This window comes from Jiangella mangrovi (genome assembly GCF_014204975.1).
GTDB classification, from domain to species: domain Bacteria; phylum Actinomycetota; class Actinomycetes; order Jiangellales; family Jiangellaceae; genus Jiangella; species Jiangella mangrovi.
This window is the reverse complement of record NZ_JACHMM010000001.1, coordinates 2,507,104-2,563,735: the sequence shown is the minus strand read 5'-3', so window position 1 is coordinate 2,563,735 and position 56,632 is coordinate 2,507,104. Positions and strand designations below refer to the sequence as shown.

Annotated in this window: 50 protein-coding genes and 1 tRNA gene (2 of these 51 running past the window's edge); 30 read left to right on the top strand and 21 right to left on the bottom strand. The window is 72.9% G+C overall.

The window, feature by feature from the left end; all coding sequences use genetic code 11:
• Positions 1-333: the 3' portion of an RNA polymerase sigma factor gene (locus tag HD601_RS11970; RefSeq protein ID WP_184822137.1), read on the top strand. It extends 228 nt beyond the left edge of the window; 333 of the gene's 561 nt are visible here — the last part of the coding sequence; its start codon lies beyond the left edge, outside the window; its stop codon occupies positions 331-333.
• A 324-nt stretch (positions 334-657) separates the two neighbouring features.
• Here the strand turns inward: HD601_RS11970 and HD601_RS11965 are convergent, their stop codons facing one another.
• A complete protein-coding gene (locus HD601_RS11965; RefSeq protein ID WP_184822135.1) occupies positions 658-6,117 on the bottom strand; it encodes an SdrD B-like domain-containing protein in 5,460 nt (1,819 codons plus the stop codon).
• 289 nt (positions 6,118-6,406) lie between these two features.
• Here HD601_RS11965 and HD601_RS11960 point away from each other — a divergent pair, with 289 nt between their 5' ends.
• Positions 6,407-7,177 carry a hypothetical protein gene (locus tag HD601_RS11960; RefSeq protein ID WP_184822133.1) on the top strand — a complete coding sequence of 257 codons (771 nt, stop codon included), beginning with the start codon at positions 6,407-6,409 and terminating at the stop codon, positions 7,175-7,177.
• Positions 7,177-8,439, top strand: coding sequence for a Dyp-type peroxidase (locus HD601_RS11955; protein ID WP_184822131.1), 1,263 nt, complete (start codon positions 7,177-7,179; stop codon positions 8,437-8,439). The genes HD601_RS11960 and HD601_RS11955 overlap by 1 nt, the downstream gene beginning before the upstream one ends.
• Here HD601_RS11955 and HD601_RS11950 read toward each other — a convergent pair.
• The 3 genes from HD601_RS11950 to HD601_RS11940 form a co-directional block, all read right to left on the bottom strand.
• Positions 8,426-9,046: a carboxymuconolactone decarboxylase family protein gene (locus tag HD601_RS11950; RefSeq protein WP_184822129.1), complete on the bottom strand. Its 621-nt coding sequence runs from the start codon at positions 9,044-9,046 to the stop codon at positions 8,426-8,428. The genes HD601_RS11955 and HD601_RS11950 overlap by 14 nt on opposite strands.
• Positions 9,043-10,860: an AfsR/SARP family transcriptional regulator gene (locus HD601_RS11945; RefSeq protein ID WP_184822127.1), complete on the bottom strand. Its 1,818-nt coding sequence runs from the start codon at positions 10,858-10,860 to the stop codon at positions 9,043-9,045. The genes HD601_RS11950 and HD601_RS11945 overlap by 4 nt, the downstream gene beginning before the upstream one ends.
• Positions 10,861-10,937: 77 nt before the next feature.
• Positions 10,938-11,333, bottom strand: coding sequence for a rhodanese-like domain-containing protein (locus HD601_RS11940; RefSeq protein WP_184822125.1), 396 nt, complete (start codon positions 11,331-11,333; stop codon positions 10,938-10,940).
• A gap of 173 nt (positions 11,334-11,506) precedes the next feature.
• On the opposite strand from HD601_RS11940, the gene idi reads away from it, so the two are divergent.
• The gene (gene idi, locus HD601_RS11935) at positions 11,507-12,109 is read left to right on the top strand and encodes an isopentenyl-diphosphate Delta-isomerase (RefSeq protein ID WP_184822123.1); all 603 of its coding nucleotides are present in this window, start codon (positions 11,507-11,509) and stop codon (positions 12,107-12,109) included.
• 96 nt (positions 12,110-12,205) lie between these two features.
• Here the strand turns inward: idi and HD601_RS11930 are convergent, their stop codons facing one another.
• The gene (locus HD601_RS11930; protein WP_184822121.1) at positions 12,206-12,736 is read right to left on the bottom strand and encodes an SET domain-containing protein; all 531 of its coding nucleotides are present in this window, start codon (positions 12,734-12,736) and stop codon (positions 12,206-12,208) included.
• Positions 12,737-12,873: 137 nt separating this feature from the next.
• Here HD601_RS11930 and HD601_RS11925 point away from each other — a divergent pair, with 137 nt between their 5' ends.
• The 4 genes from HD601_RS11925 to sigJ all read left to right on the top strand — a co-directional run bounded on the left by HD601_RS11925 (position 12,874) and on the right by sigJ (position 16,278).
• The gene (locus tag HD601_RS11925) at positions 12,874-13,521 is read left to right on the top strand and encodes a pyridoxamine 5'-phosphate oxidase family protein (protein ID WP_221440864.1); all 648 of its coding nucleotides are present in this window, start codon (positions 12,874-12,876) and stop codon (positions 13,519-13,521) included.
• A gap of 51 nt (positions 13,522-13,572) precedes the next feature.
• A complete protein-coding gene (locus HD601_RS11920) occupies positions 13,573-14,355 on the top strand; it encodes an endonuclease/exonuclease/phosphatase family protein (RefSeq protein WP_184822119.1) in 783 nt (260 codons plus the stop codon).
• 73 nt (positions 14,356-14,428) lie between these two features.
• Complete coding sequence (locus HD601_RS11915) at positions 14,429-15,367, top strand: NAD-dependent epimerase/dehydratase family protein (RefSeq protein WP_184822117.1); 939 nt, start codon at positions 14,429-14,431, stop codon at positions 15,365-15,367.
• Positions 15,368-15,372: 5 nt separating this feature from the next.
• Positions 15,373-16,278, top strand: coding sequence for an RNA polymerase sigma factor SigJ (gene sigJ, locus HD601_RS11910; protein ID WP_184822114.1), 906 nt, complete (start codon positions 15,373-15,375; stop codon positions 16,276-16,278).
• Between the two features lie 73 nt (positions 16,279-16,351).
• Here the strand turns inward: sigJ and HD601_RS11905 are convergent, their stop codons facing one another.
• On the bottom strand, positions 16,352-17,722 hold the full coding sequence (locus HD601_RS11905) for an FAD-binding oxidoreductase (RefSeq protein ID WP_184822112.1): 1,371 nt from the start codon (positions 17,720-17,722) through the stop codon (positions 16,352-16,354).
• Between the two features lie 117 nt (positions 17,723-17,839).
• Between HD601_RS11905 and HD601_RS11900 the strand changes: the two genes are divergently transcribed.
• From HD601_RS11900 to HD601_RS11880, 5 genes are all read left to right on the top strand, one after another.
• Positions 17,840-18,940 carry a molybdopterin-dependent oxidoreductase gene (locus tag HD601_RS11900; protein WP_184822110.1) on the top strand — a complete coding sequence of 367 codons (1,101 nt, stop codon included), beginning with the start codon at positions 17,840-17,842 and terminating at the stop codon, positions 18,938-18,940.
• A 103-nt stretch (positions 18,941-19,043) separates the two neighbouring features.
• Entirely contained in the window at positions 19,044-19,856 is an 813-nt protein-coding gene (locus HD601_RS11895; RefSeq protein ID WP_184822108.1) for an ABC transporter ATP-binding protein, read from the top strand.
• Complete coding sequence (locus HD601_RS11890) at positions 19,853-20,656, top strand: ABC transporter permease (protein WP_184822106.1); 804 nt, start codon at positions 19,853-19,855, stop codon at positions 20,654-20,656. The genes HD601_RS11895 and HD601_RS11890 overlap by 4 nt, the downstream gene beginning before the upstream one ends.
• Positions 20,657-20,927: 271 nt before the next feature.
• Complete coding sequence (locus HD601_RS11885; protein WP_184822104.1) at positions 20,928-21,542, top strand: DJ-1/PfpI family protein; 615 nt, start codon at positions 20,928-20,930, stop codon at positions 21,540-21,542.
• A gap of 5 nt (positions 21,543-21,547) precedes the next feature.
• On the top strand, positions 21,548-22,048 hold the full coding sequence (locus HD601_RS11880) for a MarR family winged helix-turn-helix transcriptional regulator (RefSeq protein ID WP_184822102.1): 501 nt from the start codon (positions 21,548-21,550) through the stop codon (positions 22,046-22,048).
• 1 nt (position 22,049) lies between these two features.
• Here HD601_RS11880 and HD601_RS11875 read toward each other — a convergent pair whose 3' ends face one another.
• The 3 genes from HD601_RS11875 to HD601_RS11865 all read right to left on the bottom strand — a co-directional run bounded on the left by HD601_RS11875 (position 22,050) and on the right by HD601_RS11865 (position 23,364).
• Entirely contained in the window at positions 22,050-22,232 is a 183-nt protein-coding gene (locus tag HD601_RS11875; protein ID WP_184822100.1) for a hypothetical protein, read from the bottom strand.
• Positions 22,233-22,389: 157 nt separating this feature from the next.
• On the bottom strand, positions 22,390-22,845 hold the full coding sequence (locus HD601_RS11870; protein WP_184822098.1) for a GNAT family N-acetyltransferase: 456 nt from the start codon (positions 22,843-22,845) through the stop codon (positions 22,390-22,392).
• Positions 22,846-22,908: 63 nt separating this feature from the next.
• Positions 22,909-23,364, bottom strand: coding sequence for an SRPBCC family protein (locus HD601_RS11865; protein ID WP_221440859.1), 456 nt, complete (start codon positions 23,362-23,364; stop codon positions 22,909-22,911).
• A gap of 35 nt (positions 23,365-23,399) precedes the next feature.
• Here HD601_RS11865 and HD601_RS11860 point away from each other — a divergent pair, with 35 nt between their 5' ends.
• Positions 23,400-23,957, top strand: a complete 558-nt coding sequence (locus HD601_RS11860) for a molybdenum cofactor biosysynthesis protein (protein WP_184822096.1) — start codon at positions 23,400-23,402, stop codon at positions 23,955-23,957.
• A gap of 30 nt (positions 23,958-23,987) precedes the next feature.
• Here the strand turns inward: HD601_RS11860 and HD601_RS11855 are convergent, their stop codons facing one another.
• Positions 23,988-24,260, bottom strand: a complete 273-nt coding sequence (locus HD601_RS11855) for a peptidoglycan-binding protein (protein WP_184822094.1) — start codon at positions 24,258-24,260, stop codon at positions 23,988-23,990.
• Between the two features lie 215 nt (positions 24,261-24,475).
• Between HD601_RS11855 and HD601_RS11850 the strand changes: the two genes are divergently transcribed.
• A complete protein-coding gene (locus tag HD601_RS11850; RefSeq protein ID WP_184822092.1) occupies positions 24,476-25,876 on the top strand; it encodes a hypothetical protein in 1,401 nt (466 codons plus the stop codon).
• A gap of 31 nt (positions 25,877-25,907) precedes the next feature.
• Positions 25,908-26,570 (top strand): RNA polymerase sigma factor, encoded by a 663-nt coding sequence (locus HD601_RS11845; protein WP_184822090.1) that lies wholly within the window; start codon positions 25,908-25,910, stop codon positions 26,568-26,570.
• On the opposite strand, the gene HD601_RS11840 is transcribed toward HD601_RS11845, so the two are convergent.
• Positions 26,567-28,504, bottom strand: a complete 1,938-nt coding sequence (locus HD601_RS11840; protein ID WP_221440857.1) for a sigma-70 family RNA polymerase sigma factor — start codon at positions 28,502-28,504, stop codon at positions 26,567-26,569. The two genes, HD601_RS11845 and HD601_RS11840, sit on opposite strands and share 4 nt — an antisense overlap.
• Positions 28,505-28,699: 195 nt before the next feature.
• Between HD601_RS11840 and HD601_RS33070 the strand changes: the two genes are divergently transcribed.
• The 6 genes from HD601_RS33070 (at position 28,700) to HD601_RS11810 (ending at position 35,052) form a co-directional block, all read left to right on the top strand.
• Positions 28,700-29,581 carry an RICIN domain-containing protein gene (locus tag HD601_RS33070; protein WP_221440855.1) on the top strand — a complete coding sequence of 294 codons (882 nt, stop codon included), beginning with the start codon at positions 28,700-28,702 and terminating at the stop codon, positions 29,579-29,581.
• A 14-nt stretch (positions 29,582-29,595) separates the two neighbouring features.
• Entirely contained in the window at positions 29,596-29,973 is a 378-nt protein-coding gene (locus tag HD601_RS11830; protein WP_184822089.1) for a TipAS antibiotic-recognition domain-containing protein, read from the top strand.
• A gap of 135 nt (positions 29,974-30,108) precedes the next feature.
• Positions 30,109-32,082, top strand: a complete 1,974-nt coding sequence (locus HD601_RS11825; protein ID WP_184822087.1) for a sialidase family protein — start codon at positions 30,109-30,111, stop codon at positions 32,080-32,082.
• A 182-nt stretch (positions 32,083-32,264) separates the two neighbouring features.
• Entirely contained in the window at positions 32,265-33,533 is a 1,269-nt protein-coding gene (locus HD601_RS11820; protein WP_184822085.1) for an acetamidase/formamidase family protein, read from the top strand.
• 37 nt (positions 33,534-33,570) lie between these two features.
• Positions 33,571-34,587 (top strand): sigma-70 family RNA polymerase sigma factor, encoded by a 1,017-nt coding sequence (locus tag HD601_RS11815; RefSeq protein ID WP_221440853.1) that lies wholly within the window; start codon positions 33,571-33,573, stop codon positions 34,585-34,587.
• A gap of 60 nt (positions 34,588-34,647) precedes the next feature.
• Positions 34,648-35,052: a YybH family protein gene (locus HD601_RS11810; RefSeq protein WP_184822083.1), complete on the top strand. Its 405-nt coding sequence runs from the start codon at positions 34,648-34,650 to the stop codon at positions 35,050-35,052.
• Here the strand turns inward: HD601_RS11810 and HD601_RS11805 are convergent.
• Complete coding sequence (locus HD601_RS11805; protein ID WP_184822081.1) at positions 35,015-35,896, bottom strand: alpha/beta fold hydrolase; 882 nt, start codon at positions 35,894-35,896, stop codon at positions 35,015-35,017. The two genes, HD601_RS11810 and HD601_RS11805, sit on opposite strands and share 38 nt — an antisense overlap.
• A gap of 64 nt (positions 35,897-35,960) precedes the next feature.
• Here HD601_RS11805 and HD601_RS11800 point away from each other — a divergent pair, with 64 nt between their 5' ends.
• Complete coding sequence (locus HD601_RS11800) at positions 35,961-36,581, top strand: TetR/AcrR family transcriptional regulator (RefSeq protein ID WP_184822079.1); 621 nt, start codon at positions 35,961-35,963, stop codon at positions 36,579-36,581.
• Positions 36,582-36,688: 107 nt separating this feature from the next.
• Here HD601_RS11800 and HD601_RS11795 read toward each other — a convergent pair whose 3' ends face one another.
• The 4 genes from HD601_RS11795 to HD601_RS11780 all read right to left on the bottom strand — a co-directional run bounded on the left by HD601_RS11795 (position 36,689) and on the right by HD601_RS11780 (position 42,725).
• The gene (locus HD601_RS11795) at positions 36,689-37,564 is read right to left on the bottom strand and encodes a M48 family metalloprotease (RefSeq protein WP_184822077.1); all 876 of its coding nucleotides are present in this window, start codon (positions 37,562-37,564) and stop codon (positions 36,689-36,691) included.
• A 124-nt stretch (positions 37,565-37,688) separates the two neighbouring features.
• Entirely contained in the window at positions 37,689-39,053 is a 1,365-nt protein-coding gene (locus HD601_RS11790; protein WP_184822075.1) for an FAD-binding oxidoreductase, read from the bottom strand.
• 134 nt (positions 39,054-39,187) lie between these two features.
• Positions 39,188-40,456, bottom strand: coding sequence for a glycosyltransferase (locus HD601_RS11785; protein ID WP_184822073.1), 1,269 nt, complete (start codon positions 40,454-40,456; stop codon positions 39,188-39,190).
• A 19-nt stretch (positions 40,457-40,475) separates the two neighbouring features.
• Complete coding sequence (locus HD601_RS11780) at positions 40,476-42,725, bottom strand: glycoside hydrolase domain-containing protein (RefSeq protein ID WP_184822071.1); 2,250 nt, start codon at positions 42,723-42,725, stop codon at positions 40,476-40,478.
• A 156-nt stretch (positions 42,726-42,881) separates the two neighbouring features.
• Between HD601_RS11780 and HD601_RS11775 the strand changes: the two genes are divergently transcribed.
• The 3 genes from HD601_RS11775 to HD601_RS11765 all read left to right on the top strand — a co-directional run bounded on the left by HD601_RS11775 (position 42,882) and on the right by HD601_RS11765 (position 44,570).
• Positions 42,882-42,957: transfer RNA gene (locus HD601_RS11775), tRNA-Lys, on the top strand.
• 70 nt (positions 42,958-43,027) lie between these two features.
• Positions 43,028-43,870, top strand: a complete 843-nt coding sequence (locus HD601_RS11770) for a DUF6597 domain-containing transcriptional factor (protein WP_184822069.1) — start codon at positions 43,028-43,030, stop codon at positions 43,868-43,870.
• Between the two features lie 70 nt (positions 43,871-43,940).
• A complete protein-coding gene (locus tag HD601_RS11765; RefSeq protein WP_184822067.1) occupies positions 43,941-44,570 on the top strand; it encodes a dihydrofolate reductase family protein in 630 nt (209 codons plus the stop codon).
• Positions 44,571-44,640: 70 nt separating this feature from the next.
• Here the strand turns inward: HD601_RS11765 and HD601_RS11760 are convergent, their stop codons facing one another.
• Positions 44,641-44,784 carry a hypothetical protein gene (locus HD601_RS11760; RefSeq protein ID WP_184822065.1) on the bottom strand — a complete coding sequence of 48 codons (144 nt, stop codon included), beginning with the start codon at positions 44,782-44,784 and terminating at the stop codon, positions 44,641-44,643.
• Between the two features lie 98 nt (positions 44,785-44,882).
• Between HD601_RS11760 and HD601_RS11755 the strand changes: the two genes are divergently transcribed.
• The gene (locus HD601_RS11755; RefSeq protein WP_184822063.1) at positions 44,883-45,659 is read left to right on the top strand and encodes a maleylpyruvate isomerase family mycothiol-dependent enzyme; all 777 of its coding nucleotides are present in this window, start codon (positions 44,883-44,885) and stop codon (positions 45,657-45,659) included.
• On the opposite strand, the gene HD601_RS11750 is transcribed toward HD601_RS11755, so the two are convergent.
• The 3 genes from HD601_RS11750 to HD601_RS11740 are packed head-to-tail and all read right to left on the bottom strand — an operon-like array spanning position 45,649 to position 47,773.
• Positions 45,649-46,254: an HD domain-containing protein gene (locus tag HD601_RS11750; RefSeq protein ID WP_184822061.1), complete on the bottom strand. Its 606-nt coding sequence runs from the start codon at positions 46,252-46,254 to the stop codon at positions 45,649-45,651. The two genes, HD601_RS11755 and HD601_RS11750, sit on opposite strands and share 11 nt — an antisense overlap.
• Positions 46,251-46,514 carry a hypothetical protein gene (locus tag HD601_RS11745; RefSeq protein ID WP_184822059.1) on the bottom strand — a complete coding sequence of 88 codons (264 nt, stop codon included), beginning with the start codon at positions 46,512-46,514 and terminating at the stop codon, positions 46,251-46,253. Before HD601_RS11745 ends, HD601_RS11750 begins: the two co-directional genes overlap by 4 nt.
• A complete protein-coding gene (locus HD601_RS11740; protein ID WP_184822058.1) occupies positions 46,511-47,773 on the bottom strand; it encodes a nucleotidyltransferase family protein in 1,263 nt (420 codons plus the stop codon). Before HD601_RS11740 ends, HD601_RS11745 begins: the two co-directional genes overlap by 4 nt.
• 38 nt (positions 47,774-47,811) lie before the next feature.
• Between HD601_RS11740 and HD601_RS11735 the strand changes: the two genes are divergently transcribed.
• On the top strand, positions 47,812-48,801 hold the full coding sequence (locus HD601_RS11735; RefSeq protein WP_221440851.1) for a WYL domain-containing protein: 990 nt from the start codon (positions 47,812-47,814) through the stop codon (positions 48,799-48,801).
• Here the strand turns inward: HD601_RS11735 and HD601_RS11730 are convergent.
• Positions 48,775-49,275, bottom strand: a complete 501-nt coding sequence (locus HD601_RS11730; RefSeq protein ID WP_184822056.1) for a GAF domain-containing protein — start codon at positions 49,273-49,275, stop codon at positions 48,775-48,777. The two genes, HD601_RS11735 and HD601_RS11730, sit on opposite strands and share 27 nt — an antisense overlap.
• A gap of 181 nt (positions 49,276-49,456) precedes the next feature.
• Here HD601_RS11730 and HD601_RS11725 point away from each other — a divergent pair, with 181 nt between their 5' ends.
• A complete protein-coding gene (locus tag HD601_RS11725) occupies positions 49,457-53,278 on the top strand; it encodes a S8 family serine peptidase (RefSeq protein ID WP_184822054.1) in 3,822 nt (1,273 codons plus the stop codon).
• A 74-nt stretch (positions 53,279-53,352) separates the two neighbouring features.
• Positions 53,353-56,632, top strand: the 5' portion of a protein-coding gene (locus HD601_RS11720; RefSeq protein WP_184822052.1) for a S8 family serine peptidase. It continues 539 nt past the right edge of the window; 3,280 of the gene's 3,819 nt are visible here — the first part of the coding sequence; it begins with the start codon at positions 53,353-53,355; its stop codon lies beyond the right edge, outside the window.

Genomic DNA, 56,632 nt, shown 5'->3' with positions numbered 1-56,632 from the left:
GGCTACGTGTTGTCGACGGTGAAACGCCTCGCCTACCGGCACTCGTCGGCGCGCGGGCGCACGGTGACGGTCGAGGACCCCGCCGCCTGGGACGCCCTGCTCGGCCAGCCCGGCTTCGCCGCCGGCCGGGTCGACGGCGGCCGGGCGGCGACCGCGCTGGCCACCCTGCCGGCCCGGTGGCGTCTCGTGCTCTGGCTCATCGACGTCGAGCGCTACTCCCCGTCCGAGCTCGGCTCGCGGCTGTCGATGACGCCGAACGCCGTCTCCAGCCTGGCGGCCCGGGCCCGCAAGGCGCTGCGCGCGGCCTACGCCGCCGCCCCCGCCGACGCCTGATCCGCAGGTCAGGACCTCCCGCATGACGCTGGAGCTCTGCTGTCGCATCAGACAGCAAACCTCCAACGCGCGCACACGCGCGCCCACGCGCACGCGATCGCGCTCTGCTGTCGGATCGGACGGCAGACCTCCAACGCGCGCGTGCGCACGCCCACCCGCGCGCGATCGCGCTCTGCTGTCGGATCAGACGGCAAACCTCCAACGCGCGCGTTCAGGCAGGTGGGACGCGGAGGGCCCGGTGCGCCGCGTGTGGTGCGGCGGGCCGGGCCCTCGCTGCGGGTGCGCCGCGGGGCCGGCCGGTCGGACCGGCCCCGCGGACGTCGATCAGCTGCTCAGGCCTCCCGTCTGCTGACGACGCCGGGTGACGACGAGCGCCGTCGCCCCGGCGAGGAGGAGCAGCCCGCCGGTGACCAGCAGCAGCGTGGAGTCACCACCGGTGTCGGCCAGGTCGTCGCCGCCACCACCGTTGCCGCCACCGTTGCCGTCGTCGTCGCCCGAGCCGTCGTCGTCACCCGAGCCGTCGTCGTCACCGGGGGTGTCCGGCGGCGTCGGCGGGTCGAGCGGAGCGCACGCGTCGGCGTCGAGCTCGTGGCCGTTGTGGTCGAGCAGGCCCAGGTTGAGCAGCCCGCCGGTGTCGCCCTCGCCCGGGTCGTCCGGGCACGACACCGACTCGGCGGTCGCCGTGGCCGGGTCGACGGTGACGGCGACGGTCACCTCGTAGGTGTGCGTCGCGTCGACGTCGATGGTGACGTCGCCGGTGATGGCGTTCTCCGGGGCGTCCGGCTCGTCGCCCTGCCCGGTGAACGTGTCCAGGACCGGGACGTCGCCCGGCTCGGCGTTCGACGCGGTGACGTCGACGATCTCGATGCCGGTGCCGTAGTTCAGCTGGTCGCTGAGGACGTAGTCCCCGGCGGCCGCGCCGTCGTTGGTGACCTCCAGCTCGTAGGTGATCGTGTAGGCGTTCGTGCCGGTCGACGTGGGCCCGGACGCGATCGTCTTGTCCAGGTGGATCGACGGCAGGTCGGCGCAGTCGGTGTCGGTGAGCTCGTCGCCGCCCTCCGTGGTGAGGGTGGCGCCGTTGTTCAGCCCGCCGTTCTCCCAGTTGTCGCCCGGCTCGCCCGCACACGCGGCCGCCGTGTTGCCGTCGTCGTCCACCTCGAAGCTCGGCGGGACGTCGGCGACGACGGTGACGGTGTAGACGTGCGGCGCGTAGCCCTCGTCGTTCATGCCTGGGAGCGTCACGTCCTCGGCGATGAGGGTGTCCTCGAGACCGTCCCAGTCCTCGTTCACGTCCACCCCGTCGGGGAAGTCCGTGACCTCGGCGTAGTCGATCTCGACGGTGTCGCCGAAGAGCAGCTCGTCCTCGAGGTCGTAGGTGGTCTCGCCCGGCAGCAGGTTGTTGACCGTCAGGGTGTAGACGACCTCCCACTGACCGTCGTCCACCGGCTCGGCCGACACCAGCTCCTTGTCGAGGCTCGGCTCGCCGAGCGAGAGGCAGGCCTCGTCGTCGTCGGTGAGGTCGTTGTGCTCGATGCCGGTGCTGTTGGCCAGCCCGCCGTTCTCGCCGGAGTCCGGCTCGGGGCAGGTCATCGACTCCTCGGCGAGGGTGTCCTCGTCGAGGGAGAAGACCACCTGCACCTGGTAGGTGTGCACCCCGCCGGCGGCGAGCGGCACGTCCTCGGCGATGACGTTGACGGGGTCGCCGTCGGGTCCCTGGCCGGTCCAGGTGTCCAGCGCCGTCACGCCCTCGGGCGTCGTCACGACGGTGGCGTCCTCGACCACGATGCCCTCGCCGTAGCGGAGCTGGTCGCTGATCGTGTAGTCGCCGTCGCCCGCGCCCGTGTTCGACGCCACCAGGTCGTAGGTGATGCTCCACGTCCCGTCGCCGTTGGCGGTCGGCCCGGCGCTCACCGTCTTCTCGATGTCGATCGACGGCAGCGGCGCGCAGGCCTGGTCGTCCTCGGTCAGGCCCGACTCGTCGGTCAGCGTCGACGTGTTGTTGAACGCCGTGTCGCTCGTCGGGTCCTCACCCTCGGCCGGGCAGGCCGTCGGGTCCGAGCCGCCCTCACCCGGTGCGAACTGCAGCGGCGCGTCGGCGATCACCGTCAGCTCGTAGTGGTGCGGCGCGTAGGCCTCGTCGTCGGAGCCCAGGAGCGGTACCTGCTCGGCGATGACCAGCTGGTCCTGCCCGTTCCACGGCGGGTCGAACAGCGTGGCCTCGGCCGGCGACACGGTGACGGCGGCGGAGACGATGGTGACCTGGTCGGTGAAGTGCAGCTCGTCCGACAGGTCGTACCACGTGTCCTTGACGCCCTTGTTCGACACGTCGATGCCGTAGACGATCTCCCACTGGCCGTTGCCGATCGGCGTGGCCGAGATCAGCGACTTGACGTGGGTCGGCTGGCCGACCTCACGGCACTCGGTGTCGGTGTCCGGGTAGCCGTTGAACGACGAGTTCGCGTCGTTGTACAGCCCCGTGCCCTCCTCGCCGGCGTCACCGGCCAGGTCGCAGTCCGACGGGTCGGGCTGGGCGGGCGGGTTCGGCAGGTCGACGGTGAACTGGACCGTGACGGTGTACTCGTGCGACTCCAGCGCGCCGATCGGCTGGTCCTCGACGATCAGCAGGTCGCTGACGCCGTCGTACTCCGGCCGGGTCGCGATGTCGCCCGGGACGGTGTTCGCCGTGGTGACCGAGCCGTCGACGATCGTGATGCCGGTGCCGAAGCGCAGCTCGTCCTCGAGGTCGTAGTCGGTCGGGACCTCGGACTCGTTGGTGACGGTGAGCCCGTAGGTGATCTCCCAGATGCCCGGCTGGTTCTCCCGGTCGACGACGTGCGGCTCGGTGACGACGGTCTTGTCGAGCGTGACGATCGGCAGGTCGCCGCACTCGTCGTCGGTGAGGTCCTCGTGGTTGTCGGGGGACATCGTGGCGTGGTTGAACAACCCGGTCGTCGCGTCGCCGGCCTGCTGGCCGTCGGTGCAGGCCAGGTTCTCCGGCAGCGCCGTCACCTCACCGGTGTCCGGGTCGGTGGTGAGCGCGACGGTCACCTCGAGCGTGTAGACGTGCTCGGTGCCGTTCTCGACGGTCGACTGCGGGTCGATCGGCACCTCGCCGGTGACGACGTTCAGGTCGCTCACGCCGTCCCAGTTCGGGTTCAGCAGCCCGTCGGCCTCCGGTGGGCCCGACACCACCTGGGTGTCGACCACCTCGACGCCGTCGCCGTACCCGGTCAGGTCGTCGGTGAGCAGGTACGCCCCCGGGATCATGCCGGTGTTCTCGGCGACGAGCTCGTAGACGACCGTCCACGTGCCGTCGTCGTCCGGGTTCTCCGTCGGCCCGGACACCGTCCGCTTGTCGAACTCGTAGTCGATGTTCGAGTAGCCGAAGTCGATCGTGTGGTCGTTTTCGCCCGGCCCGCCGGTCGTGATGGCGGCGTACGGGAAGTCGCCGTCGTCGGTCGTCTCGACCAACCCGTCGGAGTCGTTCCGGTTCGCGTCGACGGAGTTCGGGTCACCCGTGTCCGGCGCCGTCGGGTACCAGTTCTCCAGCGGTCCGCCGGCCTCGTAGTCGGCCGGGTTGTCGACGCCGACGACGTAGTCGGTGTGCGTCTTCAGCTGGTAGTCCTGATCGTTCGACGAGAAGTAGTACTCGCCGTTCGCGTCGGTCGTCGTGGTGCCGACGAGCGTGCGGTTGCCGTCGCCGTCGACCTCGTACAGGTTGACGGTCGCGCCCGGCACCGGCGCCTCGTCCGGGTCCTGGATGCCGTCGTTGTCGTCGTCGTACCAGACGTAGTTGCCGATCTCGATCGGCGCCGCCGACGCCATGGCCGTCAGCTCACCGAGTCCGTTGCCCTTCATGGTCGCGGACGGCGGAGTGTTGGTGCCGGTGATGACCGCCGCGCCGCGGGGCTCCACCAGCGACCCGTTGTCCTGGAAGAAGCGTCGGGTACCGACCTGGAAGCCGCTCTCGGCGACGTGGATGCCGGTCTCCATGATGCCGTCCGCGCGGCTGGGCACGACCAGCGTGGCACCGAGGTGCTCGACGCCGTTCACCCAGGTGTCCATGAAGAACTTGCCCGGCTGGCCGTTCGGGCCGTTCAGCGTCACCTGGTTCGCGACCGCACCGGCCTGGCCGTTGACCGCGCCGTTCTGCTCGATCGACCAGGTGCCGTCGCCGTTGGAGCCGGCCTTGAGCAGCTCACCGCCCAGTGACCGGCCGACCACCAGCCGCGGGTCGTCCGGAGCGAGAGCGGAGCTCGCGCCGAACAGGTCGCCGCCGAGGTCGCGGATGCCGACGATCAGGTCGCCGTGCAGGTAGCGCGCGTCAGCGACGATCGGCACCGACGTGTTCATGACGAACTCGGCCGCGCCACTGGTCGGCTGCGCGAACTGCAGCCAGTACGCCGAGTTGGTGTTCCACGGCTGGTAGTTCGCGTTCCAGGCGCCGGCGAAGAGACCACGGGTGTAGCCGAGCGGGAAGTCCAGCACCTGGGTCAGGTTCGTCGGGTCGGCCGGGTCGAACGAGTACACGTAGGCGTGCAGGTCGGCCCGGTTCTGGGTCGACTCGGCGGAGTCCGTGACCGTCAGGTACATCTCGTTGGTCAGCGGGTTGGCCGAGATGCCGTGCGGGCGCAGGTCGCTGCTGTCCGGGAAGTACGCGTCCAGCTCGTGCTCCGTCACGCCGAGCACCTGGGTGCCGTCGCGGCTGATCTCGACCTCGATCAGCGAACGGTTGTGCAGGTTGACCGCGAACAGCGACTCCTGGTCGTTGGAGATCTCCATCGCGCCGAGACCCTCACGGCCGACCTTGTCCCACACCTGCGCGTCGGTGCCCCAGTCGTAGACCGGGTTGTCGAGCGTCATCACCGGCCGCAGCCCGTTGGGGTCGCCCGAAACCGCACCGGGGTCGGAGTCGCTGCCGACGTCGATGCCATAGTCCTCGAGGTTGACGAAGACGTCGGCGCTCGCGGTCGGCGAGTCCGGCCCGCCGTTGTCCGGGGTGATCCGGTAGATCGCGTCGATGCCGCCCAGACCCAGGCCCGAGTGGCGGCGGACGTACGCGGAGGCGAACACCGAGCCGAACTCGCCGGGCGCCTCGGCCCTCTGGTACGCCGTGCCGTACGTGGCGCCGATCTGCTGGTGCGGCACGTGCATCGTCGTGGGCACGGCCGTGGTCGTGTTCGGGCTCATCGCCTCGTACTCGTGCGCGGCGCCGGCGAATTCCGTCGCCTGGATGCCGTCGCTCGGGCCGTACCGGAACGCGGGTAGGAACACGAACGGGTTGTTCTCCACGAAGGTGCTCGGCACCTGGAACGAGAAGTCGATGTCGGCCGCGGGGACCGAGTCGATGAACTGGACGGTGGTCCCGTTGCTCTGCCCGGCCGCGCGGCCGACGACGGAGTCGCGCCACTCCTCCCACTCGGGGGTGTCGGGCACGTTGGCCTCGACGCGCCAGGGGCCGGCGTCGCTGGTGACCGGCAGCGAGTAGTTGCCGCTCGCGTCCGTGATTGCCGGGCCCGCGACGTTGCCGTCGGCGTCGTAGGCGTAGACCTCGATGCCCTCGAGCAGACCCGACGCCTCGAACGGGCTGTACATGCCGTCGGAGTCGTAGTCCTGCCAGATCGTGCCCGTGATGGGGTCGCCGGGCGCGGCCTGCGCCGGGAGGCTCGAGGCACCGGCGGCGCCGAGCGCGGAAGCGACGACGCCGAGCGCGGTCAGCGCCCCCGCCGTCGCTCGGGCCCGTTTCGGGCGTTGAGGGGCCGATCGGCCGTGGCCTCGTTCCATGAACGGTCTCACGGGGGTCCTCCGTCACTGTCGTACAGCTGCGGTTGCACATCCCGCGACGCCGCGATCCCGTGCGGGGGTACACGACGGCGCTGACCATCAAGAGTCGGCTCACACGCCGTTCAGCACGCTGTGTGATACAGATCACAGTTTGAGAATCGCCAAGGTATGCATGACGTCCGAATTGCCTGGTGAGGGCACAGTGTTCATGCTTACACTCATGCGCATGACCTCGTCCGGCCACCGCTCCGCTCATCGACCCGGGCGCTGTTTCGGGCGGTTTGCGACATTGGTCGTCATTGCACTCATCGCTGGCGCCGGATGCTCCGGTGACGATGCGCCGGCGTCGTCGGCGACGGGGTCTGCCGCGGCCGCCACGCCGGACGAGGGGCCGCGGCCGCTCAGCGGCGACGAGGCGCAGCGGCTGTCGATGATGCGCTACACGAACTACACCGACGGCGTCCGCGCGCTCCGTTTCGAGGTGGTCGACGGCGGCCGCACGCTGGCCGTCGATGGCTGGGCCGACTTCGCCGCGCACGTCGGCTATGCCCACGTCAGCGAGGACGGCGGCGACCCGCTGCTGGTCGCGTGGACGCTCTCCGGCATCACGTCGCACGAGCCCGTGGGTCCCGGCGCGGACAGCGGACCGCCACTGCCTCCGCCCGACGACGCCGCCTGGACCACGGCGGCGCTGGCGCCGGACCGGTCGCGGCTGCACGCGGTGCTCGCACTGATCTTCAACGCCGCCAGCGACCGGCCCGACAACCCGCTGCTGCTGCAGCAGACCGACGCGCGGTGGCTGCGCTCCGACGAGGTCAGTGGCGTCGCCGTCGACGTCGTGGCGGGCCCGACCGCCGACCGCGCCTACGACCCCGCGACCGCCACCACGGCGCCCGACGGCAGCGACGCGAGCGTGCGCTACTGGGTCGACGACGAGAGCCGGCTGCAGCGGCTCGAGGCGCGGCTGGGCGGCGGCGGTGACTGGACCGCGGTCGACTTCTCCGACGCGCCGGACGTGGACTTCGCCGGCATGTTCCTCGAGACGACGGCGAGCGGCTGATGACCGACGACGAGGGCCGCGTGCCGGACGAGGACACCGTCCCCAAGCCGGGGGGTACCCGCCGGCGCGACCTGCTGCGCGGGCTGGCCGCCGCCGGCGCCGCGGCGGGCTTCGCGGGCGCCGCCGGGCTGGCGGCCGGGCGCGCGACGGCCGACGACACCCACACCAGCCGGCTGGCCGCGTCGCCGAGGACTGCCGTCCCCACGCCGTCGGCCACCCCGTCGCGACCCGACACCGTCGACGCCACCGGCCCGCACCAGGCCGGCATCGTCCGGCCGGACACCCCGCAGCCGCATGGGCTGCTCATCGTGCTCGACCTGGTGACGGCGCCCGCCGCGACGGCGGCCTCTCGCGACGCCGTCCGGGCCCTGTGCCGGCGGCTCGGCACCGCGATCCTCGACCTCACCGGCGAGCGGGCCACCGAGGCCGGGCTGCTCGACGGGCCGGGCGACCTCACCGCGACCGTCGGGCTCGGGCCGCGGGTCGTCGCGGCCTTCGGGCCCGGACTGCCGGGCGCCGCGCCGCTCCCGGCGTTCGCGAAGGACGCCGCCGTCACGCCCGAGCGCACCGGCGGCGACCTGCTGATCGCCGTCCACGGCTCGGACCCCAACGACGTGCACCGCGCGGCGACCTGGCTCACCGCGCGGGCCGCACCCGACGCCGTCGTCCGCTGGTCGCAGCGCGGCTTCCGGGCGCCGGGCACCGGCACCATCGCCCGCAACCCGCTGGGGTTCCACGACGGCGTCATCGTCCCGCACGACGCCGCGGAGCAGGACGAGCACGTCTGGATCGCCGACGGGCCGTTCGCGGGCGGCAGCATCTGCGTCGTGCGCCGGCTCCGCCTCGACGTCGCGGGCTTCACCGCCGAGCCGGTCGACCACCAGGAGGCCGTCATCGGGCGCCGTCGGACCGACGGCACCCCACTGTCAGGCGGCGGCCCCACCGGCGAGGTCGACCTGCTCGCCAAGACCCCCGACGGCCAGTACGTCACGCCCGCGCGGTCGCACGTACGGGCCGCGCACCCGTCGGTCACCGGCAGCGCGCTCATGCTGCGCCGCGGCTACGCCTTCGACGACGGCGGCGACGACCACGGCCTGCTGTTCGTCTGCTTCCAGCGCGACCTGCGCACGTTCGTCCAGACCCAGTTCCGCCTCGACGAGGTCGACGACCTCGGTCAGTACGTCACGCCCACCGGCAGCGCGACCTTCCTGATCCTGCCCGGCTTCGACGCCGGCCGGCCGCTCGGTGTCACCCTGCCCTGACGGTGTCCTCGACCGGCCGGTCCGCGATGGGCCGGCCGTAGTCGACGGCGTCGAGCACGGCCTGCGGGGCGCTGTCGAGGAGCTGCGCGTCCGGCCGGGCGCCGAGCGCGTCGTTCACCGTCGAGAACGCCACCCGGAGCGCGCTGAACACCGTCAGGCCGAAGATCTCGCCGTCGCTCCAGCCGGCGTCGCGCAGGTCCTGGACGTCGCGCTCGGTGGTGCCGTTCGGGTCACGGACCACCTTGCGCGCCCACGCCGCCATGGCCCGTTCCTTCGCCGTCAGGCCGTCGTCGCGGCCGGTCAGGACCGCTGCCGCCGTCGCCGCATCGGCCTCGCCCGCCAGCTTGGAACCCCAGACCAGCGAGCAGGGCGAGTCGCCCAGGGAGGAGGCGACGGCGCCCACGAGGATGCCACGCTGGCGGATGGTCATGCCCTGGCTCTCCCACACGTACGTGATGAGGTCGAACAGCTTCTGGTGCGCCTCCGGATCATGCGCCCACAGCCGCGTGACGTTCATGACGTAGCCGTCGTCGGTGAGGTCGTGCTCGTAGATCTCCTGCGCGCCGGGCGAGTCCGGGGCGTCGCCGAGGAGGTGCGGGCGGGTCATCGGGCCACCTTCGGTCGGTCGGGTTCGTCGAGCAGCGCGGTCAGGACGGGATTGTCGATGTCGGCGGCGAGCACGCGCGCCGTCCCCAGCGCGCCGCCGTCGCCGAGTCGGTGCCGGTGCAGCTGCGAGCGGACGACGAGCTCGCGCATCTCGCCGCGGGCGGCCAGCGCGCCGAGCGTGGCCACCAGTGGCCGGGCGCTCTCCTCGTCGCCGCGGTCGAGGGCGGTGCCGATGGCGGTGTCGAGGACGTGTCCCTGCATCCAGTGGTAGCGGTCGGTCACGCGGTTGCAGCGCACCGTGGCCTCGGTCAGCCACTCCGTCGCCGCGTGCTGGTCGCCGCGCCCGGCGTTGAGCAGGCCCAGCCCGCGGGCGGCGAACCCCTCCCAGCACGGGTCGCCGACCTGGCAGCCGAGCACCCAGGACTGCTCGAACGCGTCGGCGGCCGCGCCGAGGTCGCCGTTGCGCAGGTCGACCTCGCCGCGCAGCGCCTGCGGCCAGGGCAGGAACGCCATCCAGCGCTGCTCGTGCGCCAGTTGCAGCGACCGGTCGGCGGCCATGGTCGCCTGGTGCCGCTCGTCGCGCAGCAGGTGCGCGCGGGCGAGGATCGACTGCGACCACGCCTCCTGCCGGTCGTCGCCGGACGAGCGGGCTCGGTCGATGGACTCGCCGAGGAACACCAGCGCCGCGATGTAGTCGGCCTCGTCGGAGGCGTTCTGCCCGCGCACGCCGAGGATCCCGGCCAGCTCGGCGTCGGTCTCTGCCAGCTCCTGCGCCCGGCTCAGCCAGGTCCGCGCCGCGGCCCGGCGGCCGGCCTGCACCTCGACGAAGCCCAGCTCGCGGTGGCAGGTGACGAGAGTGGCGCGATCACCCGCCGCCGTGGCGAACCTGAGGGCTTCCTGCAGGACGAGCGCGCCCTCCTCGTCGCGGCCGCGGACGGCGTGCACCAGGGCCGCGCCGAGCGCCGTCAGAGTCCGGGCCTGCAACTGCTGGTCGCGGCAGCGGGCCGCCTCGGCGACCGCGCGGCGCAGGCACTGGATGCCGGGGTCGACGGCGCCGGCGACGATGGCCGCCCGGCCCGCGTCGAGCTGGCTCAGCGCCGCCGCGCGTCCGCTCAACGGCGGCGTCTTCGCGGAGTCCGTCGCCACTGAAGCGGCCTCCGTCAGGGCCGCCGACGCCTCGACGCCGAGCTCGCGCATGAGCACGTCCTTCCCGGCCGCCACCTGCCGCATGGCCGCCGTCCGGTCACCGGCCATGGCCAGGCTGCGGACCAGCAGCTCGTGGTTGCCCTCTTCGAGCGGGTTCACCGCCACCACCCGGGCCGCGTACGGGACGGCGTCAGCGGCGCGGCCCGTGGCGAGCAGCGAGACGGCCGCCTGGCGCAGCCGCGTCTCGAGCCGGGCCGACACGCGGTGCCGCTCGACCGCGAGCCACGACTCCACCTCCGGGCACGCGGCCAGGTACACGCCCTCGAGCAGCTCACCGCGGGCCTCCAGCAGCGGCGCCGGGTCGGCCAGCTCGTCGGTCAGCAGCCGCACGTCGATCGCCTCGCCCGGCACGCCACCCGTGACCGGGTCGCCGGTGAACACGTCGGGCCGCCCGAGCGTGCGGCGCAGCTCCGCCAGCGTCCAGCGCAGCGCGCCGAGCGGGTCCTCCGCGTCGGCGAAGAACAGCTCGGCGAGCCGCTGCCGGCTCGGCGGCCGGTCGGCGAGCAGCACGTACGCCAGCAACGCCCAGGCCTTGCGCCCCCGCGGCGGGCGGATCGGGCCGCCGTCGTGCTCGATGACCGGCGGCCCCAGCAGTCGGATCGTCCCCATGCGCACCCCCCTCGCCTGGGTCGATTGTCACTCCGATCGGCGGGCCGCGGAACGGTTCGCGGCCCGCCGATTCCAGGTCAGTCGCGCGCGGTGACCGGCCGGCCGTCGGCCGTCCACGCCTTCAGACCGCCGTCCAGATGCGCGACGTCGGTGTACCCCAGGTCCTGCAGCGCCCGCGTCGCCAGCGCCGACCGGCCGCCCGACGCGCAGTACAGGATCGTCTGGCCGGCCGGGCTGAACTCGGCGCGGTGATACGGGCTGGCCGGGTCCGCGTAGAACTCGATCATCCCGCGCGGCGCGTGCACCGCCCCCTCGATGACGCCGTCGCGGCTGACCTCCTCCGGCTCGCGGATGTCGATCAGCGTGACGCCGCCGGTCGCGATCTGCTGCGCCACCTCGTCGGTGGTCAGGTTGCGGATGCGGCTCTTGGCGTCGGCCACGAGGTCCAGGACGGACGGCTGTGGTGTGCTCACGGTGGTGTTCTCCCCCGGTTTCTCGGATGTGTGTCGCTTGCGATCAAGGACGATCCGGCAGCGGCGTGTGAAACCGCGTGTGACGGGGATTGCCGTGGACGGGGCGGGTACGGGATGCTGCACGGACGATCTTTCGACGGCGCTCTGCGAAACTCGTGTGGAGGGAGGACGCGATGACTCCGACGCTGGTCGGCGAACGGGTGGTGCTGCTCGACCCCGCCGGTGCGGCCGTGGGGACCGCGCTGAAGAGCGAGGTGCACCACCAGGCGACGCCGCTGCATCTCGCGTTCTCCTGCTACGTGTTCGACGCGGCCGGCTCGCTGCTCGTCACCAAGCGCGCCTCGGCCAAGACGACCTGGCCGGATGTGTGGACCAACTCCTTCTGCGGGCATCCGGCGCCCGGCGAAGACGTGTACACGGCCATCGCGCGCCGTGCGGCCGACGAGCTCACCATTCGCCTCGGCGACCTGCGCCCCGTCCTGCCCGCGTTCCGCTACCGCGCCGTCATGCCCAACGGCGTCGTCGAGAACGAGGTCTGCCCCGTCTTCGCCGCCTCGACCGCCGATCCGCCCGAGCCACACGCCTCCGAGGTCAGCGGCTTCGAGTGGATCCCCTGGCGCATGTTCCGCGACGACGTCCTGTCCGGACGGCGCGAGGTGTCGCCCTGGTGCGCCCTGCAGGTGGCCGAACTGGCTCGGTTCCCGTCCGACCCGCTCTTCTGGCCCACCGGCGATCCCGCCGACCTCCCGCCCGCCGTCCTCGACCCCGTCGGGTAGGTCGCCTGCCCGGCAACCGTGTGGCACAGGTGCGGGAACCGGGTGGCATCACTGTCGTCCTGGCGACACCTGTGCCACCCAGTCGGCGCAGCGACCTCACATCGTTCCCGCGATGCGGTCGCGGAGCACGGGGACCCAGTGGTCGCCATAGCGTTCGTGCAGCTCAGAGCGGCGCCAGTCGACGCCCGTCACGACGCCGCGGCAGCCGGGCGACCCGCACCGGCAGACCAGCCGGAAGCCGGGGTCGTCGGTGATGGTGCCGTAGTCGAGGGTCAGTTCGGCACCGGCGAGCACGGGGCGGCGGGTCCGCAGCTCGAACGGGTCGGCCCACCACAAGTCCGGGTCGCAGCCGTGGTTGCAGCCCTCACCGGCGGCGTCGGCGGGCAGCACCAGGTTGGAGTCCTCGTAGACGGAGACGGTGTCGACGTAGCCGACCGCGGGATCGTCGAAGAGGGCCTGCAGCTCGGCGTCGGTGACCAGGCGGCCGCCCAGCCGCGACACCGTCAGGCCGGCGGGCAGGTCGGTGCGGGCGAACAGGCCGGTGCCGTGGATCGGCGAGCGCCGTGGTTCGACGGACGGGTTCAGCCAGGTGTCCGGACCGGGAACAGGCGGCGACGTCGACGGCACGGGTCTACCGTCGCACACGCCGGAGCGCTATCATGATCGAGTACGGCACGCCTTCCGGCTCGGGCTCGATCCGACCCGGGAGGCATTCGGCGTTTCTGGGCCCGGTACCGAATCAGCCGGCAGGGCAGAATGCGACGATGGCGACGAACCAGACCTCCGCACCCACCCGGCTGACCCGCATGGGCGACAAGGCCGTCACCGAGCTCGCCGCCCTGCACGCCCTGCTCGACGACGTCCTGCTGGGGCACGTTGCAGTGGTGGTCGACGGGCATCCGGTCGCCTTCCCGACCGCCGTGGCCCGCGACGGCGACCGCCTGCTCGTGCACGGGTCGACGGGGTCGTCGTGGCTGCGGACGCTCGCCACCGGCACGACCGCCAGCGTCACGGTCACCGCACTCGACGCCGTCGTCGTGGCGCGGGCGTCCTTCGAGTCGTCGTTCCACTATCGCAGCGCCGTGCTGTTCGGCCGGTTCGCCGCCCTCGCCGGCGACGACAAGGAGCGGGCGCTCGACGTGCTGGTCGACCGCATCCTGCCCGGCCGCACCGGCGAGCTGCGCCGCCCGACCAAGCGTGAGCTCGCCGCCACGCTGATCTGCGCCATGCCCATCGACGAGTGGTCGCTCAAGGTGTCCGAGCGCTGGCCCGACGACCTCCCCGAGGACGTCGACGGCCCGGCCTGGGCGGGCATCGTGCCGCTGCGCAGCGGCTACGGCGACCCCGTCCCCGCCCCCGACCTGCGCGACGGCATCGCCGTCCCGCCGTCGGTGCGTGCCCTGACTGACTGAGGGCCGCGCGGGTACGCCTCCACCATGAGTGGTTCGGGCACGGTGCGCGTGATGACCTGGAACGTGTGGTGGCGCTTCGGCGAGCGGTGGCGGGAGCGGCAGATCGGCATCGCCGCGACGCTCGCGGCGCACCAGCCGGACATCGTCGGCCTGCAGGAGTCGTGGTCCGTCCGCGAGGCGTCGCAGGCGGCGGTGCTCGCGGCGCCGCTCGGGCTGCACTCCGTCTACGGCGGACCGTCGCTCCCCGACCCGATCGAGGCGCCCGGCCACGACGGCGTCGACCTCGGCCTGGCGATCCTCAGCCGCTGGCCGATCCGGCACGCGTGGACGCACCGGCTCCCGACGAGCCGCGCCGAGCGCCCGGTCGCCCTCGTCGCCGCCGTCGAGCATCCGGACGGCGTCCTGCACGTCGTCTGCGCCTGCGCCGAGCACCACGCCCACCTTGCGGACGACCACCTGGCGCAGACCCGCGAGCTGGCCCGGCTGGTCACCGACCTCAGCGCCCGCGACGGCGACCTCCCGGTGCTGCTGGTCGGCGACCTCAACGCGGGACCGGACACCCCGGAGATCGCGACCCTCACCTCCGGCGACGCGCTGACGGACGCATGGACGGCCGGCGGCGCCGACGGCGACGGCGTCACCTTGAGTGCCGCCCATCCCGACGCCCCCTTGGGCGCGGTGAAGCAGCTCAACCGCCGCATCGACTACGTCATGTTCCGCCCGTCGATCGGCGGCTCGGTCCCCAAGGTGACGCGGACGGCCGTGGTGGACGAGCCGGTCAACGGCCTGTACCCGTCCGACCACTTCGCCGTGATCGTCGACCTCGCCGTGTGATCCGGATCACTGCCGTTCATGGACGGCGGCTCCATCTCGTCTCCCAGGGGTGAGCACGACGAGAGGAGACGCCATGAGGATCTTCGTCGCCGGAGCGTCCGGCGCGATCGGCAGGTACCTCGTGCCCGAGCTCGTGGAGCGCGGCCACGAGGTGGTCGGCACCACCCGCACGGCCGCCAAGGCCGCAACGCTGCGCGACCTCGGCGCCGAGCCGGTGGTCCTCGACGCCCTCGACCCCGAAGCGGTGGCCGACGCCGTCGCCAAGACCGAGCCGGAGGTGATCGTGCATCAGCTCACGGCGCTGAACGGGCCGATGCGCACCGTGAAGCGGATGGCGGCGGCCACCAACCGGCTGCGCATCGAGGGCACCGACCACCTGCTGGCCGCCGGCCGCGCCGTCGGTGTCCGCACCGTCGTCGCGCAGAGCAACTACGCCCCCCTGCTCCCGGACGGCGGGCGGCTCCTGGACGAGAGCGCCCGGATCGATCCGGACCCGCCCCGCGACATCGCGGCCAACGTGGCAGCGATACGCCACCTCGAGGCCGCGGTCACCGGCATCACCTGGGGCGACGGCATCGTGCTGCGCTACGGCGGCTTCTACGGTCCGGGGACCGGCATCGAGACCGCGCCGGACGCCGTGATGGCCGGGCTGGTCCGCAGGCGCCGGTTCCCGATCATCGGCGGCGGTGGCGGGCTGTGGTCCATGGTGCACATCACCGACGCGGCGTCGGCCACCGTCGCGGCGATCGAGCGGGGCGCCCCGGGCATCTACCATGTCGCCGATGACGACCCGGCGCCGGTGCGCGACATCCTGCTCGGGCTGGCCGGCGCGCTCGGCGCCAAGCCGCCGCGGCGGGTGCCCGCCTGGCTCGTGCGGCCGTTCGCCGGCCGCGGCGCGGTGGAGATCATGACGCGGTCGCGGGCCATCACCAACGAGAAGATCGAGCGAGAGCTGGGCTGGACACCGCGGTTCCCGAGCTGGCGGACCGGCTTCGTCGAGGGGATGAGCTGACCCGTATGTCCGGCGCCGACCTGTACGACGAGCTGCGGCCGCGGGCGTTCGCCATCGCGTACCGCATGCTCGGCAGCGTCGGCGAGGCCGAGGACGTGGTGCAGGAGGCGTTCCTGCGCCTGCACCAGACACGACGGCGCGGCGAGGCGATCGCGTCGCCGCGGGCCTACGTCGCCACGCTCGTCACCCGCCTGGCGATCGACGAGCTCCGCTCGGCCCGGGTCCGGCGCGAGCGCTACGTCGGCGAGTGGCTGCCGGAGCCGCTGGTCGGCGGCTCACCACCTGGCTCGCTGCCGGGCCTGTCACCCGGACCGTCGCCGGCCGAGCAGGCCGAGCAGTCCGACTCGCTCTCGCTGGCGTTCCTCGTGCTGCTCGAGAACCTGTCGCCGCGGCAGCGGGCGGCGTTCCTGCTGCGTGAGGTGTTCGACTACCCGTACGCCGAGGTCGCCGAGATCATCGGCAGCGACGTGGACAGCACCCGGCACCTCGTCGCGAAGGCGCGCCGGCACGTGCGGGAGCGTCGGCCGCGCTACGCCGCCTCCCGCCGGCAGCGCGACGAGCTCGCGCGGCGCTTCCTCGCCGCCGCCGAGCTGGGCGATCTGCCCGCACTGGAGACGCTGCTGGCGCAGGACGTGGCGCTGTACGTCGACGGCGGCGGCAAGGTGCCCGCGCAACGCAAGCCCGTCCACGGCCGGACCCGCGTCGCCCGGACGCTGGCCGCCGGAATACCCCTGCTGGCCCGCCGCGACGTCCGCGTCGAGGTGCGCGAGATCAACGGCCAGCCGGGCCTGGTCGCCCTCGACGCTCAGGAGCGGCTGGTCGGGATCATGGCCCTCGACGTCGCCGACGGCGAGATCCTGGCCATCCACTCCGTCGCGAACCCCGACAAGCTGCGCCGCGTCACTCCATGATCATCCAGGATCGGTGGCGCTATCACGCCCCGAATCCTGGATGATCATGGAGCTGCCGGGATCTGCACATCGCCTACGGCGCGATGTTCTGGTTCAGGTGGAACACGTTGTCCGGGTCGTAGGCGCGCTTCACCGTCCGCAGCCGGTCGTAGTTGCCGCCGTAGTTCACCGCGACCCGGCCCTGGTCGTCGCCGGCCATGAAGTTGACGTAGCCGCCTTCCTCCGACAGCGGCGCGGTCGCGGCGTAGTAGTCGCGCACCCACTGCGTGTTGGCGGAGTTCTGCGCCGGGTCGGGCCACATGCCGGCGATCACGGTCGCGAAGTTCGCGTCGCGGTAGGCGAACGCCGTCGCGTCCGGGGCGACCCGGTGGACCGCGCCGTTGATCGGGTAGATGTGCATCGTCGAGTTGACGACCGGCACCTTCGGCCCGTGCGCCAGGTGCGCTGCGATCGCCTCGTCCGACAGCGAGCGGACGAAGTTCGCCTTCCAGTAGTGCTGCAGTCCCGGCGGCACCAGGGCGTCGAACGCGCTGTTCAGGGCCGGGTACGGCATCGGCCCGACGTGTTCGGCGACCACGGGTGCGACGTCGCGCAGTTCCTTGAGCACGGCCTCGCCCTCGTCCAGCGGCCCGGCCCAGCAGGACACGAACGCCAGGAACGGCTCTCCGTGACGCTCCTCCGGGATGAACGGCAGCGGCGGCGCGATCTGGTACGCCGGGAAGCCGCCGAACTGCTCCGGCGCGTCGTCGATGAACTCGCGGTAGAACCGCAGCACGTCCGCGGCGTCGTCGAGCGAGAAGAACATCGGCCCGCCGTAGATGTCCTTGACCGGGTGCAGCTGGAACTCCAGCGACGTGACGACGCCGAAGTTGCCGCCGCCGCCGCGCAGCGCCCAGAACAGGTCGGCGTTCTCCTCCTCGTTCGCCACGACGATCCGGCCGTCCGCCAGCACCACGTCGGCGGAGACCAGGTTGTCGCAGGACAGCCCGAAGCCGCGGGCCAGGTACCCGATGCCGCCGCCCAGCGTCAGCCCGCCGACCCCCGTCGTCGAGATGATGCCGCCGGTGGTGGCCAGGCCGTACGGGTAGGTCGCGGCGTTGAAGTCGCCCCAGGTGGCGCCGCCCTCGGCGCGCGCCGTCCGGGCGCCCGGGTCGACGCGGACCCCGCGCATCCCCGCGAGGTCGATGACGACGCCGTCGTCGACGGTGCCGAAGCCGGGCACGCTGTGCGAGCCGCCGCGGACCGCGACCTCGAGGTCGTTCGCCCGGGCGAACCGGACGGCGGTCGCGGCGTCCCCCGCGTTGGCGACGCGCACCACGGCGCGCGGGCGCCGGTCGATCATCGCGTTGTAGACGCGGCGGGCCTGGTCGTAGCCGTCGTCGCCGGGCGCGATCACGGCGCCTCGTACCTGCTCGCGCAACTGATCGAGCGTGAAGTCGGACATGGTGGTTCCCCCTCGTGGTGTTGGCCAACACCACAGGTCTCCCACCTGGACGTGTGACGCAACGTGTGACTCCCGCACCCGTTGCCAGCGGCGCCCGCGGGGAGTAGGACTGGACGGGTGGGGACGGTGGACCCCTGGGTCAGTGCACCCGCGCGCATCGCCGATCCGGACGAGGGGATCTCGGTCGACGAGCTGCGGCTCGCCGCGCGCAACCACGGCATGCCGCTCGAGGCGCTGCGCTACGACGTCACACCGCCCGGCCTGCACTACCTGCTCACGCACTACGACATCCCCGCGCTCGACCCGGGTGCCTGGCGCCTGACGGTGTCCGGGGCGGTGGCGCGGCCGCTCTCGCTGGGCCTCGAGGACCTGCGCGTCAGGCCGCGGGTGACACAGCGCGTGACGCTCGAGTGCGCGGGCAACGGCCGCGCCCGGCTGCAGCCGCGCCCCGTCAGCCAGCCCTGGCTCGACGAGGCGGTCGGCACGGCCGAGTGGACGGGGACCCCGCTCGCGGGGGTCCTCGCCGAGGCGGGGGTCGCCGCGACCGCCGTCGACGTCGCCTTCGCCGGCGCCGACCGCGGCTTCGAGCGCGGCGTCGAGCAGGACTACCGGCGCGGACTGTCGCTGGGAGAGGCCATGCGCGACGACATCCTGCTGGTCGACGAGATGGACGGCCGGCCGCTGCCGCCGCAGCACGGCGCGCCGGTGCGGCTGATCGTCCCCGGCTGGTACGGCATGGCGCACGTGAAGTGGCTGGTCGAGGTGACGGTGCTCGAGGCGGAGTTCGGCGGCTACCAGAACGTCACGTCCTACCGCCTCAAGCAGGACGCCGACGAGCCGGGCGAGCCGGTCACCCGGATCATGCCGAAGGCGCTGGTCCAGCCGCCCGGCGTGCCCGACTTCCAGAGCCGCGTGCGCGTCGTCGACAGCGGCGTCGTGGAGCTGACGGGGCGCGCGTGGTCCGGCTGGGCCCCCGTCGACACCGTCGAGATCAGCGTCGACGACGGCGTCAGCTGGCGGCCCGCCGAGCTCGAGCCGCCGGCCGACCCGTATGCGTGGCGGCTGTGGCGCTATGTGTGGGACGCCGCACCCGGACGGTACGAGCTGCGGGCCCGCGCCCGCGACACGTCCGGGAACGAACAGCCGGTCGGCCAGGCCTGGAACCGCCAGGGGATGGCCAACAACCACGCGCAGCGGGTCACCGTCGTCGTCCGCTGACGAAACTTCCTCGCCCGACCTTGTCGGTATCGGCCACTACGGTTCGACGTCTCGGTGGGGACGCACCGTGCGCCCCCTGTGGCACAGACCACTGGGAGGGACGATGAACGCTCTCGCTATCGAGGCCGAGGGCCTGGTGAAGCAGTACCGAGGACGCACCGGCACCGTCGACGCGGTCCGCGGGGTGGACCTCAGCGTCACCGCGGGCGAGGTGTTCGGCTTCCTGGGCCCCAACGGCGCCGGCAAGTCCACCACCGTCCGCATGCTGACGACGCTGCTGTCCATCACGTCGGGCACGGCCCGCGTCGCCGGCATCGACGTCACCGCCGACCCCGACGCCGTCCGCCGCCGCATCGGCGTCGCGCTGCAGGAGGCCGGGCTCGACCCGCGCCAGACCGGGCGCGAGCTGATCGTGCTGCAGGCGCGGCTGTTCGGCAGCAGCACGGCCGAGGCGGCGCAGCGGGCCGAGGAGCTGCTCGAGCTGGTGGAGCTCACCGAGTCCGCCGACCGGCGCATCAAGGGGTACTCCGGCGGCATGAAGCGCCGCCTCGACCTCGCGTCGGCGCTGGTCCACAGGCCCGAGGTGCTGTTCCTCGACGAGCCGACCACCGGTCTCGACCCCGCCAGCCGGCTGGGCGTCTGGGACGAGGTGCGCCGCATCAACCAGCGCGGCACCACGGTCTTCCTGACCACGCAGTACCTCGAAGAGGCCGACCAGCTCTGCGACCGGCTGGCCATCATCGACGGCGGCCGCATCGTCCGGGCGGGCACGCCGTCGTCGCTGAAGAAGGAGCTGCGCGAACGGCTCCGGCTGCCCGGCGACGCGCCCGACCCGACGCTGGACGAGGTCTTCCTCGACGCCACCGGTCGGACCCGCGAACGCGCGGCCGGCGAGGTCCAGGAGGTGGGGGCGTGACTGCGGCCCGCAGCCAGGCGCCAGGGAGAAACAAGACGAGCGGCCTGGTCCAGGCCGACCTGCTCGGCCGGCGCGCCATCCGCGAGTCGCTGCGCACGCCCGAGGCGCTCGCTCCGACGCTGTTCATCCCGGTGTTCTTCCTGGTCGTCAACTTCGGCCAGGCCGGAGAGATCTTCCCGTCCGACTCCACGCCGTTCCTGTACGGGCAGACCTACGCCGCGTTCCAGCTGCCCAGCTCGCTGCTGCTCGCGGCGTCCTTCGGCTCGGCCGCGCTGTATCTGGTCGAGGACATCGAGGGCGGCTACTTCGACAAACTGCGGGCGGCACCGGTCTCGCGCAGCGCGCTCGTGCTCGGCCGGCTGCTCGCCGAGGGCCTGAAGACGGCGGTGCTGACCATCGCGCTGATCATCATCGCGCTGCCGTTCGGCGTCACCATCGCCAGCGGGCCCGTGGGGCTGGTGCTGCTGCTGGTGCTGACGTCGTTGTGGGGCATCGTCTTCGCCGGGTTCATGCAGCTCATCGCCCTGAAGACGCGCAGTGCGGCGGCTACGAACTCCGGCGGGCTGATCTTCTTCCCGCTGCTGTTCCTGACCCCCAACTTCGTGCCGCGCGACCTCCTCACCCGGCCCATGGAGATCGCGGCGACGCTCAACCCCGTCACGTACGTCATGGAGGCGCTGCGGTCGCTGATCCTCCAGGACTTGCAGTGGGACGTCCTGGCCCGCGGGTTCGGCGTGGTGGCGGCGTTCGGCGCACTGATGCTGTTCCTCAACGTGCGGATGGTCCGCCGCTACGACTGAGCGGGGTGGCGGCCGGCCGGTGATCATCAATGATCCGACCCCCTCTGGGTGGTTGGATCATTGATGATCACGGGGTCATCCGCGGCCCCTCCCCACCCGACCCGGCGTCTCGGTTCGCGGTGACCTCTGGCTGGGGTTGCCCAGTCACGGCTGGCCGACGCCCCGCCCACCGTCAGCGACCAGAGCGATCCGAGACGAAACGGTCCGAGGGCCAGAGCCCCTCACCGCCACGCCATTGACAACACATTCCCAATATGACAACATGTTGTCCATGACCACGAAGACAGCACACATCGCTCTGTACGACACGCTCGCCGACTGGGAGATCGGATACCTGCTCGTCGAGCTGCGGACCGGCCGGTTCACCGGCACGCCCTGGAACGTCGTCGCCGTCGCCGAGTCGGCCGAGCCGATCACGACCATGGGCGGGCTGCGCATCGTCCCCGACCAGGTCCTCGCGGGCCTCGACCCGGCGGACAGCGACCTGCTGGTGCTCGCCGGCGCGGCGCACTGGGACGAGGGCGGCGGCAGCGCGTGGACCGATGCTGCCCAGCGCTTCCTCGACGCGGAGGTGCCGGTCGCCGCGATCTGTGGCGCGACGGCGGGCCTCGCGCGGGCCGGACTGCTCGACGACCGCGACCACACCAGCGCCGCGGTCGAGTACCTGATGGCGCAGCCGGGCTACGGCGGCCAGGACCGCTACGTCGACGCGCGGGCGGTCGTGGGCGGCGACGTCGTGACGGCCGGGCCGGACTCGCCGGTCCAGTTCGCCCGCGCGACGCTGAGCCGGCTCGGCCTGGCGTCGGAGCAGACGCTGCAGGCGTACGAGGACGTCTTCCATCGCGCCGACGCCAGCGCGTACCCGGTCCTCATGCAGGCACACTGATCGCCATGACGACGACCGACGTCCCGCCGCGCGCGGAGTGGCCGGAGCCCGGGCCGGCCACTCCGGCGGGCGAGGTGTTCACCGACATCGCGCTGACGACGTTCCGGCTCAACGCCCGGCTCATGGAGGCCGCACAGGACATGGCGGCGGCCGGCGGCATCACGGCCGCGTGGTGGCAGGTGCTCGGCGGCGTCCTCGACCGGCCTCGGACGCACGCCGACATCGGCCGGCTCATGGGCATGTCGCGGCAGGGCGTGCGCCGGGTCGCCGACCTGCTGGTCGAGCAAGGCCTGGCCGAGTACCGCGACAACCCCGCACACCGCCGCGCCAAGCTGCTGGCCTGCACCGAGGCCGGCTACTGGGCCATCCGGCGCATCTCGCTGGTCCAGCACCCGTGGGCCGAGCACATCAGCTCGCAGCTGGACCTCGACGACCTGCGCCGCGCGCTGACCACCATGCGCGAGCTGGTCGCCGTCCTCGAGGCCGACCGTCCCGCCGACAGCTAGGTCACGGGCGCACGTCGAGCCCCGCGATCAGCAGCCCGCCCAGCAGCGCGACCGCCACCGTCACCGATGCCGCCACCTGGACCTGCAACAGCGTCCCCCGCAGATCCCGCGCGAACGCCGGCGTCAGCACGTCGCCGATCCGCCGGCGCGACACCCGGAACCTCCCCCGCCTCGGCATCGCCATGGCGCGCCCTCCCCTCTCCCCGTAGGGAGCGAGCGCCTCCTCCGGCCCTTCGCTTGCGACCCACCTCGCCGGCGACCCCTCCGGAGGAGGCTGCACTCCCTCACGGTGAAGAGGCCGAGGCCGGCGCCGTCAGCACGCACAGACGCTGTGATCCACGTCACAGGGTGCGGGTCATGAAGACGCTGAGCGGGTCCGGGACATAGCCGGCGAACGGCTCGCAGTACTCGAACCCGAACTTCTCGTAGAGCCGGCGGGCCGGGCGGAAGAACTCGTCCGAGCCGGTCTCGAGGCTGAGCCGGGTGTACCCCATGACCCGCGCCTCGTCGACGATGTGCCCGAGGACCAGCGACGCGATGCCGCTGCGCTTGCGGGCGACGGCGGTGCGCATCGACTTGACCTCGGCGTGCTGCCGGTCGAGGCGCTGGATCGCCCCGCATCCGACGACGGCGCCGCCGTCGCGCACGGCCCAGAACGTCACCTCGGGACGGCGCAGCCCGTCGAGGTCGAGGGCGTGCTTGCTCTCGGGCGGGGTGATGGAGAGCATCTCGCGCACGTGCTCGTCGAGGAACGCGGCGATCTCAGGGCCGCGCAGGTCGTCGACGGCGATCTTCATCGTGATGGTCCTCTCAGGCGTGCCGACGAGCCGAGGTTAGGGCGCGGGTGTGAACCGGACGTTTCAGCCTGATGACGGCACGGCCCGGCGGCGGACGTCGCGGAGGATGCGCCCGACGGCGGCCCTGTGGGCTCCACTGGTCATGACCAGTAGACGGTAGATCCGCCCGTGCGGACCGGGGAACGCCGCTTCGGTGCGCGCGCCGACCACCGTCCCACCCGGCGCCGGGTCCAGCGTGAACGTGAGCGCATAGACGGAGAACCGGTGCCGCCCGGTCAGCCGCACCCGGCGCTCCGGCTCGACCTCGGCCACGGCGAATCCGGGCACCGCGGCGCCGGGCTCCAGCCCCGTCCCGGCCGCCCGCCGCGGCCGCGTCGCCAGCACGGCGTGCAGCAGCGCCGGCTCGGGGGTGCGGACGTGCGCGGTGAGCGCCCGCCAGACCACGTCCGGCGGCGCCGGCACCAGCAGCCGGTGCTCGTCGACGAACGGCAGGGCGGGCGGGGCGGCGTGGTCGCTCACCCCGCCATCGTGTCATCGCGACTAGGGTCGACGGCGTGAGAGGTCGCGTCGCCGGCGTCTACCCCGTCGAGGTCGTCGGGCTGCTGGTCTCGCCGGTGCACGCCTACGAGGGCCGGCCGCAGGACGGGCCTCGGCCCGATCCGGAGCCGGCCGCGCGCACCGAGGTCACCGTGCGAGCCGGGCTCGGGCTGGTGGGCGACCGCTACTTCGGCCGGCAGGCGCACCGCAACGCCGCCGTGACGGTGTTCGACGCGGCCGCGCTGGACGAGCTCGCGGCCGCACTCACCCACGCCGGCACGCCGCCGGAGCGGCCGCTCGACCCCCTGCTGACCAGGCGAAACATCATCCTGCGCGGCTTCGCGGTCGACGACCTCGCGGCCCGCAGACCGGACCCCGGCGCGGTGTTCGCGCTCGACTCCGGCGCCGGCCCGGTGCGCTTCCAGGCGCACCGCCCGGCCAACCCCTGCGCCTGGATGGACGTCGTGCTGGCGCCGGGCGCGTTCCGCGGCCTGCGCGGGCGCGGCGGCGTCCGGTGCACGCCCCTCGACGACGGCGTCCTGCGGCTCGGCCCGGCAACCCTCACCGTCGAGTGAGGCGCCGGGCCGGCCGATGTCAGGGACCCGTCAGCCGAGGCCGAGGCGCTCCCACGTCTGCTTGCCGGGGATGCCGTCGGCGTCGGTGCCCTTCCAGCCCTGGTCCTCCTGGAACGCCTTGACCGCGGCCTGGTCGACGGTGGACCACTTCCGGCTCGGGCCCTCCTTGTAGAGGTCGCGGTACTTCTTGCCGCGCAATACCAAGGCGGAGCCGACCAGGAGCACGTAGTCGTTCTCCTTTCCCGCCCCGAACACCTCCGCTCCCGGATACGGAACGACCTCGACAACCACGGCTTCGGGCATGGTCCCCTCCCCTGTCGAACGGTGACGAGCCTGTGCTCAGCGTAGGGAGCGGCACGCCGTCCGCGCAGGACGTTCGCATCGAAGGCAGACGGGCGCGCCGCCGGTGGGCCGTCATCGCGCCGAGTCCGAGAAGTGATCGAAATTTGATGATCACGATGACTACCAGTGTCTGGACGAGAAGGGACATAATGCCTATGTAGTGCAGGGGGACGAGCGTGAGGCACGAGAGCGGCGTGCGGTGGAGCACCCCGCACCAGCAGTCGGCACGGTTGCTGATCGTCACAACCGTGGTGGCGTCGAGCGCTCTCCTCGCCCAGCACTGGGTCGGAGTTCCGTGGTGGCTGCTGGTCGTCCTGTGCGCCGTCGCGGGGGTCGGCACCCCGGTGGCGTGGTGGCTGCGCCAGCAGGCGGCGCGATGGGACCAGCAGGAGCACGCCCTCGAGGCCACCGTCCGCTCGGCCCTCGACGCCGACGCGCTGCCCCTCGCCCGTGACGCCGCGCTCGAGGCCTTCGGCGTGCACCGCTCCCACCTCCCCATCCCGTATCTGGTCCGCGACGCCCATGCCGAGGTGCTCGACGCCGTCGACGCGGGCCGGCCGGTCCTGGTGCTCGGGCACCCGAGGGCCGGCAAGTCGCGGCTCGGCGCCGAGGTGGTCCGCCGGCACTGCGCCGACCTGCCGCTCGTCGTGCCCGCGCCGCCCGCCGGCCTCGCGCAGCTGTTCGGCGCCGGCGCCAGTCCGGTCGGCACGGTGATCTGGCTGGACGACCTCGACCGCTACCTGCGTCCGGAGCACTTCCGCGTCGAGTGGCTGGACCGCGCGCTGCGCCGGCGCAATGTCGTCGTCGCGACGATGCGCGCCGCCCCGTACGAATGCCACCTCCCGGACCGCGGCGGCCGCGGCGACCAGTGGGAGCTGCTCGAGCGGTTCCGGACGGTGTGGCTGCGGCCCGACGACGACGAGCGCGCCCGGCTGGCGGCCTCCGTCGCCGATCCGCGGCTCCGCTCCGGCGTGCTGCGCTATGGCCTCGGCGAATATCTCGGCGGCGCCCTGCTGGCCGTCGAGCGGCTGCGCGCCGGCGAGTCGAGCCATCCGCTCGCCGCGGCCCTGGTCCGCGCGGCCGCCGACTGGCGGCGGGCCGGGCTCGACGCCGCACCCGAGGCGGTGCTGCGCGACCTCGCCCCGCACTACCTGCCGGAACACGACCGGCCGCACGACCGGCAGCCCGATCGGCCGCTCGGGTCGCAGGACGCCGACGAGGCCGTCCGGTGGGCCGGCGAGCTGATCGACCGGACGGTCGCCCTGCTGGAGCCGACCCCGTCGGGCTGGCGAGTCTTCGACTTCCTCGTCGACCACCTGGCGGCGCAGGGCCGGCCGATCCCGGACGCCACCTGGGACGCCGCGATCGACCACGCGGGTCATCGGCTCGTCGCCGTCTGCCATGCGGCGGCCGTGGTCCACCACCGTCCGGACGTCGCCGAGCGGGCCTGGCGGCGGGCGGTCGAGCGCCACCCGTCGGCGGCCCGCTTCGAGGCGGACCTGCTGCGCCGGCTCCAGGACACCGTCCCGGACACCTCGTGGTGGACCGATCCGCCGGCCGGGCCGCCATGGTTCTGACTGCCCCCGAGCAGCCTCATAGGCTGGGACCATGACGACCGAGCACCACGACCAGCTCCGCACCACGCTGGGCGTCCTCCGCAGCCGGCGCAGTACCGACGCCCCCGCGGGCATGGACCAGAGCCTCGCCGCCGGCGGGCCGCAGCTGCTGGCGCTGGCCCGCGCCATCGACCCCGTCAACGCCGAGGACCTCGTCCAGACGGCGTACGCCGACGTCCTCGAGCGGTCCGGGTCGGCGGAGCTGCCGGCCGTGCTCGAGCGCCTGGCCGACCTCGCCGTCCAGTACCGCGACAGCGACATCGACACCGAGCGGGTCCGCGACGACCGCATCACGCAGATCGCCGACACCGGGCCCGACGAGGACAGCCCGGCCGAGCTGTACTACCCGGCGTTCTACGAGGAGACCACCGACCTCGGCGACTGGGTCGACTCCCCGAACTCCTGGCCCGCGGGTGGCCGCGTCCTCGGGCCCGACGCCGAGATCGACACCGAGGAGCTCTACGGCGTCGTCGACGCCGCGCTCGGCGAGCTGCCGCCCGCGCAGGCGACACTGCTGAACCTGGTCGACGTGCAGGGTCTGCCGGCCGACGTCGCCGCCCGCGCCGCCGGGCTGGACCCGGCCGCGGCCGGCAGGGCGCTCGGGCAGGCCCGCCACCACGTCCGGCGCCGGCTGCACGCCTACCTCGACGGCTAGTCCTCGCCGGCCGCCCGGTACGCCGAGCCGGCCGCCGTCGGCGTGGACCCGTCGGCGTAGAGGCCGATGCCGTCCTCCTCGGCCGGCAGCCCGAACCAGGCGTACCGCTCGACGTAGGGCAGCGACTCCATCATCGCCGTCGACCCCTCGACGAACGCGACCAGTTGGTCGTCGCCGGGGTACTTCGGCGACCCGGAGAAGTCGATCAGGCCGTACTCCGTGACCCAGATCGGCAGTCCGTACCGGTCGTGGGTGGCCTCGATGTAACTGCGCAGGTGGCCGACGGCGTCCGGGCCGAAATCCGAGCCGTACCAGTGCAGCGTGATGAAGTCGACCCGCAGCCCGCGCTCCTCCGCACCCGTCATGAACTGGTCGAGCCACTCGCCCGGTGTGTCCGCGCCCCAGGCGACCGCCGGACTGCCCAGACGCAGCCCCGTCGACTCCAGCCGCGGCCACAGCTCCAGTGCCCGCTCGACGCTCAGGTTCGCCTGCTCGCCGAGGTCGGGCTCGTTGAACCCGAGCAGCACGTCGCCCTCGCGGCGCGCGGTCTCGAGGGTGTCGTCGGTGACCGACGCCTCGCCCCAGATCATCGGCACGAACTCCACCCCGCCGGGCGCCGGCATGGCGGCGTCGGACGCGGACCAGTTGTAGAACCAGCTCGCGCCGACGTCCTCCAGCGCGGCACCGACGTGCGGCCACTCCCAGGTGCTCACGCCCTTCTTGTCCGTGCGGACGACGGGCGCGGGTGCGGGCGGTTCCGGCGGCGGCTCCTTCGTGGGCGACGGCGTGAGCGTGGCGGTCGGCGACGGCGTCGGCGTGACGGTCGGCGTCGAGGTCGCCGTCGGCGTGGGAGAGGGGGACGCCGGCGGCAGGGGGGATGCCGCCGGCGTCGTCGAGGGGGCGGCGACCACGGACGACGACGCCGTCGCCGGTGGGTCGGGCCAGAGGACGACCGCCGCGCCGCCGCCGGTCAGCGCCACCGCGGTCGCCGCCGCGACCAGCGGCTTGCTGCTCCACAGGCTCGACGCCCTGGCCGCCCGGTAGGCGCCGCGGACGACGGTGACGCCAGCGGCCGCCTTGCCCGCGCCGCCCGCGGCGGCCGGCCCCGCTGCCAGCGGGATGCTGACGCCGTCGGCGACCGGCCCGAGGACGTGACCGAGCAGCGCCACCGGCAGGGGCACCAGCCCCAAGCCGACGAGCAGCTGGTCGGCCGGGACCAGCCCGGCCCAGCCCGCGGAGCAGAAGCCGCACTCGCGGGTGTGGCGCGCCAGGCGCTTGCGCCAGAGCGGGCTCGGGCGGCCGTCCCACCCGGCGGTCAGCAGCAGGAGGTCGGGGCACGGCGGACGGCCGCGCAGCGCGCGCACGACCACGCGGGCCGCCTCGAGCTGGGCCTTCGTCCGCTGGATCCGGACGGCGACGTGCGCCCGCTCCCCGCCGACGGCGTCGACGACCTCGTCGCGGGTGAGCTCGCCGGCCGCCTCCAGCCACCAGAGCGAGAGCAGCTCGCGGTCGTCGGCGTCCAGCCAGCGGCTCGCCTCGGCGACGTCGCGACGCTGGCCGGACAGCTCCAGCCGGGCGATCGCGAGGTCGGCGAAGTCCGCGCCCGGGTCCGGCTCGGGCAGCTGGTCCACCGGCACGGCGCCCGTCGCGGCGGTCGCGCCGGACCGGTGCCGCTCGCGGACCTGCCGGATCGCGATCGCCACCAGCCAGGACCGGAACCGGCCCGGGTCGCGCAGCGTCGGCAGCCCGCGGACCGCGCGCAGCATGGTCTCCTGCACCACGTCGTCGACGTCTGCGTGACCGTCGAGCGCTCGGCCGACGATGTTGTAGATCAGCGGCAGGTACCCGGCGATGAGCCGGTCGCAGGCCGCCGGGTCGCCGTCGCGCGCGGCGACCACCGTCTCCTCGCCCGGCGGATCCATGGGGTGTGGCATGGACGCCCGTCCTCCGTCGCAGTGTCGACTCGTGCACCCAGGAGACGGAGCACGCCGCGCCCGATAACGAAAACCGCGCAGCCGGATTCTCTCCACGCACCCGTGACATCAACCCCGGACGGCTCTTGACCGTCCCTCCGATCGGGAGAATGCTCGAAGGACCACGGTCCAGCCCCCCGGGGGGAGGAGCTGACCATGCCTGTGGGCGCCGGTGACATCCTGTTCGGAATTCCGCTGGCCGGGGTGGGCATCCAGAAACGCATCAACCAGCACCGCGCCTCGCTCGGGCGGCTGCCGGTCTTCGTCGACACGCAACTGTCGGTCGCCGCACAGCGGCACACGTCCGACATGGCGGCACACCCGGCGATCTACACGACGCCCAACCGCGACGCGCACCTGAGCTCGGACGGCCACACGACGGCGCAGCAGCGGATCACCGACGCGGCCGCCGCCGCGGGCTGGGCGCCCGAGAACGGCAGGACCGGCGAGATCCTCTACTGGGGCGGCGCGAACCTCAATGGCGACGCCCCGGTGAACTGGTGGATCAACGTGAGCCCGCCGCACCGGCAGCGGATCGAGGACCCCGACTACACGCACATGGGCTTCTCGGCGTCCTACAACAACACCGCCGGCGAGTGGGTCTACGGCGTCACCTTCGCCCGGTCGCCGACCCGCGGGCTGTTCGCCAAGCACAGCGGGAAGGTCGTCGACGTCACCGGCATCTCGACCGCGAGCGGCGCGCCGGCGCAGCAGTGGACCTGGTGGGGCGGCGGGAACCAGCGCTGGTCCTTCGACCCCGTCGGCGGCGGCTACGTCCGCATCCGGGCGCAGCACAGCGGCAAGGTGCTCGACGTCGCCGGCATCTCGACCGACAACGGCGCCCGCATCATCCAGTGGGACTGGTGGGGCGGCGACAACCAGAAGTTCCTGCCCGAGGTGTACGGCATCGGCGAGCTGAAGCTGACCGCCAAGCACAGCGGGAAGGTCATCGAGGTGGCCGGCTTCTCCGAGGCCGACGGCGCCGCCGTCCAGCAGTGGGACTGGTGGGGCGGCGCGAACCAGCGGTGGGCGTACTGAGGGGGTTGGCGATCATGGAGCTGCCGGGAGTCGACCGGCCCGAGTACCTGCTGGACGGGTTCGCCACGCCGCTCGTCGACGCCGGCGACCGCGGAACGTGGCCCGAGGGCCTCGAGGCCGAGGAGAGCGACCTCGCCGACCGGCTGGTCCGGATGGCCCGGCTCAAGGCCGCGGACACCCCGGCCGACGACCCCGCCGTGCTCGACGAGGTCGACTGGTACCGCGACCTGGCGACGCGCTACGGCCTCACTTCGGCCGAGCTGTTCACCTGCCTGGGCCAGCTGATCGCCGAGGACGAGCAGGTCCGGCGGCTGTTCGACCGGGTCACCCCCGGGCTGGCGGCCTACCAGCGCGACGCGGTGGCGGCGTATGCGAGGGCGCGGCTCACCTGAGGGGCGAGTGGCGGCCCGGCCGGGCCACGGCAGGGACGAATCGGGACGAAGCCTTGGCATGGAACGGCCGCACGACTACCGTGGCACGACGTTCCATGCTCGGGTCCGGTTGGTCTCGCAGAGGAGTGCCCCCACATGCCACGAAGCGTCGTCGCCGCCACTCTCGCCACGCTGCTGGCGGCCGCCGCCCTGCCGTTGACCGCCTCGGCCGCCGTCCCGGCCGAGGCGCCCGCCGTCCGCTCCTTCGACGACGAGCCGCTCGGCGCTCCACCGGTGGGCTACACCGTCCAGGGTGACATCACGGTCGCCGAGGCGCCCTTCGGCGAGCCCGGCAACCGTGCGGTGCACCTCGCCGACGCCAGCACGACGCTGCAGACCCGGCTGCACATCCCCGCGCAGGTCACGGAGGCGAGGCGGTTCGACTTCGACCTCGCCCTGCACTCCACGAGGCAGCCGGTGTTCATCGCCGTCCACGCCAACGGCGACAACCCCGCGCTCGGCATGTTCCGGTTCATGATCACGCCGGTCTACGCCTACGGCGGCAGTACGACCGCCCAGGTCCTGGTGTACGACGGGCGACAGTACGTGCGGTTCGCGACCGTCCCGATGCTCACCGCGCGCGACCACGCGAGCCGCGTCAGCATCGCCGCCGGCAATGAGGCGGCCGTACTGACGGTGAACGGAATGTCGTTCCGCACCACGGTGAAGGCGTCGGGCGGCAGTGGCATCACGAGCATCGAGCTGGCCTCGAGCGGCAGCGCCCCCGTGGGCTCGGACGCCTACGTCGACGACGTCGCGCTGGCCGACATCGACCCGGCCGGGCCGGCGCTCGCCGCCGGGCTCCCCGTGGTCGGGACCCTGCCGGACTACACCGCCGAGAAGCACCCCGCGGCGACCGTCGTGGCAACCATCGACGAGCCCGGGCTGCGGGCGGCACAGGTCCGGGCGCAGGTCGTCGTCGACGGCGTCGCCGCCCCGTTCCCCGCGCGGGTGCACGGCGTGCCCGGGCGGCTTTCCGTCAGCGCCGCGATCGACGCCGACGACATCGGGCTGCACCCGGTGACCGTCACCGTCACCGACCTGCGGACCAACGTCACCCGCTCGACCCAGCAGCGGATCCAGGCGTACTCGCCGATCCCCGCGCAGGTCGTCGCGCAGGAGCCGGCCGGCGCCGCCGAGCCGCGCTTCCCCGACGCCGTCCGGCTGGCCGACGGCACCATCGTCGTCGCGTACCACCTGGCCGACGGGCACACGAACGCCAACGGCATCGTGCGGGTGGTGCGCTCGACGGACGGCGGCGCGACCTGGTCGGCGCCGGTCACGGTGGCCGCGACCGAGGGCGGCGACAACCGCGACCCGAAGCTCAGCGTGCTGAGCGACGGGACCGTGCTGCTGACGATCTTCCGCACCGACTGGTCGACCAAGCCCGAGAGCAACCTCGGTACCTTCGTCTACCGCTCGGCCGACGGTGGGCTCACGTTCCCCGAGGTCACGCGCATCGACAGCGCCCAGCCCGGCGCCTGGCAGCACGGCCCCGCCGTCGAGCTGCCCGGCGGCGACATCCTGCAGCCGCTGTACGGCTACGGCGCCCGGGTCGCGCGCAGCACCGACGGTGCCCGCACCTTCCCCGCGTCGAACGAGCTCACCGTCGTCGAGGACGACGCGCGCTACTCCAACGGCGAGCCGAACATCGTCCGGCTGCCCAGCGGCGAGCTCGTCATGCAGATCCGCCGCCACGACAACCTGCTGGCGATCGAGAGCGAGTCGACCCTCGTCCGCTCCTACGACGACGGCGTCACCTGGACGACCCCGGAGCCGACCGGCCTCCCGACGTCGTCGGCGCACCTGCTGCTGACCGACGACGGCAAGCTGCTGATCACGTACGGCGACTACTCGCAGCCGGGCCGGCCCACCTACGGCGCGCTGCTCGACGACCCGTCGGGCCCGTGGACGGAGCACCGGTCGCTGGCGCTGTACAACTCCGGCTGGGAGGACCAGGCCAACCCGACCAGCGTCCAGCTCGACGACGGCTCGTTCCTGACCTTCGGCTTCGACGTCGCCAACCGCACCGTCGTCTCCTTCCGGACGACGGCGGCCGACTACGAGTGAGCCCTCGGCGCCGCTGATGGCGCTCTTTCTGCTGCCCTGACAGCAGAAAGAGCGCCATCACTCGTACAGCCATGTTGCGTGATCGATACACGCGCGCAACACGGGACCGCGACCGTACTCGTGGTCGCGGATACAAGATGCATCAGCCCGCCGCGACGCCCTCGTACCGAAGGGAGTCGTTCATGTCCACGCACCACTGGAGCACCGCCAGCCGGCGCAGCCTCCTCGCCGCCGGTCTCGCCGTCCCGCTCGCCGCCGCCGTCGGAGCCGCCGCCCCGGCCCAGGCGAGCCGGGGCGGCGGCCATGGTAGCCATGGCCCCATGCCGGCGAAGTGGGACCATCACCTGAAGTCCACCCCTGACAACCTGCACTGGGGTGGCTTCCCCATCGACTGGGAGCCGGGCGTCACCATGCGGTCGGGCCAGACCGTCCGCGTCGACACCCTCTCGCACCAGGGGTTCACCAACCCCGCCATCCACCCGCGCGACTACTTCGGCGCGTTCGGGGTGAAGCCGCGCGAGATCCTGGCCGACGGGATCGCGTTCTGGGAGACGCTGCCCGAGCGCCAGGCGAGCAACCGGCAGTACGGCGGGCACGTCCTGACCGGCCCGATCTACGTCCGCGGCGCCGAGCCGGGCGACACCGTCGCCATCGACATCCTCGACATCGACACCCGGGTGCCGTACGGCTTCAACAACACCGCCCCGACCGGCGGCGTCATGGCCGAGTTCTACCCGGGCTGGCGCGAGGGCGACGTGGGCCTGGACATCCCGGCCCAGATCCCGCCGGGGCTGCCGGCCGGGGTCTGGCCGGACGTCCGCACGCACCTCTACCGGACCGGCATGCACCGCGGGAAGGAGGTCGTCTTCTTCTCCGACGACGTCATCATCCCGACGCACAAGTTCCCGGGGATCATCGCCGTCGCCTCGCCGACCGGGGAGTTCATCGGCAACACCGAGGACGCGCCGCCGCCGGCCACCGGGGTGCAGAACTCGACGCCGCCCGGGAAGTTCGGCGGCAACATGGACGTCCGCGACCTCACCGTCGGGACGACGCTCTACCTGCCGGTGTTCCAGCCCGGGGCGCAGATCTTCATCGGCGACCCGCACAGCTGCCAGGGCGACGGCGAGGTCAGCGGCACCGCCGTCGAGCACTCGCTCTCGGGCACGTTCCGCGTCACCCTGATCAAGGACACCGTGACCGAGCTGCCCTGGGCCGAGACCGACGACCACTGGATCATGATGGGTATCCACTGGGACCTCGACCGGGCCATGCGGATCGCCGTCGAGAAGACCGTCGACTTCCTGGTGACCACCCAGGGCATGACGGTCCCGAAGGCCTACTCGTTCGCCTCGATCGCGGTGAACTACCACAACGCCGAGGTCGTCGACCGCACCCAGGTCGTCACCGGCTTCGTCCCGAAGAGCGTCTTCACGCGCCGCCGGCGCTGACCTGGCCGACGCAGGCCGCCTCGGGTACGGTCCGGACGTGTCCAGGTCCACCGAGCCCGAGGCCGGCCTGCTCGCCGACGCCCGGCGAGGCGACCAGCACGCCTTCGAGGCGCTGGTGGCACCCTTCCGCGGCGAATTGCTGGCCCACTGCTACCGCATGCTGGGCTCGTTCCACGACGCCGAGGACGTCCTGCAGGACACCCTGGTCCGGGCCTGGCGCGGGCTGGACCGGTTCGACGGCCGCGGCTCGATCCGGCCGTGGCTCTACCGGATCGCCACCAACCGGTGCCTGACCGCCCTGGACCGCCGGCGACGGCGTGAGCTGCCCGTCGATCTCGGCCCGGGCGCCCGCGCTGAGGAGGTCCGCTGGATCGAGCCGTTCCCGGACGACCGGCTCGACGTCGCCGGTCTGGATCCCGAGGCGCGTGCGGTCGCCCGCGAAGGCGTGGAGCTGGCGTTCGTCGCCGCGCTGCAGGTGCTGACGCCACGGCAGCGCGCGGTCCTGCTGCTGCGCGAGGTCCTGGGCTTCGCCGCCGGAGAGGTCGCCGCCCTCCTGGACACGACCGTCGCGTCGGTCAACAGCGCGCTGCAGCGGGCGCGGACGGCGATCGACGGACGACGGCCAGGGCGCAGTCAGCAGGCAACGCTCGCGGCGCTGGACGATGCCGCCGTCCGGCGGATCGCCGAGCGGTACGCCGCCGCGTGGGAGGCCGGTGACGTCGAGGGGATCGTGGCGATGCTCACGGACGACGCGCGGTACTCGATGCCGCCGATCGCCCGGTGGTACACGGGCCGCGACGACATCCGCACCTTCCTGACCGACGGGCCGTTGACGGACCGCTGGCGGTTCCTGCCGGCACGGGCGAACGGCCAGCTGGCCTTCGGCACCTACCTGTGGGACGCGTCCCGGCGCGCCTTCGTGGCCGCCGCGCTGGACCTGCTCGCCGTCGACGGCGTCCGGGTCGCCGAGGTGACCTCGTTCCTCATGCCGGAGCTCTTCGCCGACTTCGGCCTTCCCGCCGAGATCCCGGACGACATCACGCCGGCGCGATGAGTTCACCGGTACCCGCGGGGTTGTAGGTCGTGAAGGACCCGACACCGCAGGAGGCGATCCATGCACGACACGACCACCGAGACCGAGATCCGCTCCGTCATCGAGCGCTGGGCGGCGGCCGCCCAGACCGGTGACCTCGACGGCATCGTCGCCGGCCACACGGACGACACCGTCATGTTCGACGTGTCACCGCCGGCCGGCGGCGTGCGCGGACTCGAGGCCTACCGGACCATCTGGGGGCCGTTCCTCGACATGTCGGCCACGGCGACGGGGTTCGTCTTCGCGATCACGTCGATCGAGGTCACAGCGGGGACGGACGTCGCGTTCGCCCACGCGCTCCTCGACATCGGGCCGGCGAGCGCACTCGGCCAGGACAGCAGCCCGCTGCGCCTCACCGTGGGGCTGCGCAAGCAGGACGGGCAGTGGCTCATCGCCCATGAGCACCATTCGTTCGCTCGTTCCTGACCCTCGGCCGGGCGACGATGGCGACGATCTCGTCGGCGAGTCGCCTCGGCGCGTCGAGCGGGACGAACGTTCGCGACTTCGGCACCGGCACGAAGGCGGCGTCGCGGAAGCACTGCTGCAGCCGCCGGCCGAGCTTCGTCGTGAAGGCGCGGTCGTCGGTGCCCCAGGCCAGCGTGACGGGGCCCGCGAAACGATCCAGCCGGGTGGAGACGTCGAGCAGCTCGTCGGAGTCGACGGCCCTCAGGAACCGCACCAGGTCGCGGACGACGCCGTCGTCGCTCAGGGCCGGCTCGATCCAGGAGCGGGTCAGGTCGGCCGGCAGGTCGTGCGCCAGCAGGCCGAAGCCGAGCCACGACTGCCGCAGCGCCCGCACGCGCATCTGCCCGGCGAGGAAGCGGACCCGGCGCTCGCTGCGGAGCAGCGCGAAGAGCGGCGCGAACATCGCCGGTGGGAAGACGTCGAGGCCCTCGCAGTTGCTCAGGACGAGCCGGCCGATGCGCCGGGGGTCCTCGTCGACGGCGAACTGGCACAGCGCACCGCCGGTGTCGTTGCCGACCAGCGTGACCTCGTCCAGGCCCAGCGTGTCGAGGAACTCGAGGACGAGCCGCGCGACGCCTCGCGGCGACAGGTCGGCGTCGGCCTTCATCGCCGACGGGTGCGCGCCGAGCGGCCAGTCGGGCGCGTAGGAGCGGATCCCGCGCTCCGCAAGGTCGTCGGCCACACGCGACCACAGCCTGCTGTCGGTGAGGAACGCGTGGACGAAGACGACGGGCGGCGCCGCGGACTCCTCGGGGCCGGCGACGCGGTAGTGCACGGTTCCGCTGGAGAGCTCGATGGTGGCCATGGCGGACCTCCTAGACTCGACGCAACTAACAAACAGGCTGCACGGAAGGTAACATACAGACTGTATGAATGTTAAGCGTCGCACCCAGGCGGAACGATCCGCCACCACCCGCGTCGCCCTGATCGAGGCGGCGTGGCGGCTCTTCGCTGCCCAGGGGTTCGCCGGAGTCGGCACCGAGGCGATCGTCCGCGAGGCCGCGGTCAGCCGCGGCGCGCTCTACCACCAGTTCGCCGACAAGACCGAGCTGTTCGCGGCGGTGCTCGACGACGTCGAGCGCGACGTCGCCCAGCACCTCGCCGAGGTCGCGGGCGCCCAGATCGAAGCCGGCTTCGAGGGCGCCATGCTGGCCGCGGTCGAGGCCTGGCTGGAGTTCTGCGAACGACCCGAGATCCAGCGCATCGTGCTCGTCGACGGCCCCTCGGTCCTGGGCTGGATCCGCTGGCGCGAGATCTGCCAGCACCACGTGCTGGGCCTGATCCGCGCCCTGCTCGAGCAGGGCATCGCCACGGGCGAGGTCGAGCGGCAGCCGGTGGTGCCGCTGTCGCACGCGCTGATCGCGGTCGCCGACGAGGCCGCGCTCTATGTCGCCTCGGCCGACGACCCCGCCGCAGCCCGCCGCGAAATGATCGACGTCGCCCGCCGGCTCCTCTCATCCCTCACGACCAGGGCGAGGCCAAGTCGGTGAGGGGCGGTGGATGTGGAGCCGGCGTCAAGAGCGCACGCGGCATGCTTCACCGCCGCGAAGCGGAGCCGGCGCAGCATCCACCGCCCCTCACCGCACCACACGGACGATCAGCGCAGGGCGGGTGTTCCTGCCATGGACTGGAGGCGGCGGATCCGGTCGGCCGTCGGCGGGTGGGTGCGCAGCAGGCTGGCCATACCGCCACCGGCCAGCGGGTTGGCGATCATCAGGTGCGCCTTCGAGGCGATGGCCGGGTCGGCGGGCAGGGGCAGCGCCCGGGCGCCGCGCTCGATCTTCGCCAGCGCGCTGGCCAGGGCGAGCGGGTCACCGGACAGCCGCGCACCGTCGGCGTCGGCCTCGTACTCGCGACTGCGGCTGACGGCGAGCTGGATCAGCCCGGCCGCGAACGGCGCGAGGAACAGCATGAGCAGCGCCGCCAGAGGGTTGGGGCCGTCGTCGTCATCGGAGCCCAGCGGGATGAAGATGGCGAGGTTGGCGACGGCGGTGACGATGCCCGCCAGTGCGGCGGCCACACTGGAGATGAGGATGTCGCGGTTGTAGACGTGCGACAGCTCGTGCGCCAGCACGGCACGCAGCTCACGCGGGGTGAGCAGCCGCAGGATGCCCTCGGTGACGGCGACGGCGGCGTGCTCGGGGTTGCGGCCGGTGGCGAACGCGTTGGGCTGCGCCACCGGGCTGACATACAGACGCGGCATGGGCCGGCCGTCCGCGGTGGCCAGCTCGTGCACCATGGCGTACAGCTCGGGCGCCTGCGCGGGTGTGACCGGCCGCGCGCCCATGGCCCGCAGCGCGAGCCTGTCGGACCAGAAGTAGGAGCCCGCGTTCATCGCCAGCGACAGCACGGTGGCGATGACGAGCCCCGTCATGCCGCCGAGCCAGTAGCCCACGGTCAGGATGAGACCCGTGAGCAGGCCGAGCAGGACGGCGGTCTTGAGACCGTTGCGATAACGGCGTGTGGTGGACATGTGTCCTCTCTGTTCTACGGTGCACTGCACCTACCGAGAGAACACGCTGACCTCGGCTTCTGTTCCGAACCTGCGCGGAGGTGACTCAACCCTTCCGCGCAGGTTCGGCCAGGCGCCCGCTGGGTCAGGCCGGCGGGATGTTGACGTTGCGGCGGAACAGGTTGCCGGGGTCGTACTGCCGCTTGACCTGCGTGAGCCGTTCCCAGGTGCCGGCAGGCCAGGCCTCGCGGGCCCGCTCGGCGCCGTCCTCGGCGAGGAAGTTGACGTACGCCCCGGGCTCGCCGTTGGCGATCAGCGCCGAGGTGTCGAGCACCCACTGCTCGCGCTCGGCCTTGGTGTCGGGACCGTCGAGGAACGCGGCGACGTTGACCATGAACGGCCGGCCGCGGTGGGAGTAGGCCGTGGCGTCGTCGGCGACGCGGGAGACGGCCCCGCCGAGCGGCCGGAACTGCGTGACGCGCATGGGCGCCGGCGCGGTGTCGAGGCGCTCGAGGATCTGCGTGACCAGGGCGTGGTCGAGCTGGTCGGTGAAGAGGTTCCGGGCCGTCGCCGTCGGGTGGTAGTCGTCGTCGCCCTCTTCCATGAACATCTCGGGGTAGGTGATGGGCCGCACCATGTCGGCGATGGGCTCGGCGAGGGCGCGGATGGGCGCCAGCACCTTCTCGGCCTCGTCGGCCGGTCCGGCGTAACAGACCAGCCCGAACACCACCATGGAGCCGTGCAGCTCGGCCGGGACGAACGGCATGGGCGGCGCCGGCATGACGTTGACGATGACCGACAGCTCCTCGGGCGCCGCGGCCGCCTCGGTGATGAAGCCGTGCACGACGTCGGCGGTGGCCGGGAGCATGAGCAGGCCGCCGGTGACGCCTGGCACCTCGTGCAGCCGGTACTTGAACCGGGTGACGACGCCGAAGTTGCCGCCGCCGCCCCTGATGGCCCAGAACAGGTCCGGATGGCTGCCGGCGTCGACCTGCAGGATCTGGCCGTCGGCGGTGACGACCTCGGCGGCGAGCACGTTGTCGATGGTCATGCCGTACTTGCGGGACAGGAAGCCGACCCCGCCGCCGGTGGTGATGCCGCCGATGCCGACCGTGGCGCTGTCGCCGAAGCCGACGGCCAGGCCATGCTCGGCGACCGCCTTGGTGACGTCGCCCGCCGTCAGGCCGGTCTGTGCCCACACCGTGCGCTCGTCGACGTCGATGGCGATGGCGCGCAGCTGGCGCAGGTCGAGGACGATGCCGCCGTCGACGCTGCTGAGGCCGACCGGGTTGTGGCCGCCGCAGCGCACGGCCAGCTCGAGGCCGGTCTCGTGAGCGAGGGCGACGACGCCGGCCACCTCGGTGGGGTCGACGGGGCGGATGATGACGGCCGGCCGGCTGTCGGTGCCGCCGTAGAAGAGACCGCGAGCGGTGTCGTAGTCGGTGTCGCCAGGCACGATGACCTGGCCGGTGAAGCGCGTGCGCACTGCGGAGACGTCGAGGGTGGTCATCGGTCAGGGTTCTCCTTCGAGGGTCACCACGCCGGACCGGAAAGGGTGTGCCCGTCCGGCGTGGGTCCCATTCAACCCTCGACCACCGACAGAGTGCGCCTGAATTCCTGCCGACTTTGCCCGGGGTTCCGTCGTCACCCGGCGGGGACGGCGAGGTCCTCGATGAGCCGGTCGAAGACCTGGACGCGGTCGAACCGCAGCGCGTAGGCCCGGGCCCGCTGCGACGCCGTCTGCCGGTCCTCCGCCGTCATCTCGAGCACGACGCGGTCGAGGGCGGCCGCGAGCCCGGCGGGGTCGGCGGCGGCGATCTCGACCGCGGTGTCGCCGACCGACTCGGGGATGCCGCCCGTCGTCGTCGTGATGACGGGGCCGCCGCCGGACAGCATGGCCTCGACCAGGGCGATGCCGAACGTCTCGACGAACTCCGGGCGCGGCTTGCTGGGCAGCACGAACGCGGCGCTCCCGTTCATCAGCAGCGGCTTCTCCTCGTCGCTGACGTCGTCGAGGAAGACGATGCGGTCGTCGCCGGCGGCGAGCGCCCGCATCTGCGCCAGCTCGGGCCCCGTCCCGGCGATGACCAGCTTCACGCGGTCGCGCCCGGCCGACGCCTGGTACGCCGCGATGAGGTCGTCGACCCCCTTGGCCAGCGTGACCCGCGACAGGAACAGCAGGTAGCCGTCGCGCTCGAGGCCGCGGCGGGCCAGCGCCTCGTCGGCGGCGACCGGGTCGAGGTCGAGGTACGCGCCGGTGTCGATCGGCGGGTAGCTGACGGTGACGCGGGCGGCGCACTCCTCGGCGAAGCGGGTGCCGCAGACCTGGTCGACCTGCCGCGCCGACTCGACGATGAGGTCGCGGGTGTAGTCCGACACCGCCACGCAGCCGTCGTTGGCCAGGAACGTCGTGAGCAGGAACGCCGCCGCCCCGGCCCGGCCCTCGGCGATGCTGGTGCGGACGATGTTCGTGATGTCCGAGCCGACCGCCTTGGCGATGGTGGTGACGTTGAACCCGGCGCCGCTGGCCCGGGCTCCCCGCAGCGCCTCGACGACGGCGTTCGTGTGCGGCGTCAGGTACATCGAGATGCACACCGTCGGGACGCCGTCGGTGAACAGCTCGTAGAGCCGGCTCGTCAGCCCGAGCACGAAGCGGCCGTCGGGGACGCGGTAGTCGCCGACGGGCTCCGGCCGCTCGACGGTGATGCCCTCGCTGTACGGGAGGATCGAGTCCAGCGGCTTGAGCGGGAGGCCGGCCGCCTGGAGCGCGGGGATCGGCCAGGTGACGATGCGGACGTCGTCGAATCCCCGGGTGAGCGCGACCTCGGCGAGGTTGCGAGCCTCGCCGGAATGGCCGCAGATCACTGGATCGGCGCGCACGACGATCACCAGGCGGCGGGTGGGTCGGCTCATGGCAACACCTCCGAGTCTTCTAACCGTGTGATCGATCGGAGACCGACGGCGGACGCACCTTCGTCGCCCAGGCCGAGGGTTCCGGTCCGAGTTCGATCTGCAGGCGGCCCCCGCCGTGCAGCTCGTTTCCGGTGATGAATCCACCGTCGAGTGGTTTGCCGTTGAATGTCGCCGATTGGACGAACTGCGGTGCCTGCGGGGTTCCCGTCTCGCTGCTGATCGGGGTCTCGCGGTGCCCGACGGTCTCGATGAGGAACTCGTTGCCGCCGATCTCGAGGCTCGCCGTCGCGAACGCCGGCGCGTTGACCAGGAACAGGTTCTGCCCGGCGACGGGGAACAGTCCGAGCGACGCCCACACGTACCACGAGCTCAGCGCGCCGGAGTCGTCGTTGCCGGGCAGTCCGCCGCGGGTCGGCGCGAACTGGTGGGTGAGCGCCGCGTGGACGATCTCAGCGGTGCGGTCGGGGCGGCCGGCGTAGTGGTACGCCCACGGCGCCTCCATGTCCGGCTCGTTGTTCAGGCCCTCGAACCGGTGCAGCCCCAGGCCCTCGCCGTAGCCGTCACGGTTGCCGTCGACGTCGGCGAAGGGTGGCGTGCCGAGCTGGCGCACCGGGTCCTTGCCGTAGCCGAAGAAGCTGTCGAGCATCGCGACGAAGCGGTCGTCGCCGCCGGCCAGCTCGATGCGCGCGGCCATGTCGTGCAGCAGCCGGAACGAGTAGTTCCACCGGCCGCCCTCGTAGTACGTCGACTTCTTCAGCAGCCCGCTGGCCGGCTCGAACGCGTTGACCCAGTACCGGGCCCGCTGCTCCAGCTCGTCGGCGAGCCGGCGGTCGCCCAGGCCGCGGGCGATGACGGCGGTGCAGTGGTAGCCGTAGGCGAGGTCGAGCGTGTGGGTGATCGGGTGGACGATGTCCTTCTCGAGGAAGTCCTCGCCGTACACCCGGCGCAGGTCGTCCTGCATGTGCACGAGCGCCCAGTCCCAGTCGATGCCGTCGAGGCCGAGCAGGTACCCGTCGGCCAGCGCCGTGTGCGCCAGTGCACTGCCCTGCCGGAAGAACCGGTCCGCGCCCTTGGCCATGCGGTAGCCGATGGGGAAGTTGCCCTCCTCTTCGCACACCCGGATCAGCGACTCGAGCAGCGCCGCGCCCCGCTTCGGCGCCAGCGCCGTGATCAGCGGGATCTGCGTCTTGTAGATGTCCCACATGGTGCAGATGTCGAAGACGAACGCCCCCGACGTCGGCCAGAAGGGGCTCTCGTCGTCGCCGAAGCACGGCTTGATCAGCGAGTGGTACAGGCTGGTGGCGAACACCGTCCGCCGCGCATCCGTCCCGCCGTCGACCTTCACCTGGTCGAAGTAGGACGACCACTTCTTCCGGGTGCGCGAGCGGCACTTGTCGAACCGGGTGCGGCCCAGGCCGAGCTCGTCCTCGACGTTGGCGCGCGCCTGCTCCGTCCCGCGCAGCGAGAAGCCCATCTTCAGCTCGACCGTCTGCCCGGCGAGCGCCGGCCCCATGAAGATCAGGCCGAACGGCCGCAGCGTCGTGCGCCGGATGTAGTCGAAGTCCAGCCGCGTCCCGCCGTCGACCAGCCGCCGGTCGTACCAGAGCAGCTGCCGCCAGTCAGGGGTGTCGGCCTCGATGAAGACCGAGAGCGGCACCCCCTCCATGACGATGGTGCCCTCGGCCTGGCCGTGGCCGAGGCTCTGCATGTGGGCGCGCAACGGCACGGTGCGGCCGTGCTCGATGGCCAGCCCGCCGTACGAGAAGTCGACCACGACGCGGCCGCTGCGGGCCTCGGGGAACGTGTACCGGTGAACGGCCGTCTTCGCGCCGACGGTGACCTCGCACCTGATGCCGGTGTCGAGGGTGGCGGCGTAGTACCCCGGCTCGGCGACCTCGTCGTGCAGCTGCCAGAGCGTCCCCAGCGAGTCGAGCGGCTCGATCATCGGGGTGACGCGGAAGTAGTTGTAGTACTTGCGGATCGCGCCCGTCCCCGACTGCTGGAAGTGCGTGAACCCGGACGCCTGCTGCCGGTCGTACAACGGCGTCGGCTGGCCCTCGGTACTGATGCGATAGACCCCGTACCCGGTCGGGTAGGCGCCCGAGTAGGCGCACGCCGACACCATGCCGAGCGGATAGCTCGCGCCCGGATGGGTGTTGCCGACCTGCGCCTTCGGCCACCACCACGTCGCCGCCAGCCCCTGCGGATCGGGGAGGTCCGTGGCCATGGTGCCGATGAAGGGATCAACGCTGTCCAGTATGTTCTGCATTCTGCCTGTCCCGAGGTGACCGATCTGTAGCGTCGATATGAACTCCCCGTGTCGCGGGCGTCAAGGGCAATCGGCGAGGTGCACCCGATCGTCGCGCGGCGTGGCTCCCGGCGTCGCGTGGAGGGCGGCCGTGTGACTGGGTAGCCTGTCCCCGCGGGGCCTCTAGCTCAATTGGCAGAGCAGCGGACTTTTAATCCGCGGGTTCAGGGTTCGATCCCCTGGGGGCCCACCAGTCGCGGAACTCGGGGCTGCGCACCAACAGCTCGAGGCGTGGCCTGGATCGAGCACGGGAGAATGGCCACGTGGAGTACACGAGCCGCGTGCCGGCGCCGCCGCTGGACGGGCTCATCGATGACATCTACTGCCTGAGCGGGGTGCCGCGCCACCCTCGACTCAACGTCCCACCGATGCCGTCCGCGCACTTGTTCATCACCATGGGTGGGCCTGTGCGTCTCTACGACGCGGACCCGGACGTGCCACCGATGGTGCTCGAGGACGGCTGGTTCATGGGGATGCGGACCCGGCGCTTCATGATCGAGTTCCCGTCCCCGGCGCGGATGGTCGGAGTGCACTTCAAGCCGTGGGGCCTGTCACCCTTCGTCGACCTGCCGTCCATTGAGTTGCGGGATCGGTGTGTCCCGGTCGACGGGGTGTGGGGCCGGTCCGTCGACCGGATCCGCGGCCGGATCGCTGCCGTCAAGACCGTCGGCGAGGCCCTGCAGGTGCTCGAGGACGAACTGCGCTCTCGGCTCGTCGCCGCACCCTCGCGTGGACTCCACCTGGTCGCTCAGACGGCTGGGTGCGTGGAGGCTGCTTGGGGCAACGTCTCGATCGGGGCGCTGACCAAGGAGGCCGGGGCCAGCGGCAATCAGCTGGCCGCTCAGTTCAAGTTCCACACCGGGCTCGGTCCGAAGCGGGTGGCGCGGATCTATCGCTTCGCGCGCCTGATTCTCTCGATCGATGCCCGACGTCAGGTCGACTGGTCCGGCCTGGCTGATTCCGCGGGCTTCTTCGACCAGGCTCACTTCGCCAAGGAGTTCAAGGAGTTCACCGGTCTCACCCCGACGGCGTACGTGGCTCTTCGGCGACGGCACCCCGCTGACAAGGGCTTCCCTCCGGACAACGGGCCGATGCCCGCCGAGTGATTTTCTACAAGACCAGACGACACGTCCTTGGCAGCATCAGCATCGAGCGTGTTCAGCCGAAGGAGATCCTGTGGGCCAAGTGATCATGCACAACGTGGTGTCGCTCGACGGGTTCATCGCCGACCAGAACGACGACGTCGGGCCACTGCATGAGTGGTACTTCAGCGGAGACACCCCGATCACGCCGCCGAACAACCAGAGGCCCGACGGGCCCGAGAAGTTCGACCACTCCGGCGCTGGTGTCGACTTCAAGGTGTCCGGCGCCTCGGCGGAGTACGTCGGACCCATGTGGGAAGGCATCGGCGCCAGCATCATGGGCCGGCGCCTGTTCGATCTCGTGAACGGCTGGGAAGGTCAGCCACCCGCAGGCGACCACGTGGTCGTCGTGTCCCACCGGCCCAAACCGGACGGATGGCATCCCGAGGCGTCCTACCACTTCGTCGACGACGTGACCACAGCCGTCGCCACGGCGAAGGAACTGGCGGGCGACCGGACCGTCATCGTGAATGCCGGGGTGGTCGGAGGCCAGGCCCTCGCCGCCGGACTCGTCGACGAGGTGGCGATGGACGTGGTGCCCGTGGTCTTCGGGTCGGGTAGGCGCTACTTCGGAGACATCGACCGCCAACACCTGCTCGACGACCCACACGTGGTCATCCAGGGTGACCGCGTGCTGCATCTTCGGTTCACGGTCCGTCGCTGAACCCGGCCACCTCACGCCCCAGCACGGCAGGGTTCGATCCCCTGGGCCCCTTTGACCGGCGGCAGAGCCCTCAGGCCGGGCCGTCGCCGCCGATCATCGGGCCGACCTCGCCCTCTTTGCCGCAGCGACGGCACGCGACGTAGCGCTGGCCGTCCTCGGTGGACAGCCGCTGCCACTGGTGCCAGCCGAGGCGGCACAGCAGGGACTTCCCCATGCCCTGATTGTGCGCCTCGTTCCGGTATCCGTCGACGGTGTCGGCGCCAGTCATTCGACAGATGCGGTCGGCCCGAGCCCGCTCCTAGCATCGCCGGCATGGACACCTCCGCATACTTGAACGTCGTCGTCGAGCAGACGGGCACGCTGGCCGAGTGGGTGCACGGGAAGGATCCAGCCGCGCCGGTGCCCACGACCCCGAAGTGGACCCTGGCCGATCTCGTCGACCACGTCGGCTCGACGCAGCGCATGGTGACCATGCTCGTCGGCGAGCGGATGACCGCGCCCGACGACGCGTACGCCCGCTACGTCCCCGGGCCGGCCGACCCGGGACAGTGGCGCGACTGGCTGAACGAGAGCGCGGCCGAGGCGAGGGACGCGTTCGCGTCGGTCACCGACGACACGCCGGTGTGGGATCCGTCCGGCGACGACGCGGGCGTGCGGTTCTGGTCGCGCCGGCTGTTCGGCGAGGCCTGCATCCACCGCGCGGACGCGGCGTCGGCGCTCGGCACGCGGTACGAGCTGGCGCCGTCGTCCGCTGTCGGGGCGCTCGAGGACTGGCTGGACACCATGACGTCCCAGGGCTATCTGGAGAACCGGCCCGACTACGCCGCAGCGATGCGCGGCACCGGGCAGACCCTGCACTTCCACGCCACCGACGCGCCCGGGGAGTGGCTGGCCCGCCGCGAGCCGGAGAACGTCGTCCTGGAACGCGTGCACGCGGAGGCGGACGTCACGGTCAGCGGCCCGGCCACCGACCTCATGCTCGTGATCAGCCGTCGCCGCCCGCTGAGCGCGGCCCCCGGCCTCGATGTGCAGGGCGATCGCACCCTGTTCGACCGCTGGATCGAGCAGATGGACTGGGTCACCGACTGAGGTACTCGTACGTGCGCTCCCAGTCGGCGAAGAGCGCCTCCAGCCGCGGGTCGACGGCGGCCAGCGGGACGAGGTAGCGGCGGGTCTCGGCGTAGTAGGCGCGCTGTTTCGCCGGCCGCGGGTGGGTGTGCAGGCGCTGGACGTTGCTGTAGCGGTCGGCCAGTTTGAGCAGCAGCGCGTCGGCGGGCAGGTCACGCAGCCCGCTGAGATAGCCCTCCCGAACGGCGGCGCGGTCCTCGTCGGGCGCCGACGGAGACGACGGCGGCTTGGTGACGTGGGCGACCAGTTCGGCGACGCGGGGGCCGAAGCGCTCCTCGACCTCCGCCGACGTCGTGGGGGTGTCCTCGACGGCGTCGTGCAACAGGGCGGCGGCGAGCAGGTCGGCGTCGTCGACGTCCAGCGCGACTGCCAGGATCTCCATGGCCTCGAGCAGGTGCCGAGTGTAAGGCTCGCCGGCCGGCCGGGTCTGGTCCGCATGCCGCTCGGCCGCGAACGCGTACACCGCGCCCAGCCGGTCGAGGTCGCCGTCGGGCAACCGTCCGGTCAACGCGACCCGCGCATCGTCGAACGACGCCCAGGCGCCGAACGTCCTCATGCGTCCTCGGCGGGCAGGGACGCCTGGTAGTCGGTCCAGCTGGGCAACGGCTGGGCGGGCTCGTCGAGGCGGACCCGCACGTGCTCGAGCTCGTGCGCGATGCCGCGACGGCGCAGTTCCTCGGCGGCGGCCGTGACGGCGGCCTGCGCGGCCTGGGCGTCGGCGTGCTGCCGCTCGTCGATGACGAAGGCCGCGGCGAGCTCGCCGTCGGCGCCGGCCACGTGCCCGATCCAGATCCACGCGTGGTTCGTATCGGTCACCGCGCATCGCTCCTGGTCTCGTCCTGGTCGAGGGCGGCCGCCTCGGCCTGCATGGCCAGCACCCGCGCCTGCTCGCGCTCGGTGACGGCCACGTACGGCTTGTAGACGGTGTTGTGCTCGAGGTCGGCCGCGACCGACGCCCGGCGAGTACTCAACTGTAGTTCGCACGTGTACGCCAGCCCGCCGACGTCCACCGCGACGATGAGCGGCACGACGCGGTAGGCGGGGTTGTGCGGCTTGGGATCGGTGTAGCGGTTCTCCAGATCCAGCACGCGGCCACCGTCGCCGATCCCGAAATGGCTGGTCACGGCGGCACAGAGGGTCGCCAACGCGGCGGTCCCGTCGACGGTGATGCGGGCGCCGACGGCGTCGACCACCGCGCCCGCGTGGTAGCCGGGGCGGGCCGGACGGTGCTCGCGGCCGGCAGACATGCGGGTCACCTTCTCGAGGATCGAGCGCGGGCCCTTGACCCGCAGGCTGACGGCGGCGTCCGCGAAGGGGGCGGCCAGCGCCTCGACCTCGGCCCGCACGTGCGGCTCGACCTCCTCGACCAGACGCCGGCCGTAGTCGTCGAGGAGTGCCAGCTGCGACGGCGTGGGATCGGCGCCGACGTCACGCGCCGGGTCCAGGCGGCGGGCGGCGTCGAGGAAGACCGCGAGGCGGTTGCGGCCCTGCGCGTCGGTCAGAGCCGACGCCGGCACGGGAGTGAACAGCGGGCCGCGGCCGGGGTGCTCGGCGCGGTACTCCTCGAGCGTCCCGCCCGACAGGAGCCGTCCTTCGGCGAGCTCGGCGAGGATCGCCAGCGTGGCGTCGCGCCGGCGCGGGTCGGCGAGCGCACGGGTCAGGTCGAGCGGATGCGCCGTGTCGGCCACGAGCCTGGCCACGACGGCGGCGACCTCGGGATGGACACCGGCCGAGGCCGCCGCCGTCGGCGCCGAGAACGCGACCGGCGCACCCGATCCCCCCGGCCCGCCCGGGTCCGGTCGCCGCAGCTCGTCCAGCTCGTCGGCGACGGCGGACAGCGCGGCCGAGACCTCGCCGCGCAGCCGGTCGAGATCGCCGCGCATCCGCCGTTCCGCGTCGTCGAGGGCGGGCGACCCATCGACGGAAGCGAGCTGTCGCCGTAGCCCCTCCAGCCGGCCCGCGACGCCGTCACCCACAGCGTCGACGCCGGCCGGGACCTCGTGGCCGGCCAGCGCACGGAGGCCCTCGACGCCGTCCGCGATGGGCCGGTCGCTGCCACCGTCGCTGTCCGGCATGAGGTCCAACCTAGCCGTCGCCTGCCACAGTAGGGGCCGTGACGGCCGACGCGGAGCGGGGGACGACGGAGCGGGTGCTGACCCTGCTCGGGCTGCTGCAGCAGCGCCAGGTCTGGACCGGGCCCGAGCTGGCCGAGCGACTGAACGTCACGCCGCGGACGGTGCGGCGCGACGTCGAGCGGCTGCGCGCGCTCGGCTACCCGGTGCACGCGAGCCAGGGCGTCGGCGGTGGGTACCAGCTCGGCGCGGGACAGGACCTGCCGCCGCTGCTGTTGGACGACGAGGAGGCGATCGCGACGACCCTCTCCCTCCTCGCGACCGCGGGCGCGGGCGGCGCGGGTGGCGCCGTCGCCGGAGCGGGCGACGCCGCGCTGCGGGCGCTGACCAAGCTCGACCGGGTACTGCCCGCCCGCCTGCAGCGCGAGGTGCGCGCGCTCTCCGGCTCGGTCGAGTCCTTCGGCGGCGGCCGCGCGCCGGTCGACCCCGGCCTGCTGATGACGCTGGCCCGGGCCTGCCGCGACGAGGTCGAGACCGGGTTCGACTACCCGGCCGGGCGGTCCGGGAGCGAGGCGCGACGGCGCCGGGTCGAGCCGTACCGGCTGGTCGCCTCCGACCGGCGCTGGTACCTGCTCGCGTACGACCTCGACCGCGACGACTGGCGCAGCTTCCGCGTCGACCGGATGACGGACGTGACGGCGCGCACCTGGCGGTTCCGCCCGCGCGAGGCGCCCGACGCGGCCACGTTCGTGCAGGAGAGCGTCGCGAGCCGGGTCTATCCGCGTCAGGCCCGCTTCCTCGTGCACGCGCCGGCGACGACGGTGCGCGCCCAGGTCCCGGCGTCGGCGGCGGTCGTCCGGCCGCTCGACGGCGAGCGCTGCGAGGTGCTCAGCGGCGCCGCGAACCTCGACCTCGTGCTCATGCACGTGCTGTTGCTGGGGCACGCGTTCGAGGTCCTCGACCCGCCTGAGCTGGCGACCCGCAGTCGCGAGCTGGCGCAGCGACTACTCGACGCCGGCCCCGCCGCCTGACCAGAGCTCCGCCGTCTGCGCACCGACGGCGGCGTCGCGGATCCGCTGGAGGTTCCGCCCGCCCCGCCCGAACGTCGCCACCACCGCGGCCGGCACCCGCGCAGCGTCGACGGGCGCGGGCAGCCAGCGGCACGGCCGCACGTGCACCAGGTCGGCCGCCCGGGCCGGCGCGCTCGCGTCGTAGCGGTACGGCCCGTCGAGCCTCCCGAGCAGGTAGGCGCCGTCGACGTCGCGGGTCCAGGCGAAGGCGCCGTCGGGCACGGCCGCGAACCGCAGCAGCCGCCGAGCCGCACGCTCGCCGTCGACCCGCTCCAGCGCCGCGGCCGCCGCAAGGACCGAGCCGGGCGCCGACGACGGCGGCAGCTCACCTCCCAGCCCGCACACGCCCGCCGCCAGTGCCCGCTCGACCCCGGCGCCGTCGGGCACGTCCGGCCGCCGGGACCGCAGCGGCGCGCGGTACACGAGCGGTTCCATCCGCATTCCGCTCCTCGCTCGACCGTCACGTCGACGTCCATGTCTACTACAGCGGGACGGCGTCCTCTTTGCGTCAATGACGCCTATCTGCCACGGATAGTCCTTCCGCGCCGGGTCGTGGCGGTGCCAGATTGTCCGGACCGGACATCCCGGCACCACGTCTCACCCTGCAGGAGGAGCCGTGCGACCTCGCCGCCCGAGCCGTCCCCGCCACCTCGTCGTGACCGGAACCGCCGTCGCCGTGGTGGTCGCCGCCCTGCTGCCGGCCGCGGCGAGCACCCCGGCCACCAGCGCCCCCGCGACCGCTCCCGCCACGACCGGCGCTGAAGCGCCCACCGTCGTCACCCTCCTCACCGGCGACGTCGTCACCGTCGCGCAGGAGCCGGGCGGCGAGCGGACCTACGCCGTCACCCCGGCCCCGCGCGAGGACGGCCGCCCGGTCACGTTCACCAGCGTGTCCGACGGCGACAGCCACTACGTGCTGCCCTCGGACGCGTTCGGGCTGGTCGCGAGCGGGACGGTGGACCGGCGGCTGTTCGACGTCGCGCAGCTGGAGCCGGGCGGGCCGCCGCCGGTCATCGTCCGGTACGACGGCGTGAGGGCCCGGCTGCGCAGCACGCCGGTCGTGCGGACGCTCGAGTCGATCGACGCCGTCGCCCTGGACCCCGCCGATGCGAGCGGGCTCTGGGCCGACCTCACCGAGCCGGCGGCCGACGCGACGGGCTCCCGCGCCGCCTCGCTGACCGGCGGCGTCGCGAACGTCTGGCTGGACGCGACGATCCGGGCCGACCTCGACGTCAGCGTCCCGCACATCGGCGCCCCGGAGGCATGGGAAGCGGGCTACGACGGCGATGGCGTCACCGTGGCGGTCCTCGACACCGGGGTCGACGCCGGGCACCCGGACCTAGCCGGCCGGATCACCGCGACGCGGAACTTCACGACCGACGCGGACGCCGTCGACGGCCACGGGCACGGCACCCACGTCGCCGCGACGGTCGCGGGCACCGGCGCCGCGCCCGGCGGGAGTCCCGGCGTCGCGCCCGGCGCCGACCTCATGATCGGCAAGGTCCTGACCAGCGGGGGCACCGGCCAGCTGTCGTGGGCCATCGACGGCATGGAGTGGGCCGCGCAGAACGGCGCCGACGTGGTCAACCTCAGCCTCAGCGCGCCCGCGACCGACGGCACCGACCCCGGCAGCCTCGCCGTCGACGCGCTGTCCGCCGAGACCGGCACGCTCTTCGTCGTCGCGGCGGGCAACGACTACAGCGACGCCGCCGTCGGCACACCCGGCGCCGCCACCAGCGCGCTCACCGTCGGCGCCGTCGACGACACCGACACACTCGCCGACTTCAGCAACCGCGGCCCGCGCCGGGGCGACGCCGCGATCAAGCCCAACCTCACCGCGCCGGGCGTCGGCATCGTCGCCGCCCGCGCGGCCGGCACCAGCATGGGCACGCCGGTCAGCGACCTGCACACCAGCGCCAACGGGACCTCGATGGCCACGCCGCACGTCGCCGGCGCCGCCGCGCTGCTCGCCCAGGCGCACCCCGACTGGGGCTACGCCGAGCTGAGGGACGCGCTCGCCTCGACGGCCGCGCCCGGCGCGTATACCCCGTTCCAGCAGGGCGCCGGCCGGGTCGACGTCGCCCGCGCGGTCGAGCAGGGCGTGTACGGACCCGCGAGCCTCGACTTCGGCCGCATCCCGGACCCGGCCACGGCGCCGGTCACCCGCACCCTGACCTACCGCAACGCCACCGCCTCGCCCGTCGCCCTGGACCTCGCGGTCACCGGACAGGGCTGGGACGGCCGCACGGTCGCGGCCGGCGACGTCCGGCTCGGTGCCACCCAGCTCATCGTCCCCGCGAACGGCACCGCCACCGTCGACCTCACCGCCGACCCGACCGTCCTCGACGCGGGCGTCTACTCCGGCGTCGTGACCGCCACCAGCGACGACGGCGTGAGCGTGCGGAGCCCGTGGAGCCTCTACGAGGCAGGCGTCACCCATACGCTCGACGTCGCGGCGACGAACCGCCGCGGCGCCCCGGCCGACCCCGGCCTGCCGGTCTGGGTGGTCAAGGTCGACCCCGGCTTCGTCGCCAACGACCCGTTCCGCACCTGGAACCACTTCGCCTGGACCGACTCCGAGGGCCGCGCCAGCCTCGACGTCGCCGAGGGCGTCTACGACGTGTACGCGCAGATCACGACGTGGGACCTGCAGGCGACGGAGTCGACCGTCGCCGTCGCCAGCGAGCTCGACGTCCACGCCGACACCGCCACCCACCTCGACGCCCGCGACGCCGTCCTGCGCAACCCCGACGTCGGCGAGCCGGTGGACCTGCTCATGGGCGAGATCGGCGTGCTCCGCAGTACCCCCGACGGCCGGCTGTTCGGCGTCGGCGCGCTGTTCGACCAGTCCAGCGAGTGGACGCTCTACACGACCCCGACCCCCGCTCCGCAGCTGGGCCGGACCGAGTCGTACACCAAGTGGACGCTCGGCTCGACGCTGGCCGAGCTGCGCGGACCCGGGTTCGCGGCCACGCCCGAGTACTGGCCGCACCTCGCGGGCCCCGCGCTCGACGGCGACCGCAGGCTGCCCGTCGTCGACGCCGGCGACTCGGGCGACGGGACGTCCCCCGACCTCGAGAGCGCCCGCGACGCCCTGGCGCTGGTCCGGATCCGGATCCCCGCCGGCGAGCCGTTCGGCTACGCCTACGCGCTCAACGAGATCCAGCGGGTCACGACGGCGGCCGCGGAGGCCGGCGTCGCGGGCCTCCTCTTCTACGCCGACACCCCGGGCGCGCTGGGCATCCAGCTGCAGGCGACACCGGTGCTGCAGCTCGGTCTCAGCCAGGCCGACGGCGACGCGCTGCGGCAGGCGATCGCGGCCGGTCGGGTCAGCCGGCTCGACCTCGACGCGCAGCGCTCGCCGGAGCGCGTCTACCACCTGCGGCTCGGCCACGAGGGCGGCTTCCCGGCCGACGGCCCCGCCGTCATCGACGACGCCGACCTCACCACTCTGACCAGCCGCTACCACACCGACACGCCCGGCCACGAGGGCACGCACGCCTGGTTCGCGTTCAGCCCCGTCATGCCGGACAGCACGCAGCTCGCGCTCGGCCTCTGGGGCGGCAGCGCGCGCACCGAGCTGGTCGGCGCCACCGGCCCGTCGCTGCGCTGGCTACGCGAGACGACGCTGGAGGGCGCCGCGCTGCGGTCGTGGAACGTGTTCGAGCCCGGCGAGCGGCTGCCGGCCGAGCGCTGGTTCGAGTCGCCGGTCCACTACGGCGCACTGGACGTCGCCGGCGCCTACCCGACCGCGCTGCGCTGTACGTTCTGCCGCCAGGGCGACCGGTTCGTCACCGGCCAGTACCGCCTCGACGGCGGCGGGCACTACCAGCACGCCTGGTTCGACCAGCCGGCCGTCCGGCTGTTCCGCGGCGACGAGGAGCTCCCGGTCCGCGGCTCGACCAACCAGTCGTTCCAGCTGCCGCCCGGCACCGGCGACTACCGGCTGACCATGGACTACGTCCAGCCCGGCCCGCCCGACGGCCTCGCCACCCGGATCGCGACGGAATGGGAGTTCACGTCCACGCCGCCGACGGCCGGACAGCTGCCGGAGGCCTACGAGTGCCCGGTCGCGGCGCTCACCGACCCGTGCGCGTTCCAGCCGCTCGTGCAGTTGCGGTGGGACCTCGGCCTCGACCTGGTCAACAGCGCACCGGCCGGCCGGCGACACACCATCGGACTGCACGCCGCGGCACCCGGCGGCGGTCCGGCCGCCGACCGGCTGCGGGTCTGGTTCTCCGTCGACGACGGCGCCAGCTGGCGGCCCACCCAGGTCCGGCCCGACGGCCGCCGCGCCAGCGGCGACTACCGGGTCACCGTCCCGCACCCGGACCTCGACGCGACCAACGGCCACGTCTGGCTGCGCACCGAGGCGTGGACGGCCGCCGGCGACTCCGTCGTCCAGACGATCGAGCGCGCCTACCGGCTCACCAGCTGACCACGCCGCAGCACCGCACCGCCGCAGCACCCCGCCCCCGCCGAGAGGACCACGCGATGCCCCCGATTGCGCCCGTGTCCCGTTCCCGCTCCCGCCGACGACGGGTCTCCTGGTCCGCCGCCGCGCTGGCCGTCGCCCTGACCACCACCCTGACCACCGGGGCGGCACCGGCGACGTCCGCGACCACGGCGGAACCGCAGGCCGACGCCGTCCCCACGACAGCGCCGGCCACCGCCGAGAACGCCACCCGGGTCACCCTCGTCACCGGCGACGTCGTCCACGTCACCACCACCGGCGGGAAGACGTCGGTCGCCGTCGACGCCACGGACGGGGGCGCCGTCGAGGCCTACGAGCTGGACGGCGACACCTACGTCGTCCCCACCAGGGTTGCGCCTCAGGTTCGCGCCGGCACGGTCGACGACCAGCTGTTCAACGTGACACGGCTGATCGAGAGCGGCTATGCCGACGACGCTGCCACCGAGCTGCCGGTCATCGTCACCTACGACGGCGCCGCGGCCCGGTCGGCCACGACGGTCGCGACCAGGGCCGAGGCACTGCCCGCGAGCGACGCCACCCTGCCGCTGCCGAGCATCGACGGCGCCGCGGTGGACGTCGACAAGGACGCGGCCGACGACTTCTGGTCCGCGATCTGGGCCGACCCCGCCGTCGACGCCGTCTGGCTCGACGGCACCGTCGCCGCCACGCTCGACGTCAGCGTCCCGATGATCGGCGCACCGGAGGCCTGGGACGCGGGGTTCGACGGCACCGGCACCACCGTCGCCGTCCTCGACACCGGCATCGACGCCGAGCACCCGGACGTCGCCGGGCGCATCTCCGAGCAGCAGGACTTCACCGGCGGCGGCACCCCGGTCGACCGGCACGGCCACGGCACCCACGTGGCGGCGACGGTCGCCGGCAGCGGCGCGGGGTCCGACGGCGCGCGCCGCGGCGTCGCGCCGGGCGCGGACCTGATGATCGGCAAGGTCCTCGACGACGGCGGCAGCGGCCAGGACTCGTGGGTCATCGCCGGCATGGAGTGGGCCGCGCGGAACGGCGCCGACGTCGTCAGCATGAGCCTCGGCGGCTACCCCAGCGACGGCACCGACCCGCTCAGCCAGGCCGTGAACGAGCTGACCGCCGAGACCGGCGCGCTGTTCGTCATCGCCGGCGGCAACTACGGGCCCGGCGACTACTCCCTGACCAACCCGGGCAGCGCCGACACCGCACTCACCGTCGGCAACGTCACGAAGACCGACGAGCTCGCGGCGTCGTCCGGGCGCGGCCCGCGCGTCGGCGACCACGCGATCAAGCCGGACATCACCGCGCCCGGCACGAACATCGTCGCCGCCCGGGCCGCCGGCACCGCCATGGGCACGCCCGTCGACGACCTCTACACCAGCGCGTCGGGCACCTCGATGGCCACGCCGCACGTCGCCGGCGCCGCCGCGATCGTCCGCCAGCAGCACCCGGACTGGGCGCCGGAGCAGGTCAAGGCCGCGCTGGTGTCGACGGCGATCCCGCGCGACGGCCTCACCGTCTACCAGCAGGGCGGCGGTCGGCTGGACGTCGCGACCGCCGTCGCCCAGGGCGTGTTCGCCGGGCCGGCGCCGCTGAACTTCGGCTACCTGCCGTACCCGCAGACCGAGCTGGAGCCGATCGTCCGCACCGCCACGTTCTCGAACGCGACGTCCGCGCCCGTCGAGCTGCAGCTCACGGCGTCGGCCACCGTCGGCGGTGCGGCGGGCACGCCTGCGCCGGCCGGGATGATCACGCTCGGCGCGTCGTCGGTCACCGTCCCCGCGAACGGCACGGCCGCCGTCGACGTCACCCTCGACCCCTCGCTCGGCGCCGCGGGCCTGTACAGCGGCTTCGTCACCGGCACGGGTCCCGGCGGCGTGAGCGTCTCGCTGCCGCTCGGGTTGAACAAGGAGCCCGAGGTCTACGAGCTGACCGTCACCGTGCTGGACCGCACCGGCGTCCCGAACCGCGGCGCGACCGTGCAGATCGGCAACGTCGACGACTCCGCGACGCACCTGTCGTTCCCGAACCTCGACGCGCGCGGCCAGGCGACCGTGCGCGTGCCACCGGGGACGTACAGTGCGCTGAGCATCATGACCGAGATCGACGACGACCGGTACACCTACACCTTCGCCGGCGACCCGCAGATCGAGGTCGCGCCGGGCGGGGCGAGCGTCGTCCTGGACGGGCGCACGGCGGTCCCGATCACCGCCGACGTCGGCCGGCCCGCCGAGGGCGTCTCGGCGAAGCTGGAGTTCTGGCGCTTCCCCGTCACCGGCGAGTCGATGCACTACCGCTACCTGCTCGGCGAGCCGTTCACCGACATGTACGCGACGCCGACCGAGCAGGTCACGAAGGGCGGGTTCCACCTGGTCTCGGCGCTCTCGCTGGCCGCGCCGGACATCGTCGTCGAGGGCGCCGGACTGCCCGCGTTCGAGCCGGAGTACTTCGTCTACGCGCCGGAGCTGCCCGAGGGCCGGTACCGGTGGGACGTCGTCGACGCCGGCGAGGCCACCCCGGCCGAGCTGGCCGCCGTCGACCTCGAAGGGAAGATCGCCCTGGTCGAGGCGACCGGCGGGCTCTGGAGCGAGCAGATCACGGCCGTCGCCGAGGCCGGCGCCGAGCTCGCGCTGCTCTACAGCCGGTCCGGCTACCCGTTCGCCGGCGTCGTCGAGCGCGGGCTGCCCATCCCGGCCGCCGCACTGGACATCGGCGAGGCGGAGGCGCTGCTGGCGCGGAACGGGTCCGCCGTGACGGTGCACTCGACGCCGGACAGTCCGTACCTCTACGACCTGCGCTTCGACTCGGACGGCGGGGTCGGGACCGACCTGTCGCAGGTGGTTGGGCCGGACGACCTCGCCACCGTTTCGTCGACCTACCACTCCGACGCGCCGGAGCGCTCGGTCGCCGACGTCAACGCCTCGTTCGCGCCCTGGCAGGACTGGTCCTTCGACTCCTTCCGCTACTTCCGCGCGCCCGTCGAGCGGACCGAGTACGTGACGGCGTCACCCGGCATGCTCTGGCTGAAGCAGGTCGCCGGCTACGAGACCGCCGACGTGATCCTCAGCCGGATGATGCGCGACCGGCTGCGGTACCTGTCGGCCGGCGACGAGGTCGAGGACACCTGGTTCGGCGGGCCGTTCGTGCCGTCGCCGCGACGCGAGGTGCTCGACCAGGACCGCATGGGCATCCCCTGCCCGGCCTGCCGCGACGCCGACGAGCTGTTCCTCTGGATCGAGGACTTCGCCGACTCCGGTGACGGCCACTACGGCGCCTGGGACACCCGGTGGGAGAACTCGGCGACCCGCCTCTACCGCGACGACGAGCTGGTGGTCA

Excerpts from the sequence above, each read along its gene's own strand:
- HD601_RS11965 (WP_184822135.1), bottom strand. The coding sequence starts at position 6,117 with ATGGAACGAGGCCACGGCCGATCGGCCCCTCAACGCCCGAAACGGGCC.
- HD601_RS11955 (WP_184822131.1), top strand. The coding sequence starts at position 7,177 with ATGACCGACGACGAGGGCCGCGTGCCGGACGAGGACACCGTCCCCAAG.
- HD601_RS11950 (WP_184822129.1), bottom strand. The coding sequence starts at position 9,046 with ATGACCCGCCCGCACCTCCTCGGCGACGCCCCGGACTCGCCCGGCGCG.
- HD601_RS11945 (WP_184822127.1), bottom strand. The coding sequence starts at position 10,860 with ATGGGGACGATCCGACTGCTGGGGCCGCCGGTCATCGAGCACGACGGC.
- idi (WP_184822123.1), top strand. The coding sequence starts at position 11,507 with ATGACTCCGACGCTGGTCGGCGAACGGGTGGTGCTGCTCGACCCCGCC.
- HD601_RS11925 (WP_221440864.1), top strand. The coding sequence starts at position 12,874 with ATGGCGACGAACCAGACCTCCGCACCCACCCGGCTGACCCGCATGGGC.
- HD601_RS11920 (WP_184822119.1), top strand. The coding sequence starts at position 13,573 with ATGACCTGGAACGTGTGGTGGCGCTTCGGCGAGCGGTGGCGGGAGCGG.
- HD601_RS11915 (WP_184822117.1), top strand. The coding sequence starts at position 14,429 with ATGAGGATCTTCGTCGCCGGAGCGTCCGGCGCGATCGGCAGGTACCTC.
- sigJ (WP_184822114.1), top strand. The coding sequence starts at position 15,373 with ATGTCCGGCGCCGACCTGTACGACGAGCTGCGGCCGCGGGCGTTCGCC.
- HD601_RS11905 (WP_184822112.1), bottom strand. The coding sequence starts at position 17,722 with ATGTCCGACTTCACGCTCGATCAGTTGCGCGAGCAGGTACGAGGCGCC.
- HD601_RS11895 (WP_184822108.1), top strand. The coding sequence starts at position 19,044 with ATGAACGCTCTCGCTATCGAGGCCGAGGGCCTGGTGAAGCAGTACCGA.
- HD601_RS11885 (WP_184822104.1), top strand. The coding sequence starts at position 20,928 with ATGACCACGAAGACAGCACACATCGCTCTGTACGACACGCTCGCCGAC.
- HD601_RS11880 (WP_184822102.1), top strand. The coding sequence starts at position 21,548 with ATGACGACGACCGACGTCCCGCCGCGCGCGGAGTGGCCGGAGCCCGGG.
- HD601_RS11875 (WP_184822100.1), bottom strand. The coding sequence starts at position 22,232 with ATGGCGATGCCGAGGCGGGGGAGGTTCCGGGTGTCGCGCCGGCGGATC.
- HD601_RS11870 (WP_184822098.1), bottom strand. The coding sequence starts at position 22,845 with ATGAAGATCGCCGTCGACGACCTGCGCGGCCCTGAGATCGCCGCGTTC.
- HD601_RS11855 (WP_184822094.1), bottom strand. The coding sequence starts at position 24,260 with ATGCCCGAAGCCGTGGTTGTCGAGGTCGTTCCGTATCCGGGAGCGGAG.
- HD601_RS11845 (WP_184822090.1), top strand. The coding sequence starts at position 25,908 with ATGACGACCGAGCACCACGACCAGCTCCGCACCACGCTGGGCGTCCTC.
- HD601_RS11840 (WP_221440857.1), bottom strand. The coding sequence starts at position 28,504 with ATGCCACACCCCATGGATCCGCCGGGCGAGGAGACGGTGGTCGCCGCG.
- HD601_RS33070 (WP_221440855.1), top strand. The coding sequence starts at position 28,700 with ATGCCTGTGGGCGCCGGTGACATCCTGTTCGGAATTCCGCTGGCCGGG.
- HD601_RS11830 (WP_184822089.1), top strand. The coding sequence starts at position 29,596 with ATGGAGCTGCCGGGAGTCGACCGGCCCGAGTACCTGCTGGACGGGTTC.
- HD601_RS11825 (WP_184822087.1), top strand. The coding sequence starts at position 30,109 with ATGCCACGAAGCGTCGTCGCCGCCACTCTCGCCACGCTGCTGGCGGCC.
- HD601_RS11820 (WP_184822085.1), top strand. The coding sequence starts at position 32,265 with ATGTCCACGCACCACTGGAGCACCGCCAGCCGGCGCAGCCTCCTCGCC.
- HD601_RS11810 (WP_184822083.1), top strand. The coding sequence starts at position 34,648 with ATGCACGACACGACCACCGAGACCGAGATCCGCTCCGTCATCGAGCGC.
- HD601_RS11805 (WP_184822081.1), bottom strand. The coding sequence starts at position 35,896 with ATGGCCACCATCGAGCTCTCCAGCGGAACCGTGCACTACCGCGTCGCC.
- HD601_RS11800 (WP_184822079.1), top strand. The coding sequence starts at position 35,961 with ATGAATGTTAAGCGTCGCACCCAGGCGGAACGATCCGCCACCACCCGC.
- HD601_RS11795 (WP_184822077.1), bottom strand. The coding sequence starts at position 37,564 with ATGTCCACCACACGCCGTTATCGCAACGGTCTCAAGACCGCCGTCCTG.
- HD601_RS11790 (WP_184822075.1), bottom strand. The coding sequence starts at position 39,053 with ATGACCACCCTCGACGTCTCCGCAGTGCGCACGCGCTTCACCGGCCAG.
- HD601_RS11785 (WP_184822073.1), bottom strand. The coding sequence starts at position 40,456 with ATGAGCCGACCCACCCGCCGCCTGGTGATCGTCGTGCGCGCCGATCCA.
- HD601_RS11780 (WP_184822071.1), bottom strand. The coding sequence starts at position 42,725 with ATGCAGAACATACTGGACAGCGTTGATCCCTTCATCGGCACCATGGCC.
- HD601_RS11760 (WP_184822065.1), bottom strand. The coding sequence starts at position 44,784 with ATGGGGAAGTCCCTGCTGTGCCGCCTCGGCTGGCACCAGTGGCAGCGG.
- HD601_RS11755 (WP_184822063.1), top strand. The coding sequence starts at position 44,883 with ATGGACACCTCCGCATACTTGAACGTCGTCGTCGAGCAGACGGGCACG.
- HD601_RS11750 (WP_184822061.1), bottom strand. The coding sequence starts at position 46,254 with ATGAGGACGTTCGGCGCCTGGGCGTCGTTCGACGATGCGCGGGTCGCG.
- HD601_RS11740 (WP_184822058.1), bottom strand. The coding sequence starts at position 47,773 with ATGCCGGACAGCGACGGTGGCAGCGACCGGCCCATCGCGGACGGCGTC.
- HD601_RS11730 (WP_184822056.1), bottom strand. The coding sequence starts at position 49,275 with ATGGAACCGCTCGTGTACCGCGCGCCGCTGCGGTCCCGGCGGCCGGAC.